This window comes from Nocardioides korecus (assembly GCF_054778395.1).
Map to the genome: position 1 here is coordinate 56,081 of NZ_BAAGZO010000011.1, position 51,196 is coordinate 107,276.

At 73.6% G+C, this 51,196-nt stretch carries 51 protein-coding genes and 1 tRNA gene (1 of these 52 only partly in view); 33 read left to right on the top strand and 19 right to left on the bottom strand.

Features of this window, described 5'->3' with window-relative positions:
* The 3 genes in view from ACYVDA_RS18845 to ACYVDA_RS18855 are tightly spaced (at most 2 nt apart) and all read left to right on the top strand, a layout consistent with a single transcriptional unit that may run on beyond the window.
* A protein-coding gene (locus tag ACYVDA_RS18845) for a cysteine desulfurase (protein WP_460820034.1) crosses the window boundary here: on the top strand, positions 1-246 show its 3' portion. Its footprint begins 1,011 nt before the window's first position; only the last 246 of its 1,257 coding nucleotides appear in the window; its start codon lies beyond the left edge, outside the window; its stop codon occupies positions 244-246.
* A 2-nt stretch (positions 247-248) separates the two neighbouring features.
* Positions 249-731 carry a Fe-S cluster assembly sulfur transfer protein SufU gene (gene sufU / locus ACYVDA_RS18850; protein WP_460820035.1) on the top strand — a complete coding sequence of 161 codons (483 nt, stop codon included), beginning with the start codon at positions 249-251 and terminating at the stop codon, positions 729-731.
* Positions 728-1,105, top strand: coding sequence for a metal-sulfur cluster assembly factor (locus ACYVDA_RS18855; RefSeq protein WP_460820036.1), 378 nt, complete (start codon positions 728-730; stop codon positions 1,103-1,105). The genes sufU and ACYVDA_RS18855 overlap by 4 nt, the downstream gene beginning before the upstream one ends.
* A gap of 24 nt (positions 1,106-1,129) precedes the next feature.
* On the opposite strand, the gene ACYVDA_RS18860 is transcribed toward ACYVDA_RS18855, so the two are convergent.
* Positions 1,130-1,282: a hypothetical protein gene (locus tag ACYVDA_RS18860; protein WP_460820037.1), complete on the bottom strand. Its 153-nt coding sequence runs from the start codon at positions 1,280-1,282 to the stop codon at positions 1,130-1,132.
* 40 nt (positions 1,283-1,322) lie between these two features.
* Here ACYVDA_RS18860 and ACYVDA_RS18865 point away from each other — a divergent pair, with 40 nt between their 5' ends.
* Positions 1,323-1,934: an acVLRF1 family peptidyl-tRNA hydrolase gene (locus tag ACYVDA_RS18865; RefSeq protein WP_460820038.1), complete on the top strand. Its 612-nt coding sequence runs from the start codon at positions 1,323-1,325 to the stop codon at positions 1,932-1,934.
* 87 nt (positions 1,935-2,021) lie between these two features.
* On the opposite strand, the gene ACYVDA_RS18870 is transcribed toward ACYVDA_RS18865, so the two are convergent.
* Both ACYVDA_RS18870 and ACYVDA_RS18875 read right to left on the bottom strand, forming a co-directional pair.
* Positions 2,022-2,696, bottom strand: a complete 675-nt coding sequence (locus ACYVDA_RS18870; RefSeq protein ID WP_460820039.1) for an alpha/beta hydrolase — start codon at positions 2,694-2,696, stop codon at positions 2,022-2,024.
* 47 nt (positions 2,697-2,743) lie between these two features.
* The gene (locus ACYVDA_RS18875) at positions 2,744-4,312 is read right to left on the bottom strand and encodes an amino acid permease (protein ID WP_460820040.1); all 1,569 of its coding nucleotides are present in this window, start codon (positions 4,310-4,312) and stop codon (positions 2,744-2,746) included.
* Between ACYVDA_RS18875 and ACYVDA_RS18880 the strand changes: the two genes are divergently transcribed.
* The 4 genes from ACYVDA_RS18880 to ACYVDA_RS18895 all read left to right on the top strand — a co-directional run bounded on the left by ACYVDA_RS18880 (position 4,311) and on the right by ACYVDA_RS18895 (position 8,298).
* Positions 4,311-5,207, top strand: coding sequence for a phosphotransferase (locus ACYVDA_RS18880; protein ID WP_460820041.1), 897 nt, complete (start codon positions 4,311-4,313; stop codon positions 5,205-5,207). The two genes, ACYVDA_RS18875 and ACYVDA_RS18880, sit on opposite strands and share 2 nt — an antisense overlap.
* Positions 5,208-5,270: 63 nt before the next feature.
* Positions 5,271-6,182: an ABC transporter ATP-binding protein gene (locus tag ACYVDA_RS18885; protein WP_460820043.1), complete on the top strand. Its 912-nt coding sequence runs from the start codon at positions 5,271-5,273 to the stop codon at positions 6,180-6,182.
* Positions 6,179-7,741 carry an ABC transporter permease gene (locus ACYVDA_RS18890; protein WP_460820044.1) on the top strand — a complete coding sequence of 521 codons (1,563 nt, stop codon included), beginning with the start codon at positions 6,179-6,181 and terminating at the stop codon, positions 7,739-7,741. Before ACYVDA_RS18885 ends, ACYVDA_RS18890 begins: the two co-directional genes overlap by 4 nt.
* A 44-nt stretch (positions 7,742-7,785) precedes the next feature.
* The gene (locus ACYVDA_RS18895) at positions 7,786-8,298 is read left to right on the top strand and encodes a DUF6314 family protein (RefSeq protein WP_460820045.1); all 513 of its coding nucleotides are present in this window, start codon (positions 7,786-7,788) and stop codon (positions 8,296-8,298) included.
* 27 nt (positions 8,299-8,325) lie between these two features.
* On the opposite strand, the gene ACYVDA_RS18900 is transcribed toward ACYVDA_RS18895, so the two are convergent.
* Together ACYVDA_RS18900 and ypfJ are read right to left on the bottom strand one after the other, a co-directional pair.
* On the bottom strand, positions 8,326-8,931 hold the full coding sequence (locus tag ACYVDA_RS18900) for a biotin transporter BioY (protein WP_460820046.1): 606 nt from the start codon (positions 8,929-8,931) through the stop codon (positions 8,326-8,328).
* A gap of 105 nt (positions 8,932-9,036) precedes the next feature.
* Complete coding sequence (gene ypfJ / locus ACYVDA_RS18905) at positions 9,037-9,954, bottom strand: KPN_02809 family neutral zinc metallopeptidase (RefSeq protein WP_460820047.1); 918 nt, start codon at positions 9,952-9,954, stop codon at positions 9,037-9,039.
* Between the two features lie 136 nt (positions 9,955-10,090).
* On the opposite strand from ypfJ, the gene ACYVDA_RS18910 reads away from it, so the two are divergent.
* Positions 10,091-11,689, top strand: a complete 1,599-nt coding sequence (locus ACYVDA_RS18910; RefSeq protein WP_460820048.1) for an ABC-F family ATP-binding cassette domain-containing protein — start codon at positions 10,091-10,093, stop codon at positions 11,687-11,689.
* A gap of 33 nt (positions 11,690-11,722) precedes the next feature.
* Here the strand turns inward: ACYVDA_RS18910 and rbsD are convergent, their stop codons facing one another.
* The gene (gene rbsD / locus ACYVDA_RS18915) at positions 11,723-12,112 is read right to left on the bottom strand and encodes a D-ribose pyranase (RefSeq protein WP_460820049.1); all 390 of its coding nucleotides are present in this window, start codon (positions 12,110-12,112) and stop codon (positions 11,723-11,725) included.
* 99 nt (positions 12,113-12,211) lie between these two features.
* On the opposite strand from rbsD, the gene ACYVDA_RS18920 reads away from it, so the two are divergent.
* From ACYVDA_RS18920 to ACYVDA_RS18930, 3 genes are all read left to right on the top strand, one after another.
* Entirely contained in the window at positions 12,212-13,042 is an 831-nt protein-coding gene (locus ACYVDA_RS18920) for an enoyl-CoA hydratase/isomerase family protein (RefSeq protein ID WP_460820050.1), read from the top strand.
* Between the two features lie 34 nt (positions 13,043-13,076).
* Complete coding sequence (locus ACYVDA_RS18925) at positions 13,077-14,966, top strand: ABC transporter ATP-binding protein (protein ID WP_460820051.1); 1,890 nt, start codon at positions 13,077-13,079, stop codon at positions 14,964-14,966.
* Between the two features lie 190 nt (positions 14,967-15,156).
* Complete coding sequence (locus ACYVDA_RS18930; protein ID WP_460820052.1) at positions 15,157-15,912, top strand: SDR family oxidoreductase; 756 nt, start codon at positions 15,157-15,159, stop codon at positions 15,910-15,912.
* Here the strand turns inward: ACYVDA_RS18930 and ACYVDA_RS18935 are convergent.
* Positions 15,877-16,662, bottom strand: a complete 786-nt coding sequence (locus tag ACYVDA_RS18935; protein WP_460820053.1) for an SURF1 family cytochrome oxidase biogenesis protein — start codon at positions 16,660-16,662, stop codon at positions 15,877-15,879. The genes ACYVDA_RS18930 and ACYVDA_RS18935 overlap by 36 nt on opposite strands.
* 73 nt (positions 16,663-16,735) lie before the next feature.
* On the opposite strand from ACYVDA_RS18935, the gene moaA reads away from it, so the two are divergent.
* Both moaA and ACYVDA_RS18945 read left to right on the top strand, forming a co-directional pair.
* Positions 16,736-17,773, top strand: coding sequence for a GTP 3',8-cyclase MoaA (gene moaA / locus ACYVDA_RS18940; RefSeq protein WP_460820054.1), 1,038 nt, complete (start codon positions 16,736-16,738; stop codon positions 17,771-17,773).
* A 46-nt stretch (positions 17,774-17,819) separates the two neighbouring features.
* Positions 17,820-18,173 carry a hypothetical protein gene (locus ACYVDA_RS18945; protein ID WP_460820056.1) on the top strand — a complete coding sequence of 118 codons (354 nt, stop codon included), beginning with the start codon at positions 17,820-17,822 and terminating at the stop codon, positions 18,171-18,173.
* A 23-nt stretch (positions 18,174-18,196) separates the two neighbouring features.
* On the opposite strand, the gene ACYVDA_RS18950 is transcribed toward ACYVDA_RS18945, so the two are convergent.
* Entirely contained in the window at positions 18,197-18,421 is a 225-nt protein-coding gene (locus ACYVDA_RS18950) for an acetone carboxylase (protein WP_460820057.1), read from the bottom strand.
* Positions 18,418-18,675, bottom strand: coding sequence for a DUF3099 domain-containing protein (locus ACYVDA_RS18955; protein ID WP_460820058.1), 258 nt, complete (start codon positions 18,673-18,675; stop codon positions 18,418-18,420). Before ACYVDA_RS18955 ends, ACYVDA_RS18950 begins: the two co-directional genes overlap by 4 nt.
* Positions 18,676-18,838: 163 nt before the next feature.
* On the opposite strand from ACYVDA_RS18955, the gene ACYVDA_RS18960 reads away from it, so the two are divergent.
* From ACYVDA_RS18960 to ACYVDA_RS18975, 4 genes are read left to right on the top strand one after another with little or no spacing between them, the layout of a single operon-like run.
* Positions 18,839-19,051, top strand: a complete 213-nt coding sequence (locus ACYVDA_RS18960) for a dodecin (RefSeq protein WP_460820059.1) — start codon at positions 18,839-18,841, stop codon at positions 19,049-19,051.
* Between the two features lie 7 nt (positions 19,052-19,058).
* Positions 19,059-20,744 carry a Mur ligase family protein gene (locus ACYVDA_RS18965; protein WP_460820060.1) on the top strand — a complete coding sequence of 562 codons (1,686 nt, stop codon included), beginning with the start codon at positions 19,059-19,061 and terminating at the stop codon, positions 20,742-20,744.
* Complete coding sequence (locus tag ACYVDA_RS18970) at positions 20,741-22,174, top strand: MFS transporter (RefSeq protein ID WP_460820061.1); 1,434 nt, start codon at positions 20,741-20,743, stop codon at positions 22,172-22,174. Before ACYVDA_RS18965 ends, ACYVDA_RS18970 begins: the two co-directional genes overlap by 4 nt.
* A complete protein-coding gene (locus ACYVDA_RS18975) occupies positions 22,171-23,820 on the top strand; it encodes an NYN domain-containing protein (protein ID WP_460820062.1) in 1,650 nt (549 codons plus the stop codon). Before ACYVDA_RS18970 ends, ACYVDA_RS18975 begins: the two co-directional genes overlap by 4 nt.
* Before the next feature lie 103 nt (positions 23,821-23,923).
* On the opposite strand, the gene cphA is transcribed toward ACYVDA_RS18975, so the two are convergent.
* Both cphA and ACYVDA_RS18985 read right to left on the bottom strand, forming a co-directional pair.
* The gene (cphA, locus tag ACYVDA_RS18980; protein WP_460820063.1) at positions 23,924-26,734 is read right to left on the bottom strand and encodes a cyanophycin synthetase; all 2,811 of its coding nucleotides are present in this window, start codon (positions 26,732-26,734) and stop codon (positions 23,924-23,926) included.
* Positions 26,727-27,713, bottom strand: a complete 987-nt coding sequence (locus ACYVDA_RS18985) for a cyanophycinase (protein ID WP_460820065.1) — start codon at positions 27,711-27,713, stop codon at positions 26,727-26,729. Before ACYVDA_RS18985 ends, cphA begins: the two co-directional genes overlap by 8 nt.
* A gap of 33 nt (positions 27,714-27,746) precedes the next feature.
* Between ACYVDA_RS18985 and ACYVDA_RS18990 the strand changes: the two genes are divergently transcribed.
* Positions 27,747-28,283 (top strand): SixA phosphatase family protein, encoded by a 537-nt coding sequence (locus ACYVDA_RS18990; RefSeq protein WP_460820066.1) that lies wholly within the window; start codon positions 27,747-27,749, stop codon positions 28,281-28,283.
* A gap of 46 nt (positions 28,284-28,329) precedes the next feature.
* Here ACYVDA_RS18990 and ACYVDA_RS18995 read toward each other — a convergent pair whose 3' ends face one another.
* The 4 genes from ACYVDA_RS18995 to ACYVDA_RS19010 form a co-directional block, all read right to left on the bottom strand.
* Positions 28,330-29,778 carry a flavin-containing monooxygenase gene (locus tag ACYVDA_RS18995; RefSeq protein ID WP_460820067.1) on the bottom strand — a complete coding sequence of 483 codons (1,449 nt, stop codon included), beginning with the start codon at positions 29,776-29,778 and terminating at the stop codon, positions 28,330-28,332.
* A 168-nt stretch (positions 29,779-29,946) separates the two neighbouring features.
* Complete coding sequence (locus ACYVDA_RS19000) at positions 29,947-30,588, bottom strand: TetR/AcrR family transcriptional regulator (protein ID WP_460820068.1); 642 nt, start codon at positions 30,586-30,588, stop codon at positions 29,947-29,949.
* A 49-nt stretch (positions 30,589-30,637) separates the two neighbouring features.
* A complete protein-coding gene (gene serB, locus ACYVDA_RS19005; RefSeq protein ID WP_460820069.1) occupies positions 30,638-31,876 on the bottom strand; it encodes a phosphoserine phosphatase SerB in 1,239 nt (412 codons plus the stop codon).
* Positions 31,877-31,903: 27 nt separating this feature from the next.
* Positions 31,904-32,605, bottom strand: coding sequence for a hypothetical protein (locus ACYVDA_RS19010; RefSeq protein WP_460820070.1), 702 nt, complete (start codon positions 32,603-32,605; stop codon positions 31,904-31,906).
* A 144-nt stretch (positions 32,606-32,749) separates the two neighbouring features.
* Between ACYVDA_RS19010 and ACYVDA_RS19015 the strand changes: the two genes are divergently transcribed.
* From ACYVDA_RS19015 to ACYVDA_RS19035, 5 genes are all read left to right on the top strand, one after another.
* The gene (locus ACYVDA_RS19015) at positions 32,750-33,532 is read left to right on the top strand and encodes an ABC transporter ATP-binding protein (protein WP_460820071.1); all 783 of its coding nucleotides are present in this window, start codon (positions 32,750-32,752) and stop codon (positions 33,530-33,532) included.
* 46 nt (positions 33,533-33,578) lie between these two features.
* Positions 33,579-34,079, top strand: coding sequence for an NfeD family protein (locus ACYVDA_RS19020; RefSeq protein WP_460820072.1), 501 nt, complete (start codon positions 33,579-33,581; stop codon positions 34,077-34,079).
* Between the two features lie 60 nt (positions 34,080-34,139).
* Positions 34,140-35,294, top strand: coding sequence for an SPFH domain-containing protein (locus tag ACYVDA_RS19025; RefSeq protein WP_460820073.1), 1,155 nt, complete (start codon positions 34,140-34,142; stop codon positions 35,292-35,294).
* A complete protein-coding gene (locus ACYVDA_RS19030; RefSeq protein ID WP_460820074.1) occupies positions 35,291-36,094 on the top strand; it encodes a sulfite exporter TauE/SafE family protein in 804 nt (267 codons plus the stop codon). Before ACYVDA_RS19025 ends, ACYVDA_RS19030 begins: the two co-directional genes overlap by 4 nt.
* Before the next feature lie 279 nt (positions 36,095-36,373).
* Positions 36,374-37,225, top strand: coding sequence for an SDR family NAD(P)-dependent oxidoreductase (locus tag ACYVDA_RS19035; protein WP_460820075.1), 852 nt, complete (start codon positions 36,374-36,376; stop codon positions 37,223-37,225).
* Between the two features lie 24 nt (positions 37,226-37,249).
* Here the strand turns inward: ACYVDA_RS19035 and ACYVDA_RS19040 are convergent, their stop codons facing one another.
* Both ACYVDA_RS19040 and ACYVDA_RS19045 read right to left on the bottom strand, forming a co-directional pair.
* Positions 37,250-37,603 carry a hypothetical protein gene (locus tag ACYVDA_RS19040; protein ID WP_460820076.1) on the bottom strand — a complete coding sequence of 118 codons (354 nt, stop codon included), beginning with the start codon at positions 37,601-37,603 and terminating at the stop codon, positions 37,250-37,252.
* A gap of 18 nt (positions 37,604-37,621) precedes the next feature.
* The gene (locus ACYVDA_RS19045) at positions 37,622-38,587 is read right to left on the bottom strand and encodes an alpha/beta hydrolase (protein WP_460820077.1); all 966 of its coding nucleotides are present in this window, start codon (positions 38,585-38,587) and stop codon (positions 37,622-37,624) included.
* 84 nt (positions 38,588-38,671) lie between these two features.
* Between ACYVDA_RS19045 and cobA the strand changes: the two genes are divergently transcribed.
* Genes cobA through ACYVDA_RS19060 form a run of 3 tightly spaced genes read left to right on the top strand, consistent with a single transcriptional unit; the run spans position 38,672 to position 42,405 of the window.
* Positions 38,672-40,045, top strand: a complete 1,374-nt coding sequence (cobA, locus tag ACYVDA_RS19050; protein WP_460820078.1) for a uroporphyrinogen-III C-methyltransferase — start codon at positions 38,672-38,674, stop codon at positions 40,043-40,045.
* A complete protein-coding gene (locus tag ACYVDA_RS19055; RefSeq protein ID WP_460820079.1) occupies positions 40,045-40,848 on the top strand; it encodes a TrmH family RNA methyltransferase in 804 nt (267 codons plus the stop codon). Before cobA ends, ACYVDA_RS19055 begins: the two co-directional genes overlap by 1 nt.
* A 51-nt stretch (positions 40,849-40,899) precedes the next feature.
* The gene (locus ACYVDA_RS19060; RefSeq protein WP_460820080.1) at positions 40,900-42,405 is read left to right on the top strand and encodes a PAS domain-containing sensor histidine kinase; all 1,506 of its coding nucleotides are present in this window, start codon (positions 40,900-40,902) and stop codon (positions 42,403-42,405) included.
* Here the strand turns inward: ACYVDA_RS19060 and def are convergent.
* Entirely contained in the window at positions 42,354-42,986 is a 633-nt protein-coding gene (def, locus tag ACYVDA_RS19065; RefSeq protein ID WP_460820082.1) for a peptide deformylase, read from the bottom strand. The genes ACYVDA_RS19060 and def overlap by 52 nt on opposite strands.
* A gap of 89 nt (positions 42,987-43,075) precedes the next feature.
* Here def and ACYVDA_RS19070 point away from each other — a divergent pair, with 89 nt between their 5' ends.
* The 4 genes from ACYVDA_RS19070 to ACYVDA_RS19085 all read left to right on the top strand — a co-directional run bounded on the left by ACYVDA_RS19070 (position 43,076) and on the right by ACYVDA_RS19085 (position 47,969).
* On the top strand, positions 43,076-44,464 hold the full coding sequence (locus tag ACYVDA_RS19070; protein ID WP_460820083.1) for an acyl-CoA dehydrogenase family protein: 1,389 nt from the start codon (positions 43,076-43,078) through the stop codon (positions 44,462-44,464).
* 54 nt (positions 44,465-44,518) lie between these two features.
* The gene (locus ACYVDA_RS19075) at positions 44,519-45,736 is read left to right on the top strand and encodes an acyl-CoA dehydrogenase family protein (protein ID WP_460820084.1); all 1,218 of its coding nucleotides are present in this window, start codon (positions 44,519-44,521) and stop codon (positions 45,734-45,736) included.
* A gap of 158 nt (positions 45,737-45,894) precedes the next feature.
* On the top strand, positions 45,895-46,518 hold the full coding sequence (locus ACYVDA_RS19080; RefSeq protein WP_460820085.1) for a hypothetical protein: 624 nt from the start codon (positions 45,895-45,897) through the stop codon (positions 46,516-46,518).
* A gap of 140 nt (positions 46,519-46,658) precedes the next feature.
* Positions 46,659-47,969, top strand: a complete 1,311-nt coding sequence (locus ACYVDA_RS19085; protein ID WP_460820086.1) for a DUF2252 domain-containing protein — start codon at positions 46,659-46,661, stop codon at positions 47,967-47,969.
* On the opposite strand, the gene galK is transcribed toward ACYVDA_RS19085, so the two are convergent.
* Complete coding sequence (gene galK, locus ACYVDA_RS19090) at positions 47,966-49,126, bottom strand: galactokinase (protein ID WP_460820087.1); 1,161 nt, start codon at positions 49,124-49,126, stop codon at positions 47,966-47,968. The two genes, ACYVDA_RS19085 and galK, sit on opposite strands and share 4 nt — an antisense overlap.
* Here galK and ACYVDA_RS19095 point away from each other — a divergent pair.
* Both ACYVDA_RS19095 and ACYVDA_RS19100 read left to right on the top strand, forming a co-directional pair.
* Complete coding sequence (locus tag ACYVDA_RS19095; RefSeq protein ID WP_460820088.1) at positions 49,107-50,576, top strand: GuaB1 family IMP dehydrogenase-related protein; 1,470 nt, start codon at positions 49,107-49,109, stop codon at positions 50,574-50,576. The two genes, galK and ACYVDA_RS19095, sit on opposite strands and share 20 nt — an antisense overlap.
* Before the next feature lie 50 nt (positions 50,577-50,626).
* Positions 50,627-50,715: transfer RNA gene (locus ACYVDA_RS19100), tRNA-Leu, on the top strand.
* Positions 50,716-51,196 lie beyond the last annotated feature (481 nt).

Consider the following 51,196-nt stretch of genomic DNA (forward strand, 5'->3'; position numbering starts at 1 on the left):
CCGACGCTGCGCGGGGGAGCGGTCTCCTTCGAGGTCGACGGCGTCCACCCCCACGACGTGTCGCAGCTGCTCGACAGCCGCGGCATCGCCGTGCGCGCCGGGCACCACTGCGCCAAGCCGGCCCACAAGCGGTTCGGCGTGCAGAGCTCGACCCGCGCCTCGTCGTACCTCTACACGACGCCGGCCGAGATCGATGCCCTCGTCGAGGGAATCAAGTACACCCAGAACTACTTCAAGGTGGGGTGAGCATGGACCTCGACAGCCTCTACCAGGAGATCATCCTGGACCACTACCGCACGCCTCACAACGCTGGTCTGCGCGACCCGTTCGAGGCCGAGGTGCACCACGTCAACCCGACCTGCGGCGACGAGATCACGCTGCGGGTGCACGTCGAGGGCGAGGGGGACGCGGCTGTCGTGCGCGACGTCTCCTACGACGCCGAGGGGTGCTCGATCAGCCAGGCGTCGGCTTCGGTGATGACCGACCTGGTCATCGGCCAGCCCGTCGCCCAGGCCTTCGCGGCCCAGGAGGCGTTCCTGGAGCTGATGCAGGGTCGCGGCGAGGTCGAGCCTGACGAGGAGGTGCTCGAGGACGGGATCGCCTTCGCGGGCGTCTCGAAGTTCCCCGCTCGCATCAAGTGCGCCCTGCTGGGCTGGATGGCGTTCAAGGACGCCACCTCCACGGTCCTCGCCGAGGGCGGCACGTCCACGACATCGAAGGAGAAGTCATGAGCATCGACCACAGCGACCTGCCCGAGGTCCCCGAGGCGTCCCAGACCGGCGGAGCCCCGTCGGCCGTCGCCCTGAAGGAGGACGTCGTCGAGGCCATGAAGGACGTCGTCGACCCCGAGCTGGGGATCAACGTCGTCGACCTCGGTCTCGTCTACGACGTGCACGTCGACGAGCACTCCAACGCGGTGCTCGACATGACCCTGACGTCGGCGGCGTGCCCGCTGACCGACGTGATCCAGGACCAGACCAACCAGGCCCTCGAGGGTCTCGTCGGCGACGTCACGATCAACTGGGTCTGGATGCCCCCGTGGGGCCCCGACAAGATCACCCCCGACGGCCGCGAGCAGCTGCGGGCGCTCGGCTTCAACGTCTGAGGCGTCCCGGCCCTCCGGGGTCGGTCAGGTCGTGGTCGACCGCTCGGCCAGCACCGCCAGGCTCTCCGCGATGGAGAGCAGGGCCAGTGCCTGCACCGAGTCGTAGCTGCCGTGCTTGAGCTTGGCCGCCAGTCGGGTGGCCTCGTCGAGGTGGTCGCGGTTCGCTCCGGTGCTCATGGCGCCCACCGTAGGCAGCGCGGGCACTAGGTTGGGGGACGTGGACCGTCAGGCGCTGCTCGTGCCGGGGGCCCGCGTGCCGCGGTGGGTCGAGAACTTCGCGGCTCGCCACGACGGGGTGAGCCTCGTGGTGGCCGACGGTGGGCTCGTCGGAGCCGGCGGCGACGGCTCGAGGTTCGTGCTGCGCCCACCCTTCTCCACGGCGTACGCCGGTCCGGCCGACGTCGCCGCGTTCACCGCGGCGCTCGCGCCGCCCCCGTCGTGGGGCGTGCTGCTCGTGCGCAAGGGCGGGTTCGCCGTCGCGCGCCTGGACGGGGAGCGGACGGTCGAGTCCAAGACCGGGCAGCGCCACGTGCAGGGGCGCACGAAGGCCGGCGGCCAGAGCCAGCAGCGGTTCGCCCGCCGCCGGGACAACCAGGCCCGCCAGGCCTACGAGGCGGCCGCCGAGCACGCCGCCCGGATCCTGGCCGGCACCCGGCTGGTCGTGACCGGCGGTGACCACGAGGCCGTCGCCACGGTGCTCGAGGACCGCAGACTGGCCCACCTGGAGGTCGTGGGCCCGTGGCTGCCGGTGCCGGACCCGCGGCGGTCGGTGCTCGAGGCGGCCGTGGAGTCGGCCTGCTCGGTGTCCGTCGAGGTCGTGAACGCGTAGGCACGTCCCTCGGGGCCCCCGGCCACTCGGGTCACCGGGTCTCGACGACGGGCGCGGGGCGCCCTGCTCGACCGACGTGCGGGGGCGTCAGACGGTGATGCGCTCCTCGCCGCGGAGCAGGCCGCTGACCGGGGCGCCGACGTCGCGGCCCAGGAGGGTCGCGGTGACGAAGTCGGTGGCCAGGGACTCGAACTCGCGGCCGCGGTGCAGCATCGCGTGCTTGCCGCCCTCGACGTCGACCAGGCCCACCGAGGTGGCCGTCCGGGCGAGCCCCTCCGCGACCGTGCGGGCCCGGGCGGGGTCGGCCACCCGGTCCTCGGTGCCGTGGACCACCAGCACGCGCCGTCCGGTGAGGTCGACGGCGTCGTCGGGCAGCACCCACGGGTTGAGCGCCACGACGGTCTCCACCCCGGGGGCGTCCCCGGCCAGCAGGGCCGCGCGTCCGCCGAGGGAGTGACCCACCAGGGCGGTGGGCAGCCGGGAGCCGAGCCGCTCGGCGATCTCCTCCAGGGCCCAGCGGGCGTCCTGCGCCGGCGTGTGGTGGGTGTCCCAGCCACGGGTGGAGTTCAGCAGCCGGAAGACGGCGAGGCGGCGGTGACCGGCCCGGGCCAGCCGCCCGGCGACGGGCACCATCCGCAGCACCGAGAGCTGCGCGGGGCTGACCGCCACGCCGCGCTCGCGGGCGCCGCCCCCGTGGAGGACGAGGGCGACGGCGTCGGGGGTGCGCGGCAGGCGGGTCGTGATCAGTCGGGGGGAGGGCACCGGTCCAGGATGTCCGACGGCTGGTCGCCGGGCGGGGCCACCACCACTCAGCGGGCCCCGCTCGACGCCGTGACCTCCCGGTCCGGCGCGACCGACCCGCCCCGCGCCCGGGTGACGAGGTAGAGGCCGACCACGACGGCCCACGACAGCAGGCTGAGCAGCAGCTGCGAGCGGGTGTCGGCGGTGAGCGCCATCTGCACCAGGACTGCCACGATGCCCAGGGCCGCCACGATCGTGAGCCCCGGGAACAGCCACATCCTGACCACGAGGTCCTCGTCCGGCGTGCGCCGCCGCAGGACCAGCTGCGACAGCGCGATCAGCAGGTAGACGAACAGGATGACCGCGCCGGAGGAGTTCAGCAGGAACAGGAACACCGTGTCGGGCGAGACGTACGCCGCGACCACGCTCAGGAAGCCGACCACGGTCGAGAACAGGATCGCCCAGACGGGGACGCCGCGGCCGTTGACCGAGACCAGCCGCTGCGGCGCCTCGCGGCGGGCGGCCAGCACGAACAGCATCCGCGAGGCGGTGTAGAGCCCCGAGTTGAGGCACGACAGCACGGCGGTGAGGACGACCGCGTTCATGATGTCGGCGGCGTACGGGATCCCCATCCGCTCGAAGGCCGCGACGTACGGCGAGGCGCCGAGCTTGGTGTCGTTCCAGGGCACGATCAGCACCAGCAGGATCATCGAGCCGACGAAGAAGGTCGCGACGCGCAGGATCACCGACTGGGTGGCCTTGCCGATGGCGCGCTCGGGGTCGTCGGACTCCGCCGCCGCCACGGTCGCGATCTCGGCGCCGACCATCGAGAACACCACGACCACGATGCTGGAGAAGATCGCCCCGACGCCCTTGGGCAGGAAGCCGCCGTGGGCGGTCATGCCGCTGACGTCGAAGGAGTGGCCGGGCCACAGGCCGAGCACGTAGCAGGTGCCGAGCACCAGGAAGATCACGATCGCGGCGACCTTGATGCCGGCGAACCAGTACTCGAACTCGCCGTAGGAGCTGACCGAGACCAGGTTGGTGGCCGTCATCAGCACCATCAGGCCGAGCGAGAGCAGCCACAGCGGGGCGTCGAACCAGAAGGTGAGGATCTTGGCGCCGGCGACGGCCTCGAAGCCCACCACGATCACCCAGAAGTACCAGTACAGCCAGGCCACCGAGAAGCCTGCCCACCCGCCGAGCGCGCGCCGGGAGTAGTCGGCGAACGAGCCGGTCGACGGGTTCGCCGTGGCCATCTCCCCGAGCATCCGCATCACCAGGATGATCAGCACCCCGGTGATCAGGTAGCTCAGGAACGCCGCCGGCCCGGTCTGGTTGATCACCACCCCGGACCCGACGAAGAGCCCGGCCCCGATCACGCCGCCGATGGCGATCATGGTCAGGTGGCGCTGCTTGAGGCCCTTCTTCAGGGTGGGGCCGTCCTGACCGGGGCCGCCGGTGCTGCCGGTGCTGCCCTGGTCCGTGGTCGTCGTCGCCATGGTGATCACGCCTCCCGAGACGTCGTGCTGGTGCCGCCGCGGGCGCCCGGTGGTGCTCGCGGTCCCCAGCCTCGCACAGGTGCCGCCCCCGGGACCGCCCTCGCGCAGTGCGCTGACCTGCCAGGATGAGGTCATGTGGGAACCCGGACCGGGCTGGCGGCGCCTGCCCGGCGCGGGCGGCCCGGCCACCCAGGGGCTCTGGCTGGTCGAGCGGCCGGACGCGAGCTGGGTCGTGAAGCGGCTCGCCCGACCCGACGGCAGCGTCGAGGCCCTCGAGTCGCGCACCCACGCGGGGTGGTGGCGCCGCGAGGTCGAGGTCGCGCAGGCCCCCGAGGTCGTCGGCGGCCCCGGGCTGGTGCCGACCGGCTTCGGGGACGTCGAGGAGGACGACGAGGGCGTGACCCTGTGGTCCCGGCAGGTCGTGGGGACGCCCCCGCCCGGCCTCTTCGTCGCACGCGCGCTGGGGCGCTTCGCGGCGGCAGCGGTGCCGGTGCCGTCGTGGGGAGCCCGCTCGCACCTGGCCGACCGGCTGGCGATGGCGCAGTGCCGCGGCGGCTGGCCCACGCTGGCGCGCACCCCGCTCGGCGACCTCAGCGAGCGGCTGTGGCGGCGCCGGGAGCACTGGCTCGAGGTGTGCCGGCAGGCGCCGCAGGGGCGGGTGCACGGGGACGCCGTACCCGGTCAGTTCCTCGCCGCGCGCGGCGACGACGTCGTGACCGTCGACTGGCAGTGCTTCGGGTCGGGACCGCTGGGCAGCGACCTGGGCTACTTCGCGCTGTCGAGCCGTGAGGGCTTCGAGGTCCTCCTGCAGGCGTACGCCGGAGGCGCGGGCGTCGAGGTGGAGGAGGTCGTGGGCCCGGCCCGCGTGCACGCCGTCTACTCGATCCTCTCGCGGGCCGAGTGGGCCCTGCGCGCCGCCGCGACCGGCGCCACCGAGGGGTCGTCGGCCGCCCTGCTCGAGCACCCGGCGGTCACGGCGTACGTCCGGGCCCTGCGGCGGCAGCTGCCCCAGGCCGAGGCGCTGCTGTGAGGACCGCGGCCGGGGACCTCCGACCGTGGCCGTGGACCTCGCTGCGCTTCTAGTGTTGGGGCCGTGGGCCCGACCAGCGACGTCGTCGAGGTCCGTGGCCTGGTCAAGACCTTCGGCAGCACCCGGGCCCTGGACGGGCTGGACCTCCGGGTCGGCCACGGGGAGGTGCACGGCTTCCTGGGACCCAACGGGGCCGGCAAGTCGACCGCGATCCGGGCGCTGCTCGGGCTGGTGCGCGCCGACGGCGGCACCGCCACCGTGCTGGGGCTGGACCCCTGGCGCGACGCCGTTGCGATCCACGGGCGGCTGGCGCACGTGCCGGGCGACGTCACGCTGTGGCCCAACCTGACCGGCGGCGAGACCGTCGACCTGCTGCTGCGGATGCGCGGCGTGGACCCGGCCCGCAGCCGCCGCGAGGACCTGCTCGAGCGGTTCCGGCTCGACCCCCGCAAGCGCGCCCGCGCCTACTCCAAGGGCAACCGCCAGAAGGTCGCCCTGGTGGCGGCGCTGGCCGCCGACGTCGAGCTGCTCGTCCTGGACGAGCCCACGACCGGGCTCGACCCGATCATGGAGCAGGTCTTCGCCGAGTGCGTCGCCGAGCACACGGCGGCCGGTGCGACGGTCCTGCTCTCCAGCCACCTGCTGGGCGAGGTGGAGCGGCTCGCCGACCGGGTCACGATCATCCGCGAGGGCCGGAGGGTCGAGACCGGCTCATTGGAGGACCTGCGCCACCTGCGCCGCAGCCACGTGCGCGCCGAGGTGGCGGGGGAGACCCCCACCCTGACCGGGCTGGCCGGCGTCCACGACGTCGTCGCCGACGGCCGGCACCTCTCCTGCACGGTCGACGCCGCCGGTCTGCCGGCGCTCCTCGAGGCGCTCACCCGGGCCGGCGTGCGGGCTCTGACCTGCACGCCGCCGTCCCTGGAGGAGCTCTTCCTCGACGCCTACCGACGGCCCGGGGAGCCGGAGCGGTGAGGCTCACCGGCACCTGGCTGCTGACCCGGCGGGCGCTGCGGCGCGACCGGGTGCTGGTGGCGTCGTGGCTGGTGGTGCTCACCGCCACCGTGGGTGCCTCGGCGGGCGCCACCGCCTCGCTCTACCCGACGTCGGTCGACCGGGTGGCCGCTGCGTCGGCGATCGACGCCAGCCCGGCGATCGTCGTGCTCTACGGCCCGATCCTCGACGTGGGCAGCCTCGGTGAGCTCGCGATGACCAAGCTGACGGTCCTGTACGCCGTCCTAGTCGCGGTCCTGGGCCTGGTCCTGGTGCGTCGCCACACCCGCACCGAGGAGGAGAGCGGGCGCGCCGAGCTGGTCGGCGCCACCGCCGTGACCCGCGACGCCCCCCTGGCCGCGGCGCTGCTCGAGGCCGGGCTGGTCGCGCTGGCCGTGGGGATCCTCGCGGCCGCCGCCGACGTCGCCGGTGGCCTCCCGGTCGTGGGGTCGATCGCCTTCGGCGCGAGCTGGGCCGGGGCCGGGCTGGTCGGCGCGGGGATCGGCGCGGTCGCCTGCCAGGTCGCGGCCAGCGCGCGGACGTGCGGGGTGCTGGCCGCCGGAGTGCTCGGCGCGCTGTTTCTGGTGCGCGCGCTCGGCGACACCTCGGTGCCGCGGCTCGGGTGGGTCTCGCCGCTCGGCTGGGGGACCCGGCTGCGGGCCTGGGGCGACCCCCGCTGGTGGGTGCTGGCCCTGCCGGTGGCGACCTCCCTGCTGCTCGGCACCGCGGCGTTCGTGCTGCGGGCCCACCGCGACCTGGGCTCGGGGCTGGTGGGACCTCGGCCGGGCCGTGCCCACGGCTCACCCCGCCTGGGCGGCGCCGTGGCCCTCGCGGCGCGGCTGCACGCTCCCGCGCTGGCGACCTGGACGGGCGCGGTCGTGGTGACGGGTCTGGTCCTCGGCGCGATCGCCCCCGACATCGGCTCCCTGCTCGACTCGCCCGCGGCCCGGGAGGCGGTGCGCCGGATGGGCGGGGTGGGCACGCTGGAGCGCAGCCTGCTGGCCGCCGAGCTCTCGGTGGTCGCGGTGGTGGTCACCTGCTTCGCGATCACGGTCGTGGTCCACGCCGGGGCCGACGAGCGCGACGGCCGCACCGAGCTGGTGCTGGGCACGGCCGCCTCCCGGTCGGCCTCCTTCGCCGGCACGGCCCTGGTCGCGCTGCTGGGGTCGGCGTGGCTGCTGCTCGCCACGGGCGTGGCCGTGGCGCTGGGCTACGGGCGGGACCGGCTCCTCGTGGTCGGCGCCGCCCTGGCCCAGGCGCCGGCGGTGTGGCTGGTCGCGGCGCTGGCCCTGGCGGCGTACGCCGTGCGGGCGCGGTGGGCGAGCGCCGGCTGGGGGTTGCTGGTGGCCTTCCTGACGCTCGGCCAGCTCGGGGAGCTGCTCCGGCTGCCGCGGTGGCTGACCGAGGCCTCGCCGTACGCCCACGTGCCGCGGGTGCCGGCCGAGCCGTTCGCGCTCCTGCCCGCCGCCACCCTGGTCGGCCTCACCGCGGTCGTGCTGGTCCTCGCCCGGTGGCGCCACCGGTCCCGCGACGTCGGCTGACCCACCGAGGACCCGGCCACCGGGCCCTGCCCTAGGTTGCAGTCATGTCCGCACTCGAGCCGCCCGACCCGACCGGCCCGCCGGACCCGGGCCCCGCGGGCGGGGACGGCGGCCTGGGGGACCCGACGGTCCTGCTCGGCACCTGGGTGCTGCGCCGCGAGATCGAGGACCGGCGCGCCGGGGAGCGGCACCGCGTCGAGGGCGTCCTGGAGCTGACCGCCGACGGCCCCGGGCGGATCCGGTGGAGCGAGTCCGGCGTCTGGCACCACCCGGCCGGGGACGTCGACGTACGCCGAGAGCTGCGGCTCGAGCGCGCCGAGGAGGCCGGTGTCGAGGATGGCGGGGGCTGGTGGGTCCGCTTCGAGGACGGTCGCGACTTCCACCCCTGGCGGCCCGAGCAGGAGGTGGTGCACCCGTGCGCACCGGACACCTACCGCGGGCTGGTCACGGGGACGGCGTCGGCGTGGACGGTCACGTGGGACGTCGCCGGCCCGGCCAAGGACCACACCCTCCGGACGCGACTCACCCGGCCCGCGGACGTGCCGGGGACCGGGTGAGGGAGGCTCGAGGAGCCGGGGGAGCGGTCAGCCGCGGCGGTGCAGGCGGTCCATCACGCGCCACGCGCCGGGCAGGCAGCCGGCGGCCAGCATGATCTTGAGCGCGTCGCCGACCAGGTAGTTCTTCATGCCCACCGAGAACGCCGTGGCGAGGTCGACGTGCAGCACGGCCATCAGGTAGGGCAGGCCGAAAGCGTAGATCACGGCGTTGCCGAGCACCATCGTGGCGACGGCGGAGAGCACGTGGCGGTCGCCGCCGCGGCCGGCCAGGGCGCCCACGACGCCGGCGGCGACCATGAATCCGATGACGTAGCCGAACGAGGCGCCGGCCGCGCCGGAGCCGCCGGCCGCGAACCACGGCACGCCGGCCACGCCGGCGACCAGGTAGAGGGCCAGGGACAGCAGGCCGCGCTGCCAGCCGAGCACCGCGCCGACGGTGAGGGCGCCGAAGGTCTGGGCCGTCACCGGCACCGGGGAGCCGGGCACCGGCAGGGAGAGCTGGGCCAGGAGGCCGGTCAGGGCCGCGCCGCCCACCACGAGCAGGAGGTCGCGGACCAGGGCTCCGGGCACCAGGTCGGCCAGCACCAGGCTGCGGCGGTGGTGCAGGGGGGCGTTCAGGGCGGGGCTGGACATGGGACCTCCGGGGGTCGGGTCGAGGCGGTCGGGGGTTGATGTCTACCAGAGCCCGGCCGCCGCCCGGCACGGCGTACCGCTACTGGACGGTCACCTGCTGCGACGTCACAGCTGGTCGGTGGCGAAGGTGTCGCAGGCGCGGATGGTGCCCTTCGCGAGCCCGGTCTGGAACCACCGCGTGCGCTGGGCGGAGGTGCCGTGGGTGAAGGAGTCGGTGTCGACCCGGCCGGTGGAGCGCTTCTGGATCCGGTCGTCGCCGACGGCCTGCGCGGCGTCGATGGCCCGGCGCACGTCGTCCTGGGTGAGGCCCTCGATGATCGCCTGCCCGTTGGCGTCCTTGGTCTCCTGGGCGCCCTTGGCCCACGCGCCGGCGAGGCAGTCGGCCATCAGCTCGACGCGCACCGAGTCGCTCCTGGGGCCCTTGGTGGTCCGGATCTTGCCGAGGATCCCGAGCTGGTCCTCGACGTGGTGGCCGTACTCGTGGGCGATCACGTAGCCGATCGCGAAGGGGCCGCCCTTGGCGCCGAGCTGGCCCGAGAGCATGTCGTCGAAGAAGGTGCTGTCGAGGTAGACGATGCGGTCGTTGGGGCAGTAGAAGGGCCCCATCTCCGAGCTCGCCTGGCCGCAGCCCGAGGAGGTGCTGCCCTGGAAGGAGACCGTCTTGATCGTCTCGTAGGTGCCCTTCCCCTGGGCCGGGTAGGCGCGCGACCAGTAGTCCTGGACCGAGGTGGTGAACAGCGCCACCGCGCACTCCTGGGAGGACGTGGCGTCGGCGCCGGTGCGGCACTGCGTGCCGGACGCGCGCTGGTCGCCCGCGCTGCCGCCGGTGGTCGTCCCGCCGCCGCCACCGACGCACTGGCTCAGGACCACGAAGAGGACGACCAGCACGATCGTGCCCAGGCCGATCTTGCCGCCGCCGCCCGTGGGCAGCGGGAAGTTCATGCCCCCGCCACCGCCTCCGCCGCCCCCGCGGCGGGACTCGAACTGGCTCTGGTCGATGCTCGCCTTGGGGTTGAAGCGCATGCGTGTGCCTTCCTGCGCTCGATGTTTCGTAGACTGGTGGCTCCTGGGCGCTCCCGGGCCCTGTCCGTGGGGTCCGAGTACCCCGCCGGTCGCGCCCCATGATGCGCGCGGCCCCCACTTTCTGCGAAAGCATGTCGTGATCACTGTCTCCAAGCTCGAGGTACGCGCCGGTGCGCGCCTGCTGATGGACGACGTCTCGTTCCGGATCGGAGCCGGCGACCGCATCGGCCTGGTCGGGCGCAACGGCGCCGGCAAGACCACCCTGACCAAGATCCTGGCGGGGGAGGGCCTCCCGGCGAGCGGGAGCGTCACCCACGCCGGCTCGATCGGCTACCTGCCCCAGGACCCGCGCACGGGCGACCCCGAGGTGATCGTGCGCGACCGGATCCTCGCGGCGCGCGGCCTCGACACCGTCGTACGCCGCCTGCGCGAGGCGGAGCAGGACATGGGCAGCGAGGACCCCAAGGTGGCCGAGCGCGCGATGGGCCGCTACGAGCGGGCCGACGCCGACCTGCACGCCGCCGGCGGCTACTCCGCCGAGGCCGAGGCGGCCCAGATCGCCTCCTCGATCGGCATCGCCGACCGCCTGATGGAGCAGCCGCTGCGCACGCTCTCGGGCGGGCAGCGCCGACGCGTGGAGCTGGCCCGGATCCTGTTCTCCGGGGCCGAGACGCTGCTGCTCGACGAGCCCACCAACCACCTCGACGCCGACTCGATCGTGTGGTTGCGCGACTACCTGCGCAACCACAAGGGCGGCCTCGTGGTGATCTCCCACGACGTCGGCCTGCTCGAGGCGTGCGTGAACAAGGTGCTGCACCTGGACGCCAACCGTGCGGTCATCGACGTCTACAACATCGGCTGGAAGGCCTACCTGGCCCAGCGCGAGACCGACGAGAAGCGGCGCAAGCGCGAGCGCACGAACGCCGAGAGCAAGGCCAAGACGCTCACCGACCAGGCCAACAAGATGCGTGCCAAGGCCACCAAGGCCCAGGCCGCCCAGTCGATGCTCAAGCGCGCCGAGAAGCTGATGGCCGGGGTCGAGGGCGAGCGCCAGGCCGACCGCGTGGCCAAGATCAAGTTCCCCGAGCCCGCCCCCTGCGGCAAGACCCCGCTCACGGCCAAGGAGCTGTCGAAGTCCTACGGCTCGCTCGAGGTCTTCACCGACGTCGACCTCGCGGTCGACCGCGGCAGCCGGGTCGTGGTGCTGGGGCTCAACGGCGCCGGCAAGACCACCCTCATGCGGATCCTCGCGGGCGTCGACGAGTCCGACACCGGCGGCGTCGTACCGGGTCACGGGCTCAAGATCGGCTACTACGCCCAGGAGCACGAGACCCTGGACACCTCGCGCACGGTGCTGCAGAACCTCCAGTCCGCGGCCCAGCAGCTCACCGACACCGAGGCGCGCTCGGTGCTGGGGTCGTTCCTGTTCTCCGGCGACGACGCCAACAAGCCGGCCGCGGTGCTCTCGGGCGGGGAGAAGACCCGGCTCGCGCTGGCGATCCTGGTCGTCTCCAGCGCCAACGTGCTGCTCCTGGACGAGCCCACCAACAACCTGGACCCCGCCTCCCGCGAGGAGGTCCTGGCCGCGATCCGGACGTACGCCGGCGCGATCGTGCTGATCACCCACGACGAGGGGGCCGTGCACGCCCTCGAGCCCGACCGGGTGCTGATCCTGCCCGACGGGGTCGAGGACCTCTGGACCCCCGACTACGCCGACCTGGTCTCCCTGGCCTGAGCCGGTCGGGTCCCCACGGGTGTCTGAGGGGGCTCAGCCCCAGGGGACCCCGGACCGCAGGAGGACGTTGGCGTACGGCGTGGCCTCACCCGTGCGCACCACGAACCGGCAGCCGGCGACCAGCTGCTTGAACCGCTCGTGGGTGACCAGCTCGGGGGCCAGCCGCGACCGCAGCGCCGCGGCCACGTCGGCGTTGGCGGTCCCGACCTCCTCGGCGGCCCACGACGCCTCGACGGTGATGGTCGCCAGCACGGCGTCGAGCACGGTCAGGAACGGCGGCACGCCGTACACCAGCCCGAGGTCGACCACCGGCACCTGCGGCGGGACGGGGAGGCCGGAGTCGGCGACGGCCACGAGGTCGGTGTGCCGCAGCCCGGCCAGGCGGCCGACGAGCTCGGCGTGGATGAGTCCGGTGGTCTGCACGGGGCCAGGCTAGCCAGCGGCGGACCTCCCGGGCGCCCGGGTGCGGCTGCGCCGGCTCTGCCGCGGGCGCTGTCGGGGGCGCGTCCTAGAGTGCGCTCCATGAGCACCTCGACCAGCACCGCAGGCTTCCCGCTGGGCCCCACCGGACCCTCCGACGACGAGCTCCGGGCGGCCCGCCTGCGGGTCGAGGTGGACGGCGCCGTCGTCACGGTGGTCCTGGACCTGCCCGAGCGTCGCAACAGCCAGACGCCACGCACCTGGCACACCCTGGCGGCGATCGGTCGCTCGCTGCCCGAGGAGACTCGCGTCGTGCTCGTGCGCGGGGCCGGGGACGGGTTCTCGGCCGGCATCGACACCCGGCTGCTGCGCCCCGGCGGGCTGGAGGGCGAGGAGTCCGTCGCCGAGCTGATGCTCGAGGGCGACGAGCGGGTCCTGGAGGCCGTCGACGGCTACCAGCGCGGCTTCACCTGGCTGGCCGACCCGCGCATCGTGTCGGTGGCCGTCGTCCAGGGCTTCGCGATCGGGGCCGGCTTCCAGCTCGCGCTGGCCTGCGACCTGCGCGTGGTCGCCGACGACGCCCGGTTCTGCATGAAGGAGCCGGCGCTCGGCCTGGTCCCCGACCTCGCGGGAACAAAACCACTGGTCGACGCGGTTGGCTACTCGCGGGCGCTGGAGATCTGCGCCACCGCGAGGTTCGTCGGCGCCGACGAGGCCGCCCGTCTGGGCATCGCCACCGTCGTCGTACCCCGCAGCGAGCTCGACGCGACCGCCACCGACCTGGTCGGTGCCCTGCTGGCCAGCAGCGCCGGCGCCGTCCGCGAGACCAAGGCCCTGCTCCAGCACGCCGGGGAGCGCGACCTGGAGGAGCAGCGGCTCGCCGAGCGGGAGGCCCAGGTGCGGCGCTTCCGCGAGCTGGCCCCGCGCGGGTGAGCGCACCCCCCACACCACAGAGAGGCGGCCCACGATGAGCGGGATGAACCCCGGCATGCTGATGCGGTCGATGCGTCGCGACCCGAGCGTGGTCGATCAGAAGCTGACCCGTGACACCGTCCGGCGCGTCTTCGGCTTCGCCACCCCCCACCGCCGGCTGATCGCCGGCTTCCTGGTCTTCGTCGTGCTCGACGCGGCGCTGGTGGTCGCCAACCCGCTGCTGGTCAAGCACCTGCTCGACGACGGCGTGCTGGGCAAGGACGTCGGCCTGGTGGTCTGGCTCGCGGTCGCGATGGGCGCCGTCTCGGTGCTCGACGCGCTCCTGGGCGTGGGGTCGGGCTACCTCTCCTCGCGCATCGGGGAGAGCCTGATCTTCGACCTGCGCACGAAGGTCTTCGGCCACGTGCAGCGGATGTCGATGGCGTTCTTCACCCGCACCCAGACCGGCGCGCTGGTCTCGCGCCTGAACAACGACGTCATCGGCGCGCAGCGGGCCTTCACCTCGACCCTGTCCAGCACGGTGTCGAACTCCATCAGCGTGGTCGTCGTGGGCATCACCATGCTGGCCCTGAGCTGGCAGGTGACCCTGGCCTGCCTGCTGCTCTTCCCGCTGCTCCTGCTGGCCTCGCGGTGGGTGGGTCGCCAGATCAGCGGCCTGACGCGGCGCCAGATGGACGGCAACGCCGACCTGGGCAACATGATGACCGAGCGCTTCAACGTGGGCGGCGCGCTGCTGCTCAAGCTGTTCGGCCGTCGCTCCGAGGAGGACGAGAAGTACGCCGAGAAGGCCGGCCTGGTGCGTGACCTCGGCATCCGGATCTCCCTGGTCACTCGGGTCTTCATGGCCGTGATGATGCTGATCCCGGCGCTGGCGACCGCCCTGGTCTACGGCATCGGCGGCGCCCTGGCCATCAACGGCGCCCTCACGATCGGGACCCTGACCGCCCTGGCCACCCTGCTGCTGCGCCTCCTGGGGCCGCTCCAGGGGCTCTCCAACGTGCGCGTGGACGTGATGACGGCGCTGGTCAGCTTCGACCGCGTCTTCGAGGTGCTCGACCTGCCCTCGACCGTGCAGGAGAAGCCCGACGCGGTCGACCTCCCGCCCACGGCCGCGCGGGTGGAGTTCGACGACGTGTCCTTCACCTACCCCCGCGCCGACGAGGTGTCGCTGGCCAGCCTCGAGACGGTCTCGCGGGTCGAGTCGCGCGAGAACGGCCCCGTGCTGCACGGGATCGACTTCACCGCCGAGCCCGGGCAGATGGTCGCCCTGGTGGGCCCCTCGGGCGCGGGCAAGACCACGATCACCCACCTGGTCGCGCGGCTGTACGACGTCGGCAGCGGCGCCGTGCGCGTCGGCGGGGTCGACGTGCGCGACGTGACGATGCAGTCGCTCGAGGACGCCGTGGGCTACGTGACCCAGGACGCCCACATGTTCCACGACACCATCCGGGAGAACCTCCGCTACGCCGCCCCGGGCGCCACCGACGAGGAGATCTGGTCGGCGTTGGGCGCCGCTCGGATCGACACGGTGGTGCGGGCGATGTCGGACGGGCTCGACACCGTGGTCGGCGACCGCGGCTACCGGCTCTCCGGTGGCGAGCGCCAGCGGCTGGCGATCGCCCGGCTGCTGCTCAAGGCGCCGCCGATCGTGGTCCTCGACGAGGCCACCGCCCACCTGGACTCCGAGTCCGAGCTGGCGGTCCAGCAGGCCCTCGACCGGGCTCTGGAGGGCCGCACCTCGCTGGTGATCGCCCACCGGCTGTCCACGGTGCGCAACGCCGACCTGATCCTGGTCGTCGAGGACGGCCGGGTCATCCAGCGCGGCACCCACACCGAGCTGCTGGCCCAGGGCGGCACGTACGCCGTCCTGCACCGCACCCAGTTCCTCTCCGACGACCACCCCGAGCCCGAGCCCGTCTCCTAGCCGCCGAGGAGGCCCATCTGGCGCCCGAGGAGGCCCATCTGGCGCCCGAGGAGGCCCATCTGGCGCGCGAGGGGGCGCGTCTGGCGGGCGAGGGGGCGCGTCTGGCGGGCGAGGGGGCGCGTCTGGCGCGCGAGGGGGCTGGTGTGGTCGGCTGCGGGACCGCCCGGCGTCGGCGTCGTAGGTTGGCCCGATGGACCTGGGACTGACCGACCGTGTCTTCGTCGTCACCGGGGGTGCGCGCGGCCTGGGCCGCGCCACCGCCGACCTGCTCGTGGCCGAGGGGGCGCGCGTGGTGCTCTCCGGTCGCAGCCGGGAGAGCCTGGACGCCGCCGTGGCCGACCTCGGGCCGGCGGCCGTGGCGGTGGAGGCCGACAACGCCGACCCCGGCACCGCCGACCGGGTCGTGGCCGCGGCCCTGGACACCTGGGGCCGGTTGGACGGGGCGCTGGTCTCGGTGGGCGGCCCGGCCCCGGGCACCGTGGCCGACACCCCCGACGAGGCCTGGCGCGCCGGCTTCGAGTCCGTGTTCCTCGGGGCGGTGCGGGTCGCCCGCACCGTGGCGGCGCGGCTGGGGGAGGGCGGGTCGATCGCGTTCGTGTTGTCCAGCTCGGTCAAGGCGCCGATCGGTGGCCTCGCGGTCAGCAACGGGCTGCGTCCCGGGCTGGCGATGGTGGCCAAGACGATGGCCGACGAGCTCGGCCCGCGCGGCGTACGGGTCAACGGGCTGCTGCCCGGCCGCGTCGGCACCGACCGGGTGGCCGAGCTCGACGCCTCGACCGGTGACGCCGAGCGCGCCAAGCAGAGGGCCCTGGCCGGCATCCCGCTGGGGCGCTACGGACGGCCCGAGGAGTTCGGGGCCGCCGCGGCCTTCCTGCTCAGCCCGGCCGCGTCGTTCGTGACCGGTGTGGTGCTACCCGTGGACGGCGGGATGCTGCGCGCGCTGTGAGCCGGGGCGGGGACCGCCGGCGCGACCGGCCCGGCGCTGCCTGACCTCGTCGTAGGCGAGGTAGAGGAAGCCGAAGACCGCCAGTCCGCCGAAGAACCACCACTGCAGGCCGTAGAAGAAGTGCGGGCCGTTGCTGGTGTCGTCGGGGAGCTCGATCGCCGCCAGGTGGTGCGACGGCGCCGGGCTCTGCAGCGCGAGGTCGACGAAGCCGCGCTTGACCGGGTAGGGGAGCACCCCGGCCGCCGCCCGGGAGGACAGTGCCCGCGTCTCCAGGTCGGCCACGGTGGTCGCGCCGCCGGTGGCGTCGCGGCGCACCCAGCCCGTCACGGTGACGTCCCCCGAGGTCGCGGCAGGCAGGTTCGGGCGGGTGGCCCCGGAGTTGTCGGTGCCGAGCCAGCCCCGGTCCACCAGCACCGCGGAGCCGTCCGCGGTGACCAGCGGTGTGACGACGTCGACACCGGGGCCGGCGTCACGGGTCTGGTACTTGAGCACGATGGTGTGCGCGTCGTCGTAGCGGCCGTGGATCGTCACGCGCTGCCACTCCGCGGACGCCGGAGGGTCCTGGCGTGTGGACATGACCTGCCCGACCGGCAGGGGCACCGACCCCAGGTTGGTCCTGGTCGTGCGGTTGGTCTGCTTGCGGTCGTCGAGGCGGTGGAACTGCCACTGGCCCAGGAGCAGGGCGAGGTAGGCGAGCACGACCACTGCGAGGAGGAACAGCACCCAGCGCCGACTCAGCAGGAATCTCACGCAACGAGCGTATGCCGCTCCGCCCAGGCTCCGTGGCCCAGGCCCCGCGGGTGCCGGTCCTAGACTGCGGGGTGTGACCTCCTCCACGCACGCACCGACCCCCGACGGGTCGCACGGTCCCTCCGGGCTGGTCGACACCTACGGCCGGGTCGCGACCGACCTCCGGGTCTCCCTGACCGACCGGTGCAACCTGCGCTGCAACTACTGCATGCCGGCCGAGGGACTGGACTGGCTGCCCACCGACCAGACCCTCGACGACGACGAGATCGTGCGCCTGGTGCGCATCGGCGTCGAGCTGCTGGGCGTGCGCGAGGTCCGGTTCACCGGCGGCGAGCCGCTGCTGCGACGGGGCCTGGCCTCGATCGTGGCGCAGACGACGGCGCTCTCACCCCGTCCGGAGACCTCGATCACCACCAACGCCCTGGGCCTGGCCCGTACGGCGCGCGCGCTCGCCGACGCCGGTCTGGACCGCGTCAACGTCAGCCTGGACACGATCCGGCGCGACACCTTCCACCAGATCACCCGCCGGGACCGGTTCGACGACGTCGTCGCCGGCCTCGCGGCGGCGCAGGAGGCGGGCCTGGGGCCGGTCAAGGTCAACGCGGTGCTGCTGCGCGGGGTCAACGACACCCAGGCGCCCGAGCTGCTGCGGTGGTGCCTGGACCGCGGCTACCAGCTGCGGATCATCGAGCAGATGCCGCTGGACGCCCAGCACGACTGGTCGCGCACCGAGATGATCACCGCCGAGGAGATCTTCGCCTCGCTGGAGTCGGAGTTCACCCTGACCCCCGACCCCGAGCACCGCGGCAGCGCCCCGGCCGAGACCTTCCTGGTCGACGGCGGGCCCGCCACGGTCGGCGTGATCGCCTCGGTCACCCGCCCGTTCTGCGGCGACTGCGACCGGGTGCGGCTCACCGCCGACGGCCAGGTCCGCAACTGCCTCTTCGCCCGGGAAGAGTCCGACCTGCGCGCGGCGCTGCGCGGCGGCGCGACCGACCAGGAGATCGCCGACCGCTGGCGCCTGGCGATGATGACCAAGCGTCCCGGCCACGGCATCGACGACGACCTGTTCCTCCAGCCCACCCGTCCCATGTCGGCCATCGGCGGCTGATCGCCCGGTCTTGTCAGCGGCCCGCCACGGGTCGCATCCTGGTGCGGTGCTGCGCGCCCGCCTCGTCCTCGCCGTCGGCGTGCTGCTGTGGACCGGCGGCTTCGCGGTCGGCACCGAGCCGCGGTCGGCCACCGTCGGGGGCCGCGAGGTCTCCTGCGGCACGCCGCTGCCGGTGTCGTGGCTGGTCCCCGGTGCGACCGGCCCGACCGAGGGCGCTCCCGGGTCGACGGCAGCGGAGCGGCGGGCCTGCCACGCCTCGGTCGTCGAGGGGCGCTGGCTGAGCGGCGGGGCGCTCGGGCTCGGGGCGCTGGTGGCGCTGGTCGGGTGGACCGCCGGACGTGAGCTGGGGGACCGACCGGTCGAGGCGGCCGCCAGGGACGGCGTACCGGCGCCGACCTGACCGTCGTCGGCGTGCTCCGCCCCTCAGGACCCCAGGGGGGCGACGTCGCGCAGGAACTGACGGGCGGCCAGGAACTGCGCGAGGCTCTCGCGGTGGTCCTCGCACGCCAGCCACACCTTGCGCCGCTCGGGCGTGTGCAGCTTGGGGTTGTTCCAGCGCAGCTCGTGCTCGGCGGGCGCGGTGCAACCCCTGGCCGAGCACACCGGGGACTCCGGGCCCTCGGCGGGCCCGGACGGCTCGACGGTCACCGCAGCTCGCGGTACTGCTGCTCGGGGGCGACCAGCTCGGTGCCCTCGATGCGCGGGGCGGCGCTGTTGGCCACCACGACCGCGATGTAGGGCAGGATCAGCGCGCCGGCCAGGAACACCCACAGGAACGGCCCGGACCCGACGATGACGGCGCACACGAAGCAGATGGAGCGCAGGCTCATCGACGCGAGGTAGCGCTTGCGCCGCTTGTTCAGGTCGTCGCGACGGTTGCCGGGTGCGTTGGTGATGCGCACGGGCTCAGGGCCGGTGCGAGACGTCCGAGTTCTGCGAGCGGGGGCCACGTCTGCCAGCCTACGTCGGGGTTGTGCGGGCCCAAGGGCGAGCGGGTGTGAGACGTGGCATCCTGGGCCCCGCCCACGTCACCCCGTGCCACACCCAATCCCCCAGGAGCCTCCGATGTCCGACCGCACCTACCGCGTCACCGAGATCGTCGGCACCTCGCCCGAGGGCATCGACCAGGCCGTGCGCAACGGCGTCGAGCGCGCCGCCCGCACGCTGCGTCACGTCGACTGGTTCGAGGTCACCCAGGTGCGCGGCCAGGTCAAGGACGGCAAGGTCGAGCACTTCCAGGTCGGGATCAAGCTCGGCTTCCGCCTCGAGGACGACTGACCCAGCCGTGCCCGCCCTGCTCGAGCTGCGGGTCCTGGAGGGACCCAACCTGTACTTCCCCCGGGCGGCGATCAAGCTGACGCTCGACGTCAGCGCGCTGTCCCGGGCGCCCGAGTCCGACGTACGCCGACTGGCCGAGCGCCTCGGGCTGCGCTCGATCCGCGCGGGTTTGCCGGTCAGCGGCTTCCGTCAGCGTTCGATCGCGCGCCTGGTCACCCTGCTCGTGCGCCGGGTCGCCAGCGACGCCGGCACCACCCGCCTGGGCATCCGCGTGCGCCCCACCAGCGAGCCCGACCGGCTCGTCGTGGCCTACCCCTGGCGCGACCGCAACCGGGCCCGCGCGCTGGGCGAGGCCGTGGCCGGGGTGATCGACGGGCTGGAGCGGGCCGACGACGTCTCGACGCTGGTCGAGGAGGCGGTCGCCCGCGTCACCTCGGTGCCGCGCGGCCCGGCGCCGACGACCATCCGACCGCGGGTGCCCGTCGTGGCGGTCACCGGCACCAACGGCAAGACGACCACCTCGCGGATGGTGGCCCACATCGCCCGGGAGGCCGGCCACCTCGTGGGCTGGTCCAACACCGACGGCGTCTACGTTGACGGCGCGATGGTCGAGTCCGGCGACTACTCCGGCCCCTCGGGCGCGGCCCGGGTGCTGGCCCACCGCGAGGTCGACTTCGCGGTGACCGAGACCGCCCGCGGCGGCATCCTGCTCAAGGGCATCGGGGTGGTCAGCAACGACGTCTCGGTCGTCACGAACGTGACCGCGGACCACCTCGGCATGCAGGGCATCGACACCGTCGACCAGCTCGCCGAGGTCAAGGGCGTCGTGCCCCGGATCACCCGCAAGCAGGGCTGGGCCGTGCTCAACGCCGACGACCCGCGGGTCTTCGCGATGCGGCTGACCACCCCGGCGCGGGCCTGGGTGTTCTCCCGCGACCCCGACTCCCCGGCGCTGCGCGAGGTGCTCGCCGGGCACGGCCGCGCCACCACCGTCCTGGACGGCTGGATCACCGTGCTCGACGGCAACGACGCCGACCCCCTGGTCGAGGTCGTCGACGTGCCGATGACCCTGAGCGGGCTGAGCCGCTTCAACGTCGAGAACGCCCTGGCCGCGACGTCGGCCGCGCTGGCCGCGGGCATCCCGCGCGAGCACGTGGTCGCGGGCCTGCGCTCGTTCACCCCCGACGCCGAGCACAACCCGGGCCGGATGAACTTCTTCACCCTCGGCGAGCTCTCGGTCGTGATGGACCTGGCCCACAACGAGGCCGGCCTCGAGGCCATGGTCGAGATCATGCGCGGCGTGCGTCCCGAGGGCGGCCGGATCCTGCTCGGGCTCGGGGCCGTCGGTGACCGCACCGACGACCTGATCGAGATGTTGGGCGAGATCGCCGCCCGCGACGCCGACCTCGTGGCCATCGGGCACAAGGAGAAGTACCTCCGTACCCGCACCGTCGAGGAGATCGACGCCCTCCTGCGCGCCGGGGCCGAGCGGGTCGGGGTCACCGAGATCGACACCCACCCGACCGAGCTCGCCTCGCTGCAGGCGCTGGTCGGGATCGCGCGACCCGGCGACGTCGTGGGGCTGATGTGCCACGCCGAGCGCCAGGAGGTCTACGACTGGCTGGCCGGCGTCGGGGCGACGCCGGACGGGCCGGACCAGCTGCGCGAGAAGGTACGCCGGGCCGCCGGGTGAGCACCCCGACGGACGGCGCGCTCACCCTCGACTCGGCCCGAGGACGACTCGTCCTGGCGACGGTCATCCTCGGCTCGGGGGTGGCCCTGCTCGACGGCACCGTGGTCAACATCGCGCTGCGCCGCATCGGCACCGACCTGGGGGCCTCGCTGACCCAGCTGCAGTGGATCTCCAACGGCTACCTGCTCAGCCTGGCCTCGCTGATCCTGGTGGGCGGCGCGCTGGGCGACCGGCTGGGACGCCGTCGGACCTACCTCGTCGGCGTGGTCGGCTTCGCCCTCGGCAGCGGGCTGTGCGCGCTGGCCCAGGACCCCACCCAGCTGGTCGCCTTCCGGGTCCTCCAGGGGATCGCCGCGGCCCTGATGGTCCCCGGCGGGCTGGCCATCCTCCAGGCCAGCTTCGCCCGGGCCGACCGCCCCGCGGCGATCGGCACCTGGGCGGGGGTCTCCGGACTGGCCACCGCCGTCGGTCCGTTCCTGGGCGGGTTCCTGGTCGAGCAGGCCGGCTGGCGCTGGATCTTCGCGATCAACCTGCCGCTGTGCCTGGCCGTCGTGCTGCTCGGGCTGCGGGTGCCGGAGACGCGCGACGAGGGCACCACCGGCCGCTTCGACGTGGCCGGTGCCGCCGTCGGAGTCGTGGCGCTGGGCTCCACGACGTACGTCCTGACCGCCTGGCGCTCGCTCGGGCCGGCCCAGGTCGTGGCCGTCGCGGTGCTCGCCGTCCTGGCGTGGGCGGTCTTCGTGGTCCTCGAGCGCCGCCCGCACGCGATGGCGCCCGTGGCGCTGTTCTCCTCGCGGGTCTTCGCCGCCGCCAACGCGATGTCGATGCTGGTCTACGGCGCGCTCGGCACGGTGCTGTTCTTCCTGGTGCTCCAGCTGCAGACCACGCTGGGGTGGAGCCCGGTCGCGGCGGGCGCGGCCACCCTGCCGATCACCGTGGTGATGCTGCTGCTGTCCTCCCGGCTCTCGGTGCTGGCGGCGCGGCTGGGCCCGCGGGTGCCGATGGCGGTCGGGCCGGTGCTGTGCGCGAGCGGGACCCTGCTGCTGAGCCGCGTCGGCCCCGGGGCGTCGTACGCCGTGGACGTGCTGCCCGGCGTCACCGTCTTCGCCCTCGGTCTGGCCTCGCTGGTCTCGCCGCTGACCGTCACCGTCCTGGCCGCCGTCCCCGACAGCCACGCCGGGGTCGCCAGCGGCATCAACAACGCCGTGGCCCGCGCCGGGTCGCTGCTGGCGGTGGCCGCGCTGCCCGCCCTGGTGGGCCTCACAGGTCGGGAGTACGCCGACCCGGTCGCGCTCACGGGGGGCTACCGTCGCGCGCTGGTCGTGGCGGCTGCGATGCTGCTCCTCGGCGGTGCCGTGTCCTGGTTCGGCCTGCGCGGCACGGGAGGGCGTACGCCGACCCGCCGCACCACCACCGAGGAGACCCCATGAGTGACGACCTGATCCGTCTCGCCGTCCTGATCGACGCCGACAACACCTCGCCGAAGATGACGCGGGAGATGTTCGAGGAGCTCGCCGGCTACGGCACCCTGACCGTCAAGCGGGCCTACGGCGACTGGACCAACGACCGGCTGCGCGGGTGGAAGGGACAGCTGCACAAGCACGCGATCTCCCCGATCCAGCAGTTCGCCAACACCAGCGGCAAGAACGCCACCGACTCGGCGCTGATCATCGACGCGATGGACCTGCTCTACGCCGGTCACCTCGACGGGTTCGTGATCGTCTCCAGCGACGCCGACTTCACCCGCCTGGCGACCCGCCTGCGCGAGTCCGGCAAGGTCGTCTACGGCGTCGGGCAGCGCAAGACCCCCAAGCCGTTCCAGGACGCCTGCGACAAGTTCACCTTCCTCGAGGTGCTGCGCGACCCCGACAGCGAGCCGGACACCGACGGCAACGGCGACGGCGGGGACCACGGCTCCTCGCACGGGTCGTCCTCGGAGTCGGGTCGCGGCTCGACGTCGTCCTCGGGTCGGTCCGAGTCGCCCCGCCAGGCCTCCACCGGTGACGAGGACGTCGCCCCCGTGACGCGGGGCAACCTGCAGAGCAAGCTGACCAAGGCGCTGAACAAGATGCCCGGCGACGACGACAACTGGGCCACCGTCGGGGCGCTGGGCAACCACCTCAACCGCACCGACCCGTCGTTCGACCCCCGCACCTACGACTTCGCCAAGCTGAGCGACCTGGTCAAGGCCCAGCCCTACCTGGAGACCAAGTCGGTCCAGGGGGCCGGTGGCCGCTCCGAGCTGTGGGCCCGGATCAAGGGCGCCCGGCCCGCGGGCCAATCCGGTCGGGACCAGTCCGGACGGGACCAGTCGCGCCGGGACGAGCGCACCAAGGACCAGTCGCAGAAGGCCCAGCCCGCCAAGGAGCCGGCTCCCCAGGAGCAGGCGCCCCAGGAGCCCACCGGCCGCACGCCGAGGGCCGAGGACGCCAAGGAGCAGCCCGCGGAGGCTGCTCCCGCCCCCCGTGAGCAGGCGGCGCAGGACGAGCCCGCTCCCCGCGAGGCGGCGACGCCGTCGGCGGAGGAGCCGGGCGACGCGGCCCAGACCGGCCCCGACGACGCCACCGAGCGGCGGACGCGTCGTCGCGCTCCGGCGGTCAAGGTGACGACGTCCTCGTCCGAGGCCCGCGCCCAGGCCGAGGAGGAGGCCCGCGTCGCGGCCCAGGCCGGTGCGGACGCGAAGGCCCAGGCCCGGGCGAACGCCGCGGCCCGGTCCGAGGGGGCGACCCAGGGGTCGGCCGAGGTGCCGTCCGAGGGGGACGCCCCGTCGGGCGAGGAGAACCCCACGCCCGAGGCGGCGACCAAGAAGACGGCCGCGCGGAAGTCGGCGGCGAAGAAGTCCACCACCAAGAAGACGGCGGCCAAGAAGACCGCAGCCACCAAGACGGCGGCCACCAGGACGGCGACCAAGAAGTCGGCAGCGACCGTCGAGGAGTCGGCCCCGGTCACGGAGGCGGCACCCCCGGCCGAGACCCCGGCGCAGGAGCCCGCCGACCAGCCGGCGACCACGGCCCCGGTCGCCACGCGGACGACGCGCAGGCGCGCCACCCGCCAGGCCGGGCCGGCCTCGGAGTAGGCCGGGGTTCAGCCCCGAGCCAGGCCGGGTCGCCCAGACGGCGGCGCGGCCCCGGGACCCCGAGGCCCAGCCGGCGGTCTACCCCAGGGACCCGGCCCGGGCCTCAGGCCTCGGCGGGCGGGGTCCAGTCGGGGTCGGCCTGGGGGAACTCGTCGCTGGCCGAGGCGCCGGCCTGGGCGTGCGGCGACCAGTTCTCCAGCTCCGACATCACCTGCGGGTGCTTGTCGACGCACACCACGAGCAGGTCGCCGCGGTTGGCGCGCGACATCGCGTGGTGGACGGCCTCGATCTCGTCGTGGATGACCTCGAGCTGCTTGCAGCGGGCGCCGGCGTCCATGGCCCGGCGTACTCCCTCGGCGACCAGGGCGGAGGTCTCGCCGCGCTCGCGCTTGCGCAGGGCGACGTCCTCGCGGACGACGACCACGTCGAAGTGCTGGGCCGCGACCTCGCCGAGCTCGCGCATGTCCTCGTCGCGGCGGTCGCCGGCGGTGGCGATCACGCCGATGCGCGAGGGCTTGCCCAGCTCGCTGCCGGAGTCGAGCCCCTCGCCGACGCGGTCCACGAAGTCGCCGAGCATCCGCATGCCCGGGGCGTTGTGGCAGTAGTCGACGATGACGTTGACGCCGTTGACCTCGATCTCGTTGAGACGACCGGGGGAGAGGTAGTAGCTGGTGGAGAAGGTGCGCAGCCCCTGGCGGATGTCGTGCAGCGGGGCGCCGACGGCGAAGGCCGCGGCGGCCGCCCCCAGGGCGTTCTGGACGTTCATCCGGGCCCGCCCGGAGAAGGTCGCGGGCAGCAGGTGGGTGAACGCCAGCTGCATGTCGCGGGCGCCGTGGCGCACGACGATCATCTCGCCGCGCTCGGTCGGCTGGAGGACGACCGCCTTGCCGCCGCGGCGGCAGTGGGCGTCGATCATCTCGCGCTCCTCCGAGCCCGGCTCGGCCATCGAGAACCACACCACCTGGCCCGAGCAGCGACGGCGCATCTCGCGCACCAGCGGGTCGTCGGCGTTGAGCACGGCGTGGCCGTTGCGCGGCACCGCCTCGACCAGGACGGCCTTGACGTCCGCGAGCTGCTCGACGGTGTCGATGCCGCGCAGGCCGAGGTGGTCCGGCTGCACGTTGAGGACCACGGCGACGTCGTTGCGCTCGTAGCCCAGGCCCTCGCGCAGGATCCCGCCGCGGGCGACCTCGAAGACCGCGAAGTCGACGCGCGGGTTCTGCAGCACCATCCGGGCGCTACGGGGGCCCGAGGCGTCGGCGCGGATCAGCAGGCGCTCGTCGATGACCACGCCGTCGGTGGAGGTCATGCCGACCTTGCGGCCCATCCCCTTGAAGATGTGGCTGATCATCCGGCTGGTGGTGGTCTTGCCGTTGGTGCCGGTGACGGCCACGATCGGGATCCGGCTCGGCGCCCCGACGGGGAAGAGCATGTCGACGACCGGCTTGGCGATGAACTGCGGCTCGCCGATGGTCGGGTGGGTGTGCATCCGGAAGCCCGGGGCGGCGTTGACCTCGCAGATCGCGCCGCCGGTCTCGCGCACGGGCTGGGTGATGTCGGGGCAGATGAAGTCGATGCCGGCGATGTCGAGGCCGACCATCTGGGCGGCCTCCTCGGCGATCTCGACGTTCTCCGGGTGCGCCTCGAAGGTGCGGTCGATGGAGATGCCGCCGGTGGACATGTTGCCGGTCAGCGCGAGCTTGACCATCTCGCCCTCGGCCGGCACCGAGTCCAGGCTGTGACCCTGGTCGGCGAGCACCTCCTCGGCGGCGGCGTCCACCTTGATCCGGGTCAGGATCTTCTCGTGGCCCACGCCGCGGCGCGGGTCGGCGTTGGTGAGGTCGACCAGGGCCCGCACGGTGCTGGCGCCGTCACCCACGACGTGGGCGGGCACGCGCTCGGCGATGGCGGCCATCCGGCCGTCGATGATCAGGCAGCGGTAGTCCTTGCCGGTCACGAAGGACTCCACGATGACCCAGCCGCGCCGGGACTGCTCCTCGGCCACGACGAAGGCCTCGCGCACCTCCTGCTCGTCCTGGAGGTCCAGGCAGACGCCGCGGCCGTGGTTGCCGTCGAGCGGCTTGACCACGACCGGGAACCCGATCCGGCGGGCGGCGGCCGCGGCCTGGTCGGCGGTGCGCACCGACTCCTGCTTGGGCACGGGCAGGCCCGCGGCCGAGAGCAGACGGGTGGTGAGGTCCTTGTCGGAGGCGATGTCGACCGCGATCGAGCTGGTCTCCGAGGTCATGGTGGCGCGGATCCGCTTGGCGTGGACGCCCTGGCCGAGCTGCACGAGCGAGTGCTGGTTGAGCCGGATCCAGGGGATGTCGCGCGAGACCGCCTCGTCGATGATGGCCTGGGTGGAGGGGCCGAAGGCGGTGCGCTGGGCGCGCAGGATGAAGGAGTCCAGCTCGGCCTCGAAGTCGAGCTCGGGGTCGGGCTCTACGAGGTGGTTGACCAGACGTACGGCGAGCCGGCCGGCCGCCAGCCCCACCTGCTCGTCGACGTAGCCGTAGACGATGTTGTAGTGCCCCTTCTGGCCCTTCACCGCGCGGGTCTTGCCGCGGCGGATGTCGTGGCCGACGACCTGCTGGAGCGCCAGCGCGACGTGCTCGGCGACGTGGCCCAGCCAGGTGCCCTCGTGGAGCCGCTCGACGAAGCCGCCGCGCCGGCCACGTGAGCAGGAGTGCTCGCGCAGGCCCGGGAGCTCCTCGAGGAGGTGCTCGGTGAAGCCGGGCAGCGTGTTGGTCGGGAACTCCTCGAGCACGCCGAGGTCGACCACGAGGTGGATGGCCTTGTCGTAGGACCACACGTTGGCGCCGCGGTAGACCCGGGTCTCCAGGATCGCCAGGTCGGGGGCGGGTCGTCCGCCGGAGCTGATCGTGGTGGTCCGGTCGCTGCGCTGGTCACTCATCACGGTCTCCCTTGGTTCGGCGGGCGAGGCGGCGACGGAGCACGGACGGCGACACGTCGCCGGCCGCGATGTCGCGGGTCATCTTGCGCAGGTCGTGGTGGGCCGAGGCGATCGCCTCGGCCTCGACCGGGTCGTCGGCGGCCGGGGTCGGCAGCAGCCGCCGGTCGGTCAGGTCGAAGCGGGCCCCGGCGGGCAGCACGTGCAGCACCACGCCCGAGGCCAGGATCGGCTTGCGCTCCTTGGCCTCGTGGGCGTTGGAGACCATGTGGGTGCCGTCCATGACCGTCACCGAGCCGCGCCCGGCCACGGTCATCACCTCGTGGCCGTCCTCGGTGGTGCTGACCACGGCGGCGGTGTCCTCGTCGACGCCCAGGCCGAGCAGCTGGGGGCTCTGGGAGACGATCATCAGCAGCCGGCCGTAGCGGTTGCGCTGGGCGAAGTGCTGGTCGATCACGCAGTTCTCCACCAGCCCCAGTCCCGCGGCCACCTGGGTCATCCGCTGCTTGGGGGTCGAGCCCCCGGGCCCGAAGGCCACCATGTGGGAGGACTGGATGCTGGCGCCGGCCGAGGTGCCGGCGATCGTCACGCCGCGCTCGCGGGCCGCGACCAGCGCGTGGCCGAAGGGCGTGCCGGCGATCACCGTGGACAGCTTGAGCTGGTTGCCGCCGGTCATGAAGACGCCGGTGGCCCGCTCGAGCTCGGCGACCAGGGCCGGGTCGGAGGCGTCGGCCCGGTGCTCGGGACGCACCGCGTAGACCTCGCCGGCGCCCAGCTTCTCGAAGAGGGCGGCGTAGACGTCGACGATCTCCTGCCCGAGCGAGGAGGCGGTGGGCACGACCGCGATGCGGGCGTCGGACCCGCCGGCCCGGCGCACGAACTCGGTGAGGATGGTGCGCTTGCCGAGCTTGTCCTCAGCACCGCCGATGACGAGCAGGTCGCCGCGAGGGGATCCCGCCGTGGGTGTGGGACCGATTGGCATGACAGGAAGACTAAGGGGTGGAAGATTGACGCTGTGAGCGCCTCTTCCACCGACGATCATCCCGTCCGGGGGCGTGTCCTGGTCGTGATGCGTCACGGTCGGGCCGAGCCCTACGGCGACGAGGACCACCGCCGGCTGCTGACCGACCGGGGGGAGCGCGAGGCCCGTGCGGCGGGGGAGTGGCTGGCCTCCGAGCGGCTGCTGCCCGACCACGCGCTGGTCTCGGCCGCGGTGCGCACGCGCGCCACCTGGGCGCAGGTCGCGGCCGCCTCGGGGTGCACCGTGGAGGCGGACTTCTCCGAGGCGGCGTACGCCGCGGACGCCGACACGGCGCTGGACCTGCTGCGGGCGGTGCCGGCCGACGCCGGGACGGTGCTCTACGTCGGGCACAACCCGACGGCCGCCTCGCTGGCGGTGCTGCTGGACGCCGGCGACCCCGACCCCGACGCCTTCCGCGTGGTCAGCGGCGGGCTGCCCACCGGTGCCGTGGCGGTGCTGGAGGTCACGGTGCCGTGGAGCGAGCTGGACACCGGGACCTCGCGCCTGGTCCGGGCCCACGTCGGCAGCTGACCCGGCACGACGCGTCCCGGCCCGCGAGCAGCGGGGCCGAGGCGGCTCAGGCGACCCGGTGGTCCTCGGGCTTGAAGTCCTTGGCCAACCGCCGGAAGGTGAAGGAGAAGCCGGGGAACATCGCGATCACGTGGCCGTCGCGGGACTGGTACCACGACGTGCAGCCGCCCTGCTTCCACACCGTCTGCTCCATCTCGGAGTGGATCATCGCGGTGTAGTCGTCCTCGGCCTCGGCGGTGACCTCGAGCGTGCGGGCGCCGCTGCGACGGGTGTGCTCGAGGGCGCGGACGACGTACTCCAGCTGGGCCTCGATCACGAAGATCGCGGAGGTGTGCCCGATGCCGGTGTTGGGGCCGGTGATCAGGAACAGGTTGGGGAAGCCGGGCATGGTCGTGCCGAGGTAGGCGCGCGGGAACTCCTCCCAGAACGACGACAGCTTCTGGCCGTCGCGGCCCACGACCGGGTAGGAGATCACGCCGTCGGTGGCGTCGTAGCCGGTCGACCACACGATCACGTCGAGGTCGAGCTGCTGGCCGTCCGTGGTGGTGATGCCCGCCGGGGTGACCTCCGCGATGCCGCCGTCGCGGTCGTGCACGGTCGCGTTGGGCGCCGAGAGCGCGGGGTAGAGGGTGTTGGACAGGATGATCCGCTTGCAGCCGATGGTGAAGGCGGGCGTGAGCCGCTCGCGCAGCGCCGGGTCCGGGACCAGCTCGGCGAGGTGCTTGCGGGCGTGGCGCTCGGCGACCAGCTTCAGGGCCGTGCGGGAGTACTTGAAGCCCACGACCCGCATCTCCAGGCCCCAGTAGATGGCCGTGCGCAGCGCCCGGTAGAGCGGGCGCACGCCGAGCAGCCGGCGCTGCCAGCGCGAGAAGTCCCGGTCGGGCCGGGGGAGCACCCAGTGCGGCGAGCGCTGGAAGACGTGCAGCTCCTCGACCTCGGGCTGGATGGCCGGGATGACCTGGGCGGCGCTCGCGCCGGACCCGACGATGGCGACCTTCTTGCCGGTCAGGTCGACCGAGTGGTCCCAGTCGTTGGTGTGGAACTGCGCCCCGGCGAAGGTCGCGCGACCCCGGAACTCCGGCACCACCGGCGTGCTGAGCGGGCCGGAGGCGTTGATGACGAACTGGGCCGTGAACAGCCCCTGGCTGGTCTCGACCTCCCACGCGCTGCCGGTCCAGGTGAGCTGCTGGACCTCGGTCTCGAGCCGGGTGCGCTCGCGCAGCCCGTGCTTGTCGATGACGTGGTGGGTGTACTCCTCCAGCTCGGCCTGGTCGGCGAACATCTTGGTCCACCGGTAGGGCTCCGAGGCGATGGAGTAGAGCGGCGACTGCACGTCGACGGCCGCGCCGGGGTAGCTGTTCTGCGCCCAGGTGCCGCCCATGAAGTCGCGCCGCTCGAGGATCACGAAGTCCTCGATGCCCCGCTCGAGCAGGTTGATCGCGGCGCACTGGCCGCCGAAGCCGCTGCCGATGATGACGACGGTGTGCGTGCTCATGGGGAAACTCCCTCGCAGGGTCATGTCTGAAGACGACCGTCATCACTCTAGAAGTGAGGACGCGCGATTCTCAATCCGGTGTGAGGGAGGTTACGCGGGCTCGGGGCCGCCGCGTGGGGCTTCAGGCAGGACGTCGGGCGGGCGTCGGGTCGGGCCGCCGCCGACGTCTCAGCCGCTGACGTCGAGGGCCGCGGAGACCCCGGTCAGGAAGCGCGCCGTCGCCTCGACCACGGCGGCGCGCGAGGTGCTGTGGCCGGCCAGCAGGCGGTCGGTGGCGACCTGGCTGATCCCGCCGGCCGCGGCCGTGGCGACCACCGCGTCCGCGACCGGGTCGCCCACGCGGTCGGGCCGTCGCTCGGCGACCTGGTCCAGCAGCAGGGCGGCGAAGCGTTGCATGCCCGCGCGGTACGCCGCGTCGACCCGCGGGCTCACGCCGAGCACCTCCAGCCACACCACGCGGGCCAGGTGCTCGTCCTCGGCCACGGCGAAGAACGCCTCCAGCGCGGAGCGGGCGACGACGCCGAGCTCGGCCTCGGCCGGCACGACGGCGGCCCCCTCGGCGACCGCGGCCACCAGCCGGTCCAGGCACTCCTCGTAGACCGCGACCAGCAGGTCCTCGGTGTGGTCGAAGGCCTCGTAGAAGTAGCGGTCGGCCACCTTGGCCCGGCGGCACAGCACGCGCACGGTGGTGGCGCGGAAGCCGATCGAGCCGAACAGCTCCAGGCCGGCGTCGAGGAGCTGGCGCCGTCGTCGGGCCGTGCGGTCCTGCTGGCTCTCGCCGGCGTAGGGGCGGCCCGGGTCGGTGCTCACGCGGTCATCCTGCCCGACGCCGGGCCCACCCGGCCGTCGCGGACCGCGCTCAGACCGGGGGCTCGGGCGTGGCGAGGCCGGCCTCGGCGTCGGCCGCGACGATCTCCTCGCGACTGATCCCGAGCAGGTAGAGGACGGCGTCCATGTAGGGCACGTTGACGGCCGTGTGGGCGGCCTCCTGCACCACGGGCTTGGCGTTGAAGGCGATCCCGAGGCCCGCCGCGTTGAGCATGTCGAGGTCGTTGGCGCCGTCCCCGATCGCGATCGTGGCGCTCACCGGGACCCCGCTCTCGGCAGCGAAGCGACGCAGCGCCTCGGCCTTGCCGGCCCGGTCCACGATGCGGCCCAGGACGCGCCCGGTCAGCCTCCCGTCGACGATCTCGAGCTCGTTGGCCAGCGCGAAGTCGATCTCCAGCTCGGCGGCCAGGCGGTCGGTGAGCTGGGAGAACCCGCCGCTGACGATCGCGAAGCGGTAGCCGAGCCGCTTGAGGGTGCGCACGGTCGTGCGGGCGCCCGGGGCCAGCACCAGGTCGGCGTACACCTGGTCGAGGACGGTGGCGGGCAGGCCCTCGAGCAGGGCGACCCGCGAGCGCAGGCTCTCGGCGAAGTCGAGCTCGCCGCGCATGGCCGCCTCGGTCACCCGGGCGACCTCCTCCTCGCAGCCGGCGTGGGCGGCGAGCATCTCGATCACCTCGCCCTGGATCAGGGTGGAGTCGACGTCCATCACGATCAGCCGCTGCCCGCGGCGCATCAGGTTGGCCGGCTGGACGGCGATGTCGACGCCCTGGGCGGAGGCCTCGCGCGCCAGCACGTCGCGTAGGCGCTCGGGATCCACCCCGGAGACGTGCAGGTCGATGGCGGTGATCGGGTAGCGCGCCATCCGCTCGATGCGGTCGATGTTGGCCCCGGTGTCGGCGATCCGGCCGGCGATCGCGGCGACCGCGGGGGAGCGCAGCGGGGTGCCGAGCACGGTCACGTGGCTGCGGCCCTCGGGACGGGGCCGGTTGTCACCGGAGCCCTGGGACAGCTCGATGGTCATGTCCAGGCGGGCGGCCACCGCCTCCATCGCCTCGCGCAGCGGGTTCCAGTCGCGTGGGGCGCTCACCAGGAGCCCGAGGATCAGGCGGCGGCGCAGCACGATCTGCTCGATGTCGACGACCTCGACGCCGAAGCGGGCCAGGGTGTCGAAGACCAGCGAGGTCACGCCGGGCCGGTCCTTGCCGGTGAGCGTGATCAGGAGCGTGCGGGCGGGCTCGCGCGGGCCAGGGGCGGGGGTCGGGTCCAGCACGGGCACGAGGGTAGCCGGGTCGGCGGGTCAGCCGGCGCGGCCCGTGCAGGCGCCGACCAGCGCCCGTCGGGCGGCGCGGTCGAGGTCGGCCAGGGCGGCGCGCCGCTGCGAGACCTCGTACGCCGACACGGCGCCGCCCTCGTCGGTCCGGGCCAGCTCGACCACCTCGAGGCAGAGCACGCCGCGCTCGATCGACTCCACGAGCCGTGGGTCCATCCCGGGCGGCAGCGGCAGCGCAGGCCGGTGGCGCAGGTTCATCAGCACGTCCGGGACCTCCGGCGCCCAGGCCGCGACGTCGAGGTCGACCAGCCGCCGCGTGACCTCGAGGAGGGTGGTGCGCAGCTCGCTGGCGGACTCGCGGGCGTCGACGTACGGCGCGGGGTCGGCGCGGTGGGCCCGCCACACCACCGTGCGGGCGTCGACCTCGGGGACCAGCGCCACCGGGCCCGCGATCACGGCCTGGCCGGCCTCGAGCGCGGCGGCGGTGAGGGGAGGGGGACCGCCGAGCCCGAGCGGGTCGCCTGGCGCGGGCAGCGCGAGTGACACCGGACCCGCGAGCGCCGCTGGCAGGGCCGCCAGCTCGAGGACCTCGCGCTCGGGCAGGTCCACCACCAGGTGGCGGGGGTCCTGGTCGCGCACCGCGTCGGCGAGCTCGTCGGGGCCGGCGTGCCCGGCGCGCACGGCGTCGAGCCACGTGGCCAGGACGACGGAGACGGGCAGCTGGGTCACGCACAGGAGCCTAGGTCGCGCCCGGGAGGGCCGGCAGCGGCGCCCCGGGGCGTGGCCCGCCCCGGCGAGGGCCACCCCGGCCGGTAGGTTGGGTCACCGCACGCAGGCAGCGCCTGGCCGTCCGAACCGTGAGGTCCCACCACCGTGAACGCAGTGCTCGAGCTCGCCGACGTCACCGTCCGACGAGGGGCCTCCACCCTGCTCGACGGCGTCGACTGGGCCGTGGAGGAGGACGAGCGCTGGGTCGTCCTGGGGCCCAACGGCGCCGGCAAGACCACGTTGCTCCAGCTCTGCTCGGCCCAGATCCACCCCACCTCCGGGGTGGTCGGCATCCTCGGCGAGGTCGTCGGCACCGTCGACCTGTTCGAGCTGCGCCCCCGGATCGGGGTGACCAGCGCCGCGGTGGCCGAGCGGATCCCGCGCCACGAGCTGGTCCGCGACGTGGTCGTCTCCGCGTCGTACGGCGTGGTGGGGCGGTGGCGGGAGAAGTACGACGAGCTCGACCACGAGCGCGCCGCCGAGCTGCTCCGCGAGGTGGGGGCCGGCGCCCTGGTCGACCGCACCTTCGGCACCCTGAGCGAGGGCGAGCGCAAGCGCACCCTGATCGCGCGGGCGCTGATGACCGACCCCGAGCTGCTGCTCCTCGACGAGCCGGCCGCGGGCCTGGACCTCGGGGGCCGCGAGGACCTCGTCTCGACGCTGTCGACGCTGGCGATGGACGAGTACAGCCCCGCCACGGTGCTGGTCTCCCACCACGTCGAGGAGATCCCGGTCGGCTTCACCCACGCCCTGATGCTGCGCGAGGGGGCGGTCGTCGCGGCCGGTCCGATCCCGCACGTGCTGACCGCCGACGTGCTCTCCGAGACCTTCGGGATGCGGCTCGCGCTGTCCGAGGTCGACGGCCGGTTCGCAGCACGCCGGGCCTGAGCCCGTGAGGCCCGCCGCGTGCGGGACCGGTGGCTAGGCTCGGTCCATGGACTGGCTCCGGGACCACATGTGGGAGGCCTGGCTGGCGCTGGGCGTGGGCCTCGCCGCCCTCGAGCTGGTCAGCCTGGACCTGTTCCTGGTGATGCTCGCCGGTGGGGCACTGGTCGGCATGCTGACCGCGCTGCTCGGCGGGCCGGTCGCGCTGCAGATCGTCCTGGCGCTGGTCGCATCGGTGGGACTGCTCGGGGTGATCCGTCCCGGCGTCGTACGCCGACTGCACGGCGGTCCCGACCTGCGCACCGGCACCGACGCCCTGATCGGCCAGCGGGCCACGGTGGTGCGCGAGCTGCGCTTCGGCGCGGTCGGCCGCGTCAAGATCGGCGGCGAGGAGTGGACCGCGCAGCCCTACGACGAGGACGACCAGATCGAGGCCGGCGCGGCCGTCGACGTCGTCCAGATCAAGGGCGCCACGGCGTACGTCCTGCGCACGCACCCGCTCGGACCCTCGGGTCCCCCGACACCCGGACCCGGGGCCCTGGGGTCCTAGGTGCCCGTCCACGGGTGGGCCTAGGGTCGACCCGACACACACAACCTCTTGGGGGTAGTCATGGGAGCAGCACTGCTGATCCTGTTCGTGGCCTTCCTGGTCTTCGTCGTGCTCGTCCTGGCGAAGACCATCCGGATCATCCCGCAGGCGCGGGCCGGCATCGTGGAGCGCTTCGGCAAGTACCGCGCGACCCTGTCGCCGGGTCTGAACATCGTGACCCCCTTCATCGACCGGGTCCGCTACGTGATCGACATGCGCGAGCAGGTCGTGTCCTTCCCGCCGCAGAACGTGATCACCGAGGACAACCTGACCGTCGCCGTCGACACGGTCATCTACTTCCAGGTCACCGACCCGGTCTCGGCGACCTACGAGATCGCGAACTACATCTCCGCGGTCGAGCAGCTCACCATGACGACCCTGCGCAACATCGTCGGTGGCATGGACCTGGAGCAGACGCTGACCTCGCGCGAGGAGATCAACCGCGGCCTGTCCAGCGTGCTGGACGAGGTGACCGGACGCTGGGGCATCCGCGTCGGCCGCGTCGAGATCAAGGGGATCGACCCGCCGCCCTCCATCAAGGACTCGATGGAGAAGCAGATGCGCGCCGACCGCGACAAGCGCGCCGCCATCCTCACCGCCGAGGGCCAGCGCCAGTCCGCCATCCTCACCGCCGAGGGCAACAAGCAGTCCTCGATCCTCAACGCCGAGGGCGACCGCGAGGCGGTCATCCTGCGGGCCCAGGCCGAGCGGGAGTCCGCGATCCTCAAGGCCCAGGGTGAGGGCCAGGCCATCCAGACGGTCTTCCAGGCCATCCACGACGGCCAGCCCGACCAGGGCCTGCTGGCCTACCAGTACCTCCAGATGATGCCCAAGATCGCCGAGGGGTCGGCCAACAAGGTGTGGGTCGTCCCCTCCGAGATCACCAAGGCGCTCGAGGGGCTCGGCTCCTCGCTGCACCAGGTCGCCGGCATCCCCCAGCACACCGGTGGGGTCAAGAACCGCGTCGACATGGGCGCACCGCCCTCGGAGGTGGCCTCGGTGGACTCCTCGCTGAGCACCGCCAACGAGGAGGTCCAGAAGGCGATCGCCGCCGCCGAGGCCTCGGCCCGCGGCGTGGGCGGGTCGTCGCGCACCGGTGAGGCCGACACGTCGGCAGGCCCCGCCGCCCCCTCGACCGGTGCCGCGGACCCGGGTGAGGCGCCCGCCGGTCCGTGAGCGCCTGGGAGATCGTCGCCGTCCTGCTCGCCGGGGTGGCCGCCGGGACCATCAACACCGTGGTGGGGTCGGGGACGCTGATCACGTTCCCGACCCTGCTGGCGTTCGGGATCCCACCGGTCACCGCCAACGTCTCCAACACCATCGGGCTCGCGCCCGGGTCGCTGTCGGGGGCGATCGGCTACCGCGCCGAGCTCACCGGCCAGCGCGCCCGGCTCCTGCGCCTGGGGTCGGCCTCGCTGGGCGGCGGCATCGTGGGGGCGCTGCTCCTGCTGGTGCTGCCCTCGGCCGCCTTCGACGCCGTCGTGCCCGTGCTGATCCTGCTCGGCTGCGCCCTGGTGATCGCCGGCCCGCGGATCTCGCGCCGGGTGGCGGCCCGGGCGGCCGAGCGCGGCGGCATCGCCGAGCACGGCGTGTGGTGGGTCTGGCCGGCGGTCTTCGGCGCCGGCGTGTACGGCGGCTACTTCGGCGCCGCCCAGGGCGTGCTGCTGATGGCCGTGCTGGGTATCGGCGTCGCCGACACGATGCAGCGCCACAACGCCACCAAGAACGTGCTCGCCCTGATCGTCAACGGCATCGCCGCTCTGGTCTTCATCCTGCTGGCCTACGTCGACGTGCCGTTCCTGCCCGGCGGTGCGGTCGGCACGGTCGACTGGCCGATCGCCGGCCTCATCGCCGTCGGCTCCGTGGTCGGGGGCCAGCTCGGCGCGACCGTCGGCCGCCGCCTGCCCCCCATGGCCCTGCGGGTGCTGATCGTCGTGGTCGGCGTGGCCGCGGTGATCTCCTTCCTCCTCCGCTGACCGGGCGCGCTGCTGGTCCACACCGCGACCGGCGGACGCTCGGCTTCGGCGGCGGGCTGAACCTGCGCCACCTCCCCGAGGCGGTGGAGTCGATCGACGCGGTGGAGCCGTCGGACCGCGGGTGGGCGCTCTCGCAGCGGCGTCGGGCGCGCCAGGACCTGCCGGTGCGTCGGGTCGGGCTCGACGGCCAGCGGCTGGACGCCGCGGGATCGGCGTACGACCACGCGTCCCTGAGGCCGCGTCACGCGGCTGTCAGGGGGTGTCCCTAGGGTCGGGGGCATGACGGATCAGACAGGGCAGACCATGACGGGCCGGACCGTGCTGGTGACCGGGGCGAGCGACGGGATCGGCGCCGAGGCGGCGCGGCAGCTGGCCGACCGCGGGGCGACGGTGCTGGTGACCGGACGCTCGGCGGACAAGCTGCGCCCGGTGGCCGAGGCGGTGGGCACCGAGCCGCTGGTCGCGGACTACTCCCGCCTCGACGACGTGCGCCGCCTGGCGAGCGAGGTCGCCGAGCGGGTCGGCTCGATCGACGTGCTGCTCAACAACGCCGGCGGCACCTTCAAGCCCTCGGCCCGCACCCACGACGGCCACGAGCCGAACTTCCAGGTCAACCACCTGGCCCCGTTCCTGCTCACCAACCTGCTCCACGACCGGCTGACGGCAGCCGGTCGCTCGCTGGTCCTGAACACCTCGAGCATCGGCAACCTGATCGGGCGGATCAAGCTTGACGACCTGGACTACGAGCACCGGCGCGCGATCGAGTTCCCGGCGTACGGCACGGGCAAGCTGATGAACATCGTCTTCACCCGCGGCATCGCCCAGCGCTGGTCCGGCGACGGCGTCGTGTCGGCGGCGGTGCACCCGGGTCCGGTGGGCAGCTCGTTCGGCCGCGACTCCTGGCTGGTCGGCCTGGCCTACCGCACCCCGCTGAAGCGCCTCGCCACGATCAGCGTGCCCGAGGGCGCGGCACCCCTGGTGACGCTGGCCGAGCGCGGTCCCGCGCCCGAGATCCAGGGTCGCTACTTCAGCCGCTTCACCATCGACGGTCGCGAGGCCGGGCAGGCCCACGACCAGCGCGTCATCGACGGCCTGTGGGAGCGCTCGGCCGCGCTGGTGGGTCTGGGTTGACCCCGGGTCGCGGGGCCGGGCCTTTTAGTCGGTGAGCTCGCGCACGCCGACCACGACCGCGCCCACCGCGACGGCGGCCAGGAGCAGGCCGGCGGGCTTGGAGACCTCGCCCTTGACCGCGCCGGCGAGGCCGGTGAGGGCGTCGGCCCCGTCGACGGCGACGCCGAGCTGGACGACCTGTTGGCGGGCCTTGCCCGAGCTCAGCAGCGTGATCGCGCCGAGCGCGGCCTCCCTCGAGCCGAACAGTCGCGTCATCGGCACGAGCTGCGGGTTGGTGCCGGGGTTCATCAGGAACGTGCGGGCCGCGAGGCGCGGGGAGACGAGCGAGACGGTGCCGAGGGTGAGTCGGGCCAGGGCGAGTCCGGTGACGGGATCCATGCGGCGACGCTAGCGGAGTCAGGGTCGGGGCGCGCCGTTCTCGACGTACGCCGACAGGAAGCGACCCAGCTCGTCGAAGACCCGGCTGCGGGCCGGCTCGGGGGAGAGCGTCACGTCGTGCAGGGCGCCCTCGACCTGGGCCAGCGTGACGTGCGAGGACAGCAGTCCCGCCCGGCGACGGATGCGGTCCACGTCGAGCACCACGTCGGTGGCCAGCAGGTCGGGGTCGCCCTGCGAGGTGGGGTGGCCGCTGCGGGTCGAGGTCACCACCAGCACCGGTGAGGTCAGGTCGAGTCCTCGCCCGAGCCGGGCCTGGCCCTCGCGGACGGCGCGCAGCCAGCCCGCCCGCACGGGGAACGAGGTCTCGGGCTTCCAGTCGAGGTCGAAGTCCCACTCGCCGAGGTGGCTGCTGTGCAGGCTCTGGGTGTAGAGCCCGTTGAGCTCGCGGGGGATCACCTGGTGGGGGCGGACCCGCCCCAGCCGGTGGATGGCCGGCATCGCGACCAGCCGGGTGAAGGCGTCGCCGTGCATGTCGATCCAGGGCGAGTTCAGGAACACCGCCGCCGGACGCAGGCCCCGGTCGGCCAGCCACAGCGGCACGGTCAGACCGCCCGTGGAGTGCGCCGAGACCACCACCTCGTCGTGGTCCGCGGTGACCAGCGCGAGCGCCGCGTCGAGCTCCTCGTGGTACTCCGCGAGGTCGGTGACGAAGTTGGGGGTCTGGTGGGGGCGCAGCGAGCGGCCGTACTTGCGCAGGTCCAGGGCGTAGAAGTCGTAGCCGCGCTCGACCCAGAAGTCGGCGGCCGCGGTCTGGAAGAAGTAGTCGCAGAACCCGTGGACGTGCAGCACCGCTCGCCGCGTGAGGGACCCGGCGGGCCGGTGGACCAGCGTCGCGACGACCTCGCCCTCGGCGTCGGGTCGCAGGGTGAGGGTCCGCACGGTGTAGGGGGCCCCCAGGACGTCGGTGGTGGTGGTCTCGCTCACCGGCCGATCATGCCACCGAGCCCGGTCCGGTCCGCCCACCGGAGGCGGGCGAGCGGCCGGCGCGGGGCGCGGGAGAATGGCCCGGTGAGCAGCGAGACACCCGACGTGCCGACCTACCCGGTCGGCCTGCGCCTGGCCGGCCGCCGCGTCCTGGTCGTGGGCGGCGGGTCGGTCGCCCAGCGACGGGTGCCCGGCCTGCTCGTCGCGGGGGCCGTCGTCGAGGTGGTCGCGCCGCAGGTCACCCCGGCGATCGAGGGCCTGGTGGGGTCCGGCGAGGTCCACTGGCAGCGGCGCGGGTTCGAGGACACCGACCTCGCGGGGGCGTGGTACGTCCTGGCCGCCACCGACGACCCGGCCGTCAACGTCCGGGTCGGCGACCTCGCCGAGGCCGCCCGCGTGTTCTGCGTCCGGGCCGACGACGCTGCGTCGTCCTCGGCCTTCACCCCGGCCACCGGCAGCCACGACGGCGCCACGGTGGCCGTCCTCGGCCGCTCGCCGGCCGACCGCGACCCCCGCCGGCACGCCCGCCTGCGCGACGACATCGTCGAGGGGCTGCGCGACGGCTCCCTCGGGCTGCGTCCCACCGCGGCGACGTCGTCGGAGGGGGACGCCCCCGGGCTCGCGGGTGCGGTCCCTCCCGGGCCCGGACCGGACGACGCGCGCACCGGTCGCGTGGTCCTGGTCGGCGGTGGGCCGGGGGACCCCGAGCTGATCTCGATCGCGGGGCGCAAGGCCCTGATGGCGGCCGACGTCGTGGTGGCCGACCGGCTGGCGCCGCGCGAGCTCCTGGGCGACCTCCCGGCCGACACCGAGATCGTCGACGTCGCCAAGCTCCCGCGCGGGCGCTCGGCCCAGCAGGCCGAGATCAACCGGATCATCGTGGAGCGGGCGCTCGCGGGGGCGCGGGTGGTGCGGTTTAAGGGCGGGGACAGCTTCGTCTTCGGCCGCGGCTACGAGGAGGTCGAGGCCTGCCGCGCGGCGGGGGTCCCGGTCACCGTCGTGCCCGGCATCAGCAGCCCGCTCGCGGTCCCGGCCGTGGCCGGCATCCCGGTCACGCACCGCGGCGTCACCCACGACCTGACCGTCGTCTCGGGCCACCTGCCGCCCGGTCACCCGGACTCCCTGGTGCGCTGGGAGGCGCTGGCCGGCCTGCGGGGCACCCTGGTGCTGATGATGGCGGTGGAGAACGCGCCCCGGATCGCCGAGGCGCTCCTGGCCGGCGGCCGCGACCCACGTACGCCGGTCGCGGTCGTCTGCGACGGCACCATGCCCACCCAGCGCACCGTGCTGGCCACCCTCGGCGGGCTCGCCGAGGCGCTGCGGCGCGAGGCCGTCCAGCCGCCGGCGGTGATCGTCGTGGGCGACGTGGTCGCGGTGGCCCACCCGGAGGCGTTCGGCCGGACGCCCGGCCCGACGGCACCGTCAGCACCGGCGCCGACCGCGGCGGACGAGTCCTAGTGGCGACGTACGTCGAGATCGACGACCCCGCCGACCCGCGGTTGGCCGACTACCGCGACCTGCGCGACGTGCAGCTGCGCCAGTCGCTGGAGGCCGAGCACGGGCTGTTCCTGGCCGAGGGCGAGAAGGTCGTTCGCCGGGCGGCCGGTGCCGGCTACCCGGTGCGGTCCTTCCTGATGGCGCCGCGCTGGCTCGAGGGGCTGGCCGACGTGCTCGGGGCCAGCGACGCGCCCTGCTACGTCGTCTCCGAGGCGCTGGCCGAGCAGGTCACCGGCTTCCACGTCCACCGCGGGGCCCTGGCCTCCCTGGCCCGGACGCCGCTCCCCAGCGTCGCCGAGGTCCTCGAGGGCGCCCGCACGGTCGTGGTGCTCGAGGACCTCGTCGACCACACCAACGTCGGGGCGGTCCTGCGCAGTGCGGCCGCCCTCGGGGTCGACGCCGCGCTGCTGTCCCCGCGCTGCGCGGACCCGCTCTACCGCCGCGCGGTCAAGGTGGCGATGGGGGCGGTCTTCGCGCTGCCCTGGACCCGCTTGCCGGACTGGTGGTCGGCACTGCCGGACCTCTCCGAGCAGGGGTTCACCACCATCGCGCTGACCCTGGGGGAGGGGGCGGTGCCGCTGGAGGAGGCGGTGCTCGGTCTAGACCGCGTGGCCCTCGTGCTCGGCTCCGAGGGGCACGGCCTCTCGCCCCGCTGGGAGGCATCTGCGCAGGTCAGGGCTACGATCGAGATGCGCGCCGACGTCGACTCCCTCAACGTCGCGGCCGCGGCCGCCCTGGCCTGCTACGTCGCCGCGCGTCGCTGAGCGGCCCGGAACGCACCCCTCGCGACCACGCGACCCTCTATCCTGCCCGTCGTGGAGGACGAGGTCGGGGGCCGGTTGGGGCCCGTCGAGGAGCTCGTGTCGCAGGTGGCGGACTACGCCATCATCCGGCTCGACCCCGACGGCACGATCCGCACCTGGAACCTCGGGGCCGAGCGGGTCAAGGGCTACACCGCCGAGGAGGCCGTGGGCCGCAGCTTCGAGGTCTTCTACACCGAGGCCGACCGCGCCGACGGCCTGCCGTGGCGCCTGCTGGCCACGGCCCGCGACAAGGGCCGCGTCGAGCACGTCGGCTGGCGGATGCGCCGCGACGGCTCCCGGTTCTGGGCCGACGTCGTCCTCACCGCGCTGCGTGACGAGTCCGGCCGCCTCACCGGCTTCGCCAAGGTGACCCGCGACCTCACCGAGCAGCACGACCTCGAGGTGCGCCTGCGGGCGAGCGAGGAGCGGCTGCGGCTTCTGGTCGGGCAGGTGGCCGACTACGCGATCATCGCGCTCGGCCCGACGGGCACCATCGAGACCTGGAACCTCGGGGCCGAGCGGGTCAAGGGCTACACCGCCGAGGAGGCCATCGGTCAGGACTTCTCGATCTTCTACACCGCGGCGGACCGCGAGGCCGGGCTGCCCGAGCGCCTGCTCGAGCAGGCCCGTCGGAACGGACGCGTCGAGCACCGGGGCTGGCGTGTGCGCAAGGACGGGTCGCGGTTCTGGGGCGAGGCGCTGATCACCGCGCTCCACGACGAGGACGGCCACCTGACCGGGTTCGCCAAGGTCACCCGCGACCGCAGCGACGTCAAGGCGCTCGAGGACGCCCAGGACGCGTTCTACGCCGGCTTCCGGCACGACTTCCGCACCCCGGTGACCGCGATCAACGGCTTCGCCGAGGCGCTGCGCGACGCCGATCCCGACACGCAGGAGTACCTCGTCGACCGGATCCAGGCCAACACCGAGCGCCTGATGGGGATGGTCGACGGGCTGGTGCACTTCGCCCAGGAGCGGCGCACGCACGCCGACCTCACGCTGGAGCCGCTGGACGTGGCCGAGGTGGCCCGCGGGGTCGTGGACGACCTGGCCCCGGCGTACGGCTCGGGTCGCGTGCACGTCGCACCGGGCCCCGCGCCCGCGCTGGCCGACAGCGGGGCCCTGCACCGGGTGCTGACCAACCTCGTGGTCAACGCCGTCAAGTACAGCGAGGCCGGCACACCGGTCGAGGTCACCTTCGACGCCCCAGCCCCGGGCCGCACCGCCTTCACGGTGGAGGACCGCGGCCGCGGCATCCACGCCGACGACGTCGCCACGATCCTGGACAGCTTCCAGCGGGGCCGCCTGGCCACCGCGGACGGCGGCACCGGCCTCGGCCTGACCAGCGTGCGCGACCTGGTGCGCCAGCAGGACGGGTCGGTGCTGGTCCGCAGTGAGCTCGGGAGGGGCACCAGCGTCACGATCGAGCTGCCCGCCCCGGTGAAGGGCCAGGCCGGCGACCGGTCTCAGCCCGCGGCGGGCTCCTCCGGCACCGCGGCCGGCCAGCCGAGCGGGTAGTCCTCCGCCGCGGACTCCATCTGCTTGCGCAGCCGCTTGCGCGACCTGTTGTTGAGCCGGTCGCCGAAGACGGTGCCCTGCGTGTGGTCGGTCTCGTGCTGGAGGCAGCGGGCCAGCAGCCCGTCGCCCTCGTAGGTCACGTCCTCGCCGTCCACGCCCTGTCCGGTCACGCGGGCGCGGTCGGGACGCGCGCACTCCACGAACGCGCCCGGGTAGGACAGGCACCCCTCGTCGTCGTCGTCGAGGCGACGCTCGCGACCCTCGGGCAGGTGCACGACCGGGTTGCACACGACCCCGCGGTGCAGGACCCCGTCGGCGTCGGGGCAGTCGAAGACGAAGACGGCGAGGTCGGTCCCGACCTGGCAGGCGGCCAGGCCGACGCCGTCGGCGGCGTACATCGTGGCCACCATGTCGGCGACCAGCGCGCGGAGCTCCTCGTCGTACGCCGTCACCGGTCGCGCGGGGCGGTGCATCACGGTCTCGCCCCACCGGGTGACCGGTCGCACCGAGCCGCCGGTGGGGAGCTCGACGGACGTGGGGGAGACGGGGGCCGACGCACGGGCTGACTCTCGCTCAGGCATGGGGGCGATTCTAGGCGTCCACCACGGGTGACCCGCGCCACGTGGACGGGTTGTGGCGCAATGTGTAACTCCGAGTTACATTCGGTGTCATGGCGACCAACACCGACAAGACCGCGCCCCAGCGTCTGCCCTGGACCCTGCTCCGGGCCGGCGGGCGTCACGGGCTCTCCGACAGCGAGCAGCGCGACCCGATCGGGCTCGCCGTGGCGGCCCTGAACAAGCTGGCCTCCAGCGAGCTCGTGGACAAGCTGGGCCTGCGCAAGACCAGCGAGCGCAGCGTCTACCGGGTGACCAGCGCGGGCTTCCGCACGGCCGGCACCGTCGGTCGCACGTTCTCCCGCGCCGGGAAGGCCACCCGCGGCAACCGGGTGCCCACCGCGCAGAACACCGGCCTGTTCGACCTGACGCCGTCCGAGGACGAGCAGATGATCGCCGACGTGGTGAAGGAGTTCGCCGCCGAGGTCGTCCGGCCGGCCGCCGCCGACGCCAACGAGACCTGCGAGGCCCCCGAGGACGTCCTCAAGGCCACCCTCGACATCGGGCTGCCGATCCTCGGCGTCCCCGAGGAGCTCGGCGGCATCGCCACCGAGCGCTCGGCCGTCACCGGCACCCTGGTCCACGAGGCCCTGGGCCACGGCGACATGGGCCTGGCCGTCGCCGCGCTGGCGCCCGGCGCCGTCGCCACCGCGCTCTCGCTGTGGGGCACCGACGAGCAGCAGTCGACCTACCTCCCGGCCTTCACCGGTGACGAGGTGCCCGCCGCGGCCCTGGCGCTGGCCGAGCCCACCGCCCTGTTCGACCCGCTCTCCCCGGCCACCATCGCGGTGAAGCGGGGGAGCAGCTACGTCCTGAACGGCGTCAAGTCCGGCGTCGTGCGCGGCGCCCAGGCCGAGCTGTTCGTCGTCGGCGCCGAGCTGGACGGGAAGCCGCAGCTGTTCCTGGTCGAGTCCAAGGCCGACGGCGTCACGATCGAGTCCGACCCGTCCATGGGTCTGCGGGCCGCCAGCCTGTCCAGGCTGCTGCTCACCGACGTCGAGGTCGAGGCGATCGCGCTGCTCGGCGACGCCGACGACTACGCCGAGTGCGTGCGCCTCTCGCGGCTGGCCTGGTGCGCCCTGGCCGTGGGCACCGCTCAGGCCGTGCTCGACTACGTCACCCCCTACGTCAAGGAGCGCGAGGCGTTCGGCGAGCCGATCGCGCACCGCCAGTCGGTCGCCTTCATGGTCGCCAACATCGCCATCGAGTCCCAGGGCATGCGGCTGCTGACCTGGCGCGCGGCCAGCCGCGTCGCCCAGGGCAAGTCCGCCGACCGCGAGATCGCGCTGGCCCGCCGGCTGTGCGCCGAGCGCGGGATGCAGATCGGCCTCGACGGCGTCCAGCTCCTCGGCGGCCACGGCTTCGTCAAGGAGCACCCGGTCGAGCGGTGGTACCGCGACCTGCGCGCCGTCGGCGTGATGGAGGGCGCGGTCCTCGTCTGAGCGACCGCCCACCCTCCCGCCCCCTCGACCGACCCCAGCCCCAGGAGAACCACGATGATCAACCTCGAGACCCCCAAGAAGGTCCGCCCCCTCGTCGACCAGGCCCACCAGGTCGCGATGAACATGCTGCGCCCCATCTCCCGCAAGTACGACGAGGCCGAGCACTCCTACCCCAAGGAGCTCGACATGCTGGCCGCGATGATCGACGGCATCAGCGAGTCCGGTGCCAGCGGCGGCGCCGGCGCGTCCGGCGTACGACGCAGCGAGACGCCCGACAAGGAGAAGAAGGGCAACCGCAACGGCGCCAACCTCGCCTCCGTGCTGTCGGTGCTCGAGATGTGCTGGGGCGACGTCGGCCTGCTGCTGTCGATGCCGCGCCAGGGTCTGGGCAACTCCGCGATCGCCTCGGTCGCGACCGACGAGCAGCTGGAGCGGTACGCCGGCACCTGGGCCGCCATGGCCATCACCGAGCCCGGCGTCGGGTCGGACTCCGGCAGCATCAAGACCACCGCCACCAAGGACGGTGACGAGTACGTCATCAACGGCGAGAAGATCTACGTCACCTCCGGCGACCGCGCCGACAGCGTCGTCGTCTGGGCGACCCTGGACCGCGACCTGGGCCGCGCCGCGATCAAGTCCTTCGTGGTCCGCAAGGACAACCCGGGCATGCGCGTCGAGCGCCTCGAGCACAAGCTCGGCATCCGGGCCTCCGACACCGCGGTGATCATCTTCGACAACTGCCGCGTGCCCGCCGAGGACCTCCTGGGCAACGCCGACGTCGACCCCAAGCAGGGCTTCGCCGGCGCCATGGCGACCTTCGACAACACCCGCCCGCTGGTCGCCGCGATGGCCCTGGGCTGCGCCCGCGCCTCGCTCGACCTGACCCGCGACATCCTCAAGGAGTCCGGCGTCGAGGTCGACTACGACCGCCCCGCGCTGAACCAGTCCGCGGCCGCCGCGACCTTCCTCCAGCTCGAGGCGGACTGGGAGGCGGCGTACCTGCTCACCCTGCAGTCCGCGTGGATGGCCGACAACCGGCTGCCCAACTCCAAGGAGGCCTCGATGGCCAAGGCCAAGGCCGGCCGGATGGGCTCCGACGTCACCCTGCGCTGCGTCGAGCTCGCCGGCACCTTCGGCTACAGCGAGACCGAGCTCCTGGAGAAGTGGGGCCGCGACTCCAAGATCCTCGACATCTTCGAGGGCACCCAGCAGATCCAGCAGCTGATCGTCGCCCGCCGGGTGCTGGGGCTGTCCTCGGCCGAGCTGAAGTAGGGCCGTCGTTTCCCCGGCTAGCCGGGGAACAGTCACCTCCTCGGGCAAACGTTCGCCCGAGGAGCCGACTGTTTGCCCGACAAGGTCCGGGGGACTCGGCCCGTGACGAGGCGTCGCCGCGGGGGTTCGGGAGGTCGGCGTACGGGCACGGGGCGGCCATGAGGCTCCCCCTGAAGTTGTACGCCGACCTCCCGGCCCGCCGCGCCCTGCAGATCGTCGGGGACGTCGGGGTCGTGCTGTGGACCTGGCTCTGGATCACTCTCGCCGGGCGCGTGCGCTCGGCGACCCTGGAGCTGCGAGGACCGGGCACCCGGATCGACTCCTCCGCCACCGACCTCGCGCGTCGGCTCGAGGACGCGGGCCGCACGGTCAGCGGCATCCCGCTGGTCGGCGACGGCGTGCGCAAGCCGTTCGAAGGCGCGGGCTCGGCCGCCGAGGGCCTGGCCGGCGCCGGCCGCGCGCAGGTGCAGGCCGTCGAGTTGCTCGCGCACTGGCTCGGCCTGGTGGTCGCGCTGGTGCCGATCCTGCTGCTGTGGGCCTACCTGCCACCCCGCCTCGCCTTCGTACGCCGAGCCACGGCCGGTCGCCGCTTCCTCGACTCCGGCGCCGACCTCGACCTGTTCGCGCTGCGGGCGATGGCCCACCAGCCGCTGCACGTGCTCGCCAAGCTCGACGACGACCCGGCGGGGGCGTGGCGGCGAGGCGACCGCGACGTCGTCGGGCGTCTGGCCAGTCTCGAGCTCCGCTCGGTCGGCCTCCGCCCACCGCCCCCGAGGCCGTGAGGTTGTCGGCCACAAGGTGACCTTGTCGGCTGAACGTTCGGCCGAGGAGGCGACTGTTCCCCGGTTAGCCGGGGAACAGTCGGTCCCCCTGGAGCCCCGGCTCCCACCCGCAGGGGTGAGCGGCATGGCAGGGTGAACGGGTGAACGACTCTGAGCGCACCGGCCTCATCGTGGAGGTCTTCCAGGACGCCTTCAGCCCGCTCATGAAGGCCGACCCGCACGCCTTCCGGGGCAAGTACCGCAAGATGGCGGTCAGCCCGCACGCGTTCTACCGCGGCTCGGCGTGCCTGTTCTACGCCGACCAGAGCGCCGCGAAGGACCCCTGGGTCGACGAGCAGAGCGGCGCGATCTGGATCCACGGCGACCTGCACGTGGAGAACTTCGGCACCTACCTGAACTCCGACGGTCGGCTGATCTTCGACATCAACGACTTCGACGAGGCCTACATCGGTCACTTCACCTGGGACCTGCGCCGGTTCGCGGCCAGCCTGGCCCTGCTGGGGTGGCAGAAGGCCCTTCCGGAGAGGGACGTCGAGTCGCTGGTCCGGCGCTACCTGCGGGCCTACCTCAGCCAGGTCGACTCCTACGCCGGCAGCGACGACGACGAGGACTTCGCCCTGCACCTGGACAACACCGAGGGGCCGATCCTCGAGGCGCTGGTCAGCGCCCGCTCGATCCGTCGCGCGGACCTGCTCGACGACATCACCCACGTGGAGGACGGCACGCGGGTCTTCACCGGGGACGCCAGCATCCGGCACCTCCCGGCGAAGGAGCGCGCGGCCGTGGAGCACGCGTTCGCGGCGTACCTCGACACGATCCCGGTCTCCAAGCGCTTCGACCGCGAGTTGTTCTACGACCTGCGCGACGCCGTCGGCAAGTCGGGCTTCGGCATCGGCAGCGCCGGCCTCCCGGCGTACAACCTGCTGGTCGAGGGCTACAGCCAGGCCCTGGACAACGACGTCGTGCTGTCGATGAAGCAGGCCAACGTCCCGGCGGTGAGCCGGTTCGTCGACAACGAGTCCATCGCGAAGTACTTCGACCACGAGGGGCACCGCACGGTCGTGAGCCAGCGCGCGCTCCAGGTGCACACCGACCCGCTGCTGGGCTACACCGAGATGGACGGCGTCGGCTACGTGATCAGCGAGATCTCGCCGTACGAGGTCGACCTGGACTGGGACAACATCACCGAGCCCGAGGACATGGCCGAGGTGGTCGGGCTGCTGGGCCGCGCGACCGCCAAGGTGCACTGCAGCTCCGACGCCGACAGCGACCAGGACCTGGTGGAGTTCCAGGTCGAGGACGCGATCGTCACCAGCCTCGAGGGCCGCCGGCGCGAGTTCGCCGACCACCTCGTGGAGTTCGCGCTGGAGTACGCCCAGACCGTGCGGGCCGACCACGCCCTGTTCGTCGAGGCGTTCCGCGGCGGCCGGATCGGCGTCGCGGCGACCTAGGCCTCGGTCGAGGCGGGGGAGCCCACGTGTGCCCCGGGCCCGGGCTCGGCGTCGATGTACGCCGGCTCGGCCCACCCCTGCTTGGTGAACGCCAGCGTCACGGCCGAGCGGACGGCCGCGAGCCGCTCGAGGGGCACCAGCGCGATGGCCGAGCCCCCGAAGCCACCGCCGGTCATCCGGGCACCCAGGGCGCCGGCCTCGCGGGCGGTCTCGACGGCGACGTCGAGCTCCTCGCAGGACACCTCGTAGTCGTGGCGCAGGGAGGCGTGCGAGGCGTCCAGCAGCGGCCCGATCGCCGACCAGTCGTCGGCGTGCAGGGCGGTGACGAGGTCGTCGACCCGCTGGACCTCGCTGACCACGTGCCACGCGCGGCGGGCCAGGGGCTCGGGCAGGTCCTCGCGGTAGAGGTGGCCCGGCGTGGCCTCGGCCAGGTGGCTGACCCCGAGCAGGCGCGCGGCCTCCCAGGCCTCGTCGCGACGCGAGCCGTAGCCGCCGTCGGTGAGCGCGTGGCTGACCCGGGTGTCGATGACCAGGATCCCCAGGCCGTGGGCCGCCGGGTCGAAGGGCACCTGCTCGCGACGGCCGGTCGCGAAGTCGACCAGCAGGGCGTGGCCGGGCTCCGCGTGCATCGCGACGGCCTGGTCGAGCCCGCCCGTCGGCGCTCCGACGTGCTCCTGCTCGGCCCGCACGCACGCGGCCAGCAGGTCGTCGCGCGACCTGCCGAGGTCCAGCGCCCGGTCGAGGCCGACCGCGACGCTGCACTCGAGCGCGGCGGAGCTGGACAGCCCGGCGCCGATCGGGACGGTAGAGGTGATGTCGACGTCGACGCCGCGGTCGACCTCGAGCGCGAGGAGCACGCCGGTGACGTAGAGCGCCCACGGGTCGGCCTGCGCCAGCCCCGCGAGGTCGCCCTCCCAGCGGCGGTCGCCGCTGACCACGCGGACGACGTCGTCCTCGCGCGGGGTCACCGTGGCCGCGGTGGTCTGGGTCAGGGCCATCGGCAGGCAGCGGCCGCCGTTGTAGTCGACGTGCTCGCCGATCAGGTTGACCCGGCCCGGCGCGATCCCGGTGACGGAGCCGGGAACGGGCCCCGCCGCCGTCCCCGTGGGTGAGGCGGGGCGGGTAGATTCGGCGACCGTGCGATTCCTCTCCGACACCCGGCCACCCTATGACCTGACCTACGACGACGTGTTCATGGTGCCGCGTCGGTCCTCGGTGGCCTCGCGCTACGACGTCGACCTGTCCCAGGCGGGCCCGGACGGCGCCCCGGGCGGATCCGGCGGCGACGGCACGGGTACGACGGTCCCGATCGTCGTCGCGAACATGACGGCCGTCTCGGGCCGCCGGATGGCCGAGACGATCGCACGGCGCGGCGGCCTCAGCGTGATCCCCCAGGACATCCCGCTCGACGTGGTCGCCGAGGTCGTGGGCTGGGTCAAGGAGCGGCACCCGGTCTTCGAGACCCCGATCACCCTGAGCCCCCAGGACACCGTCAGCGACGCGCTGGCGCTGCTGCCCAAGCGCGCCCACCGCGGCGCCGTCGTGGTCGAGGACGGCCGCCCCGTCGGCGTGGTCACCGAGGGTGACTGCACCAGCGTGGACCGCTTCACCCGCCTGGCCGACGTGATGACCAGCGACATGGTCACGCTGAAGTCCTCGATGGGACCGCGCGAGGCGTTCGACGTCCTCCACGGCTCCCGGCACCGGCTGGCCCCGGCCGTCGACGACGACGGCGCGCTCGTGGGCGTGCTGACCCGGATCGGCGCGCTGCGCTCCACCATCTACGCCCCCGCGCTCGACGCCCGGGGCCGTCTGCGGGTCGCCGCGGCCATCGGCGTCAACGGCGACGTCGCAGGCAAGGCACGCCGCCTCCTCGAGCTCGGCGTGGACTGCCTGGTCGTCGACACCGCCCACGGGCACCAGGAGCGGATGGTCGAGGCGCTGGCCGCCGTGCGCTCGGTGGACCCCGGCGTACCCGTGGTGGCCGGCAACGTGGTCTCGGCCGAGGGCGTGCACGACCTCGTCGAGGCCGGTGCCGACATCGTCAAGGTCGGCGTCGGCCCCGGCGCGATGTGCACGACCCGGATGATGACCGGCGTCGGGCGCCCGCAGTTCAGCGCGGTGCTCGAGTGCGCCGAGGCGGCCCGCGAGCACGGCAAGCACGTGTGGGCCGACGGGGGAGTGCGCCACCCGCGCGACGTCGCCCTCGCCCTGGCCGCAGGCGCCTCGCAGGTGATGGTCGGCTCCTGGTTCGCCGGCACCCACGAGTCGCCCGGCGACCTCCACGTCGGCGCCGACGGGCGGGCGTACAAGGAGAGCTTCGGGATGGCCTCGGCCCGCGCGGTGGCCAACCGCACCTCGACCGACAGCGCCTTCGACCGCGCGCGCAAGGGGCTCTACGAGGAGGGGATCTCCTCCTCGCGGATGTTCCTGGACCCCGCGAGGCCCGGTGTGGAGGACCTGGTCGACGAGATCTGCTCCGGCGTACGGTCCGCGGCGACGTACGCCGGCGCCCACTCGCTCGCCGAGCTCGCCGACCGCGCCCTGGTGGGCGTCCAGTCCGCTGCCGGCTTCGCCGAGGGGCGGCCGCTGCCCGCGGGGTGGTGAGTACCCCGATTCGGTGACCAGGACCAGGTCTTGCTACTGTTCACTCGCTCGTCCGGGTGGCGGAATAGGCAGACGCGCTAGCTTGAGGTGCTAGTCCTCGTATTAGAGGGTGGGGGTTCAAGTCCCCCCTCGGACACCAGCAACATGACAAGAACCCGCAGGCCAGAGGCCTGCGGGTTCTGTCACGTCCAGGCCAAACGCCCTCGTGGTCACACATTGGTCACAAGAGGCCTTACGGAGTTGGCGGGCGAGGCTCCACGGGCAGGTCTGCCGGTCGTGAGCGAGTTCGCCCGCCGCGCGACGCATGCCGTGCCCATGGCGCCGCGAATGGGTGGGTGCAGACCCTGAATACGATCCGACTCAAGAGTCGAGAACCACTGCCAGAGCCACACACGAATGACCTGTCGATCCGGCTTCGTAGCAGCAAGCAGCCCACCCAAGCAACGCAGCGTTGGTCCCCTCAGCGCGACAACAGACAGTTGAAGAACGAGAGGGACACAGACCCGTGAATCACCTGTACCGGGGCGCGCGTCAGCGCCGTCGGGCGGAGCCCGACGATGCAGTTGCCGGTGGTTGTCAGGCCGCGGGGTCGATGACCACGGTGTGGCCGAGCTTCTCCA

Bases quoted from the DNA above. Each gene is read 5' to 3' on its own strand.
- sufU (WP_460820035.1), top strand. From the start codon at position 249: ATGGACCTCGACAGCCTCTACCAGGAGATCATCCTGGACCACTACCGC.
- ACYVDA_RS18855 (WP_460820036.1), top strand. From the start codon at position 728: ATGAGCATCGACCACAGCGACCTGCCCGAGGTCCCCGAGGCGTCCCAG.
- ACYVDA_RS18860 (WP_460820037.1), bottom strand. From the start codon at position 1,282: ATGAGCACCGGAGCGAACCGCGACCACCTCGACGAGGCCACCCGACTG.
- ACYVDA_RS18880 (WP_460820041.1), top strand. From the start codon at position 4,311: ATGTGGGAACCCGGACCGGGCTGGCGGCGCCTGCCCGGCGCGGGCGGC.
- ACYVDA_RS18875 (WP_460820040.1), bottom strand. From the start codon at position 4,312: ATGACCTCATCCTGGCAGGTCAGCGCACTGCGCGAGGGCGGTCCCGGG.
- ACYVDA_RS18895 (WP_460820045.1), top strand. From the start codon at position 7,786: ATGTCCGCACTCGAGCCGCCCGACCCGACCGGCCCGCCGGACCCGGGC.
- ACYVDA_RS18900 (WP_460820046.1), bottom strand. From the start codon at position 8,931: ATGTCCAGCCCCGCCCTGAACGCCCCCCTGCACCACCGCCGCAGCCTG.
- ypfJ (WP_460820047.1), bottom strand. From the start codon at position 9,954: ATGCGCTTCAACCCCAAGGCGAGCATCGACCAGAGCCAGTTCGAGTCC.
- ACYVDA_RS18920 (WP_460820050.1), top strand. From the start codon at position 12,212: ATGAGCACCTCGACCAGCACCGCAGGCTTCCCGCTGGGCCCCACCGGA.
- ACYVDA_RS18925 (WP_460820051.1), top strand. From the start codon at position 13,077: ATGAGCGGGATGAACCCCGGCATGCTGATGCGGTCGATGCGTCGCGAC.
- ACYVDA_RS18930 (WP_460820052.1), top strand. From the start codon at position 15,157: ATGGACCTGGGACTGACCGACCGTGTCTTCGTCGTCACCGGGGGTGCG.
- ACYVDA_RS18960 (WP_460820059.1), top strand. From the start codon at position 18,839: ATGTCCGACCGCACCTACCGCGTCACCGAGATCGTCGGCACCTCGCCC.
- ACYVDA_RS18975 (WP_460820062.1), top strand. From the start codon at position 22,171: ATGAGTGACGACCTGATCCGTCTCGCCGTCCTGATCGACGCCGACAAC.
- cphA (WP_460820063.1), bottom strand. From the start codon at position 26,734: ATGAGTGACCAGCGCAGCGACCGGACCACCACGATCAGCTCCGGCGGA.
- ACYVDA_RS18985 (WP_460820065.1), bottom strand. From the start codon at position 27,713: ATGCCAATCGGTCCCACACCCACGGCGGGATCCCCTCGCGGCGACCTG.
- ACYVDA_RS18995 (WP_460820067.1), bottom strand. From the start codon at position 29,778: ATGAGCACGCACACCGTCGTCATCATCGGCAGCGGCTTCGGCGGCCAG.
- ACYVDA_RS19020 (WP_460820072.1), top strand. From the start codon at position 33,579: ATGGACTGGCTCCGGGACCACATGTGGGAGGCCTGGCTGGCGCTGGGC.
- ACYVDA_RS19025 (WP_460820073.1), top strand. From the start codon at position 34,140: ATGGGAGCAGCACTGCTGATCCTGTTCGTGGCCTTCCTGGTCTTCGTC.
- ACYVDA_RS19035 (WP_460820075.1), top strand. From the start codon at position 36,374: ATGACGGATCAGACAGGGCAGACCATGACGGGCCGGACCGTGCTGGTG.
- ACYVDA_RS19040 (WP_460820076.1), bottom strand. From the start codon at position 37,603: ATGGATCCCGTCACCGGACTCGCCCTGGCCCGACTCACCCTCGGCACC.
- def (WP_460820082.1), bottom strand. From the start codon at position 42,986: ATGCCTGAGCGAGAGTCAGCCCGTGCGTCGGCCCCCGTCTCCCCCACG.
- ACYVDA_RS19070 (WP_460820083.1), top strand. From the start codon at position 43,076: ATGGCGACCAACACCGACAAGACCGCGCCCCAGCGTCTGCCCTGGACC.
- ACYVDA_RS19075 (WP_460820084.1), top strand. From the start codon at position 44,519: ATGATCAACCTCGAGACCCCCAAGAAGGTCCGCCCCCTCGTCGACCAG.
- ACYVDA_RS19080 (WP_460820085.1), top strand. From the start codon at position 45,895: ATGAGGCTCCCCCTGAAGTTGTACGCCGACCTCCCGGCCCGCCGCGCC.